The sequence below is a fragment of the Pseudomonas agarici genome, from assembly GCF_900109755.1.
GTDB lineage: Bacteria > Pseudomonadota > Gammaproteobacteria > Pseudomonadales > Pseudomonadaceae > Aquipseudomonas > Aquipseudomonas agarici.
The window spans coordinates 15,046-72,716 of the sequence record NZ_FOAR01000017.1 but is presented as its reverse complement, the minus strand read 5'-3'; the positions used below and the strand labels follow the sequence as shown (position 1 = coordinate 72,716).

The following is a 57,671-nucleotide window of genomic DNA, read 5'->3' as shown; positions in this document are numbered from 1 at the left end:
GCAACCCCAACGCCTATACCCCACAGGTCTTCCACAACGGCAAGGGTGCCTGGCTCCACGAGTTCGAGCAGCCCATGCAATGGAAACAACCGCAGTTGTTTAGCCGACTGGGACCGGATGCCGCCAGCCTTGACCCGGTGTCCGCGAACAGGATCATGCAACTGAGCGGGGTCGACGATGGCGTCCTGCGGCGACTGCACCTGGACCAGGAACCACCTCCGGCCCTGCTGGAAGACAGCGTGACGCGCTTCAAGCTCGACCGAGATCTCAAGCACCTGGTGCAGCGCCTGCAAAACGGCGGCGTTGCCGACAGTTCCCTGGACGAACTGCAAATGGAACTGCAACTGTTGACCAGCGAACCGGTCTGGCCGCGTACAAAAGTGTTACGCCTGTTGGACCACCATGGCGCCGCGCTGACGGAGTACCCCGCAGGCCAGGCGCAAGCGTTGCCACGCATCGATCTGCGATGGCCAGGGCTCGACGCCAACCAGCTGTTGCGTAAGGTCCTGGAAAACCTCGACGAAACGGAAATCCGTGGTCTGCTGGGCGAGGACTTTGGTGCCGGCCCCATCAGTCTCGATGCCCGTACCGTGAGCCTGCGGCGCAAGCTCGCGGCACAGGCGGCCAACCGCCGGGCGGCACTGTTCGACTCGCATTATCGCTACCGAACCCAGTCCCGCGACCGCGCGGCGGCCGTGATACAACGAGACTTCCCGACCTTGTCGACGCCGATTGCCGAAGAGCTGGCCAGGCATGCCAATCCGAGTGAACTGAAATGCCTGTTCGAGGCCCGGCGCGTACCGTTGCGGGTGGCCGAAGAGGCCCGGCACTACGGTCGTAACCTGCGCCTGGCGCGAGCCTGGGAAGGGCTTTATCTCGATGCCACGCACAACGGCGACAGCGACAGGCTGATCCTGCGTCTGCTGGAAAAGCTACCTGGTTGGTCGAACCGGCTTCGCCTGGAGATACGCGAATCGTCCTTCGGCGGCGCGTTGCTCGACAGCCTCGGCGCACTGCAGGCACCGATTCGCAAGGTACTGGTCAGGAACGGCGAGCTGTACGAAGCCTACGATGCCCTCGGCCAAGAACTGCACGGCCCGGACGATCTGTACAGCTGTGTCCTGCACGCCCTGCCCGATGCCGAGCGCAAGGCCCTGGGGTTTCCTGGCACCCATGAGGCGGATCGACTGAAACAGACATTGCTCGCCCTGTCATTGCCCAGCCGCGCCGAGCTGGAAAAAATCCTCGGTTTGGCGCCCATCAAGCCCGGCTACGTACCGCCGATGCGCCTGGCCGACGGGCGTATCGGCTACCCGCTCAGCGGACGCGGTGTGGGAGAACGATTGCCGGGCACACGTTCCGCCAGATTCACCGAACTGGCGCAATCCCTTTATCCCACCCACTCCTCGCAAGCAGTCGAAGCCTTTCTCGCATTGCGCGGCCTCAACGAAGGAGCGGCCGTGCAGCGCCTTGAACAACTGGAGGCCGAGTACAACACCCTGCGCACGGAACTCAAGGCATGGGTTTACACCCCACCAGGGCCACCGGAGTGTGTGCAGATCAGAGGCCACATTGCCAGATCCATCAAGGCATGCTGGCGTCGCGAGCCGTTTCAGCGCGCGACCCAGGAAGGCTACAAGCTCCACTTCGTGCTGTACGACCCGACCATGCGGCTGCCGAACCTGTCAGCGGATTTCAGCCACGTGAGCGAATTGCTCATGAGCCTGGCCCACCCGGACATCGCTCTGGGCCTCAACACGTTCCTCAGCCGTTTCCCGCAGTTGAATCGACTGTACATCAGTGGTGGCGCCCTGGCCGAAATCCCGCCGGCCCTGGGCTCGATGACCCGACTGACCCACATCAACCTGAGCGGCAACCGCATTGTCCTGAGCCCGGAAACGGCCACCCTGCTGTCCGGGCTGACCCACCTGCGGGAACTGACCCTGGCTGGCAATACCACCCTGGGGCGCTCCCCGGATCTGAGCCGAATGCTCGAGCTGATTCGTATCGACTTGGGCAATACCGGACTCACCGCCTGGCCGACCGGCTACGAACGGCTACCGGCCTTGACTCGCCTGGACTTGAGATCGAACCGCTTGACCACGATCCCCGACTCCGTTCTCGATACCAGCGACGAGGGGCAGCGGATTGCCAGAGCGCTGAACCTCTATGGCAACCCCATCGAAAGTGACTACCTGGAAGACGCCAGCGAGTACCACGCACTAACCGACATCGACTTCGGCCTGGACCTGCCGTCCGACTCGGATCCGGATGCCGACCTGAGCAGCGACGACGAACCGGCGCATAGCCCGCTGGGCTCGCCAGGCCCCGCGTCACGGGACGAACGACCCTGGTTGCCAGGGCTCGACGGCAGCGAACAGGAGGATTTTCGCAACGATTGGCTGCAACTGGCCAGCGAAGAACCGATCACTCAATCCGAGGCGTTTTTCCGGGTGATCGGCGACCTGGAGGAGTCGGCCGACTATGGCGACGAGACGGCTCGCACGTCGCTCATCGACAAAGTGCGACGCATGGTGCGCGCCGCGATGAGAGACACCAAGGTACGTGAACAACTCTTCGCCAAGGCCAACTCACCGCAAACCGATGCCTGCGCCGACGGCATCGCCGTAGCCTTCAGCGACATGGGTTTCGACGTGCTGTTGCATGAAGCGTATGCCGAGCCGGATGTCCTGCAGATCGAGGCGAAACTGTTACGACTGGCCAGGGGCAAATCGCGCCTGGATCGCGTCAACGCGCAGGCCCGAATACTGATCAACAAGCGCAAGGCCATGGGCAGACATCCCGATGAGGCGGAAATCTACCTGGCTTATCGTATTGGGCTGGCCGAGCGACTTGAACTGCCCTGGCAGGCCTCGAAGATGCTTTACGGCGACATTGCCGGCATCAACCAGGCGCAATTGTATGAAGCTTACCAAGCCATCCTTGACCAGGAGCGCCAACCCATGGACGTGGTCGGGCAAATCGTCAAGCAGGAATTCTGGAAGGAATACCTGGATATCCAATATCTACAGGAGCTCAGCGAGAAAGAGGCGCTACGCAATTACAAGGGCTCGGCGCTGCTGGACCTGCAAGCGGCGCAGGAACGCTGGTTCAACAACGGGAACTTGTCGGCGGATGAAAAGACCGCCCTGCAAACGTCCATGAAGGCCTTGGCCGACATACTGGGCCAATCCGAACAGCAGGTGTTCGCACAAGCCATGACCGACGCCGAATACCTGGCACTCTACGAATCTATCGGGCGTGAAACCACTGACGAAATGGAGCGCCTGACCCAGCAAGCGCTGGGCGAACACGGACTGAGCAGTTGATCTTTGCCAACGAGCGAACCGCCTTCGCACGCACTGGCCCTTATCACCCATGAAATAATCGATTGTTTTAAAAATCAGCGCGCAGTGACCCCGCATCATCTCCAACCGGCGTGCCTTTCGCTCCAGGGCGCGCAGTTGGAGGGCCAACTTCTGGCCTCCGACGCTTCGATACCTCAGGGCCCGTTAGCACCAGATGCCTGCCAGAGGGCCATAACGGGCTATTTTACAGGTTCAAATTGTTCATATTAACCAACTGATTAAGTTCAACTTTTTCAACTTTTACCCAGGCGTATTAGGCATAAGCTGAAAGTCCTGTTCACGGAAGAAGTTGATCTTTATGAGTCCCCAGCAAACCACACCTGCCACCCCCGTTGCACTGGTAGAATCGACCCGCAACCATCGCCTGATCCTCAAGCAACTGCCATCCTGGCTAACCCAGGCGTCCCTTGAGCGACGCCAGGTATTCGCCACACGACTCAAGCGCAGCCAAGCCTCCAAAGCCGCCCTGGCGCACCATCTGCGAGGTTTCAAAAGCGTCAGGGACTTTGCCGCCCCGCTACTGTCCAAGGCCCTGGACGAGCACTACGGCGCGGGCCTGGACATTCACCGCGACCAACTTCGCCACGTCCATATCCTGGCCGCCGCCACCCTTGGCACCCCACGCCAGGAGAGCACCCTCGTACAGAGCCTGCTGCAAGCCGCTCTGCAGAATTTCGAAAGCGGCGAAACCGGCCGATTCGGTTTTGACAGCGGCTCGGCCATCCTGCGTAAAAGTACCGCGGTCCTGAACAAGCCCATCACGCCCGCAGACTTCGCCGCCGTCTGCCGCCGACTCGACCTCGGTGGCCAGTACAAGCGACACGTCGAACACTTTCTCCTACCCACCCAGCGAGGTCATTCAAGCCCCGTCTACAAGGTGCTCTTCGAGCAACAGGCACGCGATGAACTGGCGGTGCAGGCGCAAATCGCCCTAATCAAAGGCCATGTGGATCAATCGGCCTACCAGATGCTGCAAAGCCTGCTGGACACCACGCAGGAACCCCACTGGGACAATCGCCCGGCGCACTGCTACTCCCTGACCCTGCTCGACTTCCCGAACGTCGATAGCGGCGCTTGGGGCGCATTGCTCAAGGGCGTGCTGCTGATCGAACACAGCGTCCCTTCCAGCACTGGCGAGCTGCCCTGCGTGGCCTACCTGTCGGGCGACCCGCAACAGGCCGTCAAGCGCTACCCCTCCTTCAACGCATTCCACGATGAGCTACGTGAACGGCTTAGGGATAAAACCTTCCAGGCGTTCTTCAAGCGCTATGTTCACTTGCGCACTCAACCGGCATGCTTCCACGCCCTCGACGCATGCCTGAACCCGCTCGACCCGGTGGATGGGCGGCGCAAGCCGGCCCCGCAAGCCGACCTGCACCTGGAGAAAAGCCCGCTGGGCGATAACCCGATCGACGAGTTCTGCGCCTTGCAAACGGTCAAGAAACTCGACGATGCTCGCGTCAGCGCGGTACCCACCGACGACGAAGATAAGAAGACCCGTACCGCGCGCCTGCACTCGCTGCTGAACTGGGGCATCAACCTGTTGTTCCTGGTGCCCGGGCTCGGCGAAGCCATGCTTGCGGTGGCCGCAGCGCAAATGATCGTGCAGATCTACAACGGCATCGAAGAATGGCGCCATGAGGAGAAAATGCAGGCGGTGCTCGGTTTTATCGGCGTGCTGCTGAACGTCGAACTGCTAGGGGCGGGGTCCGCCCTGGCGCGGGATGTCGAAGGAGCGGCGTTTATCGAGGGACTCAAGCCAATCAAGTCCCCCCAAGGCGAGCCGGCACTGTGGAAACCTGATCTGACACCCTATGAACACAAACTGCCCGACACGCCGCTGCTCGAAGCCGATACTGCGGGACTCTATCGCCATCAGAATAAAACCTACCTGGGTCTCAACGGCCGCCATTACCAGCTCAGCCCCGGCGCATCCGCCAGGCGCTTGCGCCTGCAACACCCGAGCAACCCCGACGCCTACGCCCCGCTGGTCCAATACAACGGCAAGGGTGCCTGGCTGCATGAATTCGAAGAGCCCCTGAAGTGGCAACAACCGCAGCTATTTACCCGACTAGGGCCCGACGCGGCGAGTCTGGACTCGGCGTCGGCAAAAAAAATCATGCAACTGAGCGAGGTCGACGACGCTATCCTGCGCCGAGTACACCTGGACCAAGAACCGCCCCCGGCCCTGCTCGAAGACAGCGTGACGCGCTTCAAGCTCGACCGCGACCTCAAGCGCCTGGTGCAACGCCTGCAAAGCGGCGGCGCGGCCAACAGTTCATTGGACGAACTGCACATGGAACTGCAACTGCTGACCAGCGAGCCGGTCTGGCCATCCTCGAAAGTGTTACGCCTGCTGGACCGCCATGGCGCCGCACTGAAGGAATATCCCGCCGGTCAGGCGCAAGCCTTACAGCGCATCGACCTGCGCTGGCCCGGACTCAACGCCAACCAGTTGCTGCAAAAGGTCCTGGAAAACCTCGACGAAAGCGAAATCCGCAACTTGCTGGGCGAGGACTTCGGCGCCGGCCCCATCAGCCTGGATGCCCGTACCGTGGCCCTCAGGCAGAAACTCGCGACCCAAGCCGTGAACCGTCGGACGGCCCTGTTCGACTCCCACTACAGCTACCGCACCCAGAGCAACGACCCCGCCGTCGCGGTGATCCGCCAGGCGTTTGCGGATCTGTCTACGCCAATCGCCGATGAATTGTCCCGAAACGCCAATCCGGCCGAGCGGCGGATCCTGCTCGACGCTAAACGCGTCCCCCTGCGACTGGCCGAAGAGGCCCGCTACTACAGCCGCAATCTGCGCCTGGCGCGAACCCGGGAAGGCCTGTACCTCGACGCGACGAACAACCCCGATACCGACAAGCTGATCCTCAGCCAGATCGGCAAGCTGCCGGGCTGGTCGGACCAGGTTCGCCTGGAAATACGCGAGCCTCATTTCAGCGGGTCACTGCTCGACAGCCTTGGCACGGAGCAGGCACCGATTCGCAAGGTGCTGGTCAAAAATGACGGCCAGTACGAGGCCTATGACGCCCTGGGCCAGGAACTGCATGGCCCGGACAATCTGTACAGCAGCGTCCTGCACGCCCTGCCCGACACCGAGCGCAAGGCCCTGGGCTTTTCCAGCCCGCATGAGGCGGCCAGCCTGAAGCAGACCGTGCTTGATCAACCATTGCCGCCACGCAAGGAGATGGAAAAACTCCTTGGTGCCCCCCCCACCAAGCCCAATGAAACACCGCCCATGCGCCTGGCCGCTCGTCGCCCCAGTTCGTCGGCCGCCGGCCCCGAGGCGGGAGAAAGAACCCCGGGCTCACGCTCACTGGCCTTCACCACACTGGCGCAACGCCTCTACCCCGAGCACTCCTGGCGGCAGGTCGAAGTGTTTCTCGGCATACGCGGCCTCAACGACGTCGCGGCGGTACACCGCCTCGAAGAACTGGAAATCGAGTACAACACGTTGTGCACCGAGCTCGAAACCTGGATCAATACACCGCCCGAACCCCACATGGGAAGAACCGCCAGGTTCTATATTGCCAGATCGATCAAGCAATGCTGGCGCCGGGAAGCCTTTCAAAGCTCACCCCAGCAAGGCTACCGGCTCAGCTTCGTATTTTACGGCACGACCTCCCGTCTACCGGCGCTGTCGGCCAATTTCAACCATGTCACCGAATTGGTCCTAAGTCTGTCCCACCCGAGCATGATCCAGGGACTGAACAGTTTTCTGGAGGGTTTCCCCCAGCTAACCCGTCTGCATATCAGTGGCGGCGCCCTGACCGAGATCCCACCGGCACTGGGCTCGATGTCCGAACTGACTCACCTCAACCTGAGCGGCAACCATATCGTCCTGAACGAGGGAACCACCACCCTGCTCTCCGGGCTGACCCACCTGCAGGATCTGAACCTGGGCAACAATCCGGCCTTGGGCCGTTCGCCGGACTTCAGCATGATGCTCGAATTGACCCATATCGACCTGCGCAACACCGGCCTCACTCAGTGGCCGACCGGCTACCAGGCACTGCCGGGGTTGACCCGTCTGGACCTGAGCGCCAACCACCTGACCACTATCCCGGAATCGGCCCTCGACACCAGCGAAGAGGGACAACGCATTGCCAGTGCGATCAATCTCTATAACAACCCCATCGAAGGGGACTTTATAGATGACGCCGTGGACTACCACACGGAAACGGGGATAGACCTGGGGCTCGACATCCCGAACGACTCGGATTCGGACGCCAGCCTTAGCGACGACGAATCGCCGATACATAGCCCCCAGGGCTCGCGCCAGCCGATCTCACGAGATGAAAGTGCCTGGGTGGAAGGGCTCGACAACCAGGAGCAGGAGGCGTTTCGCGACGCCTGGATGCGCTTGGCCGGCGAGGAGCCGATCGAACAGTCCGAAGCTTTTTTCCGGGTGATTGGCGATCTCAGGGAGTCCGCCGACTTTGGCGATGAGGTTGCGCGCCCCAAGCTCAAGGACAAGGTCCAGCGCATGGTCAGCGCCGCCGCCAAAGACACCGCCCTGCGCGAGAAACTCTTCGCCAAGGCCAATGCCCCACAATCGGACGCCTGTGCCGATGGAGTCACCGTGGCGTTCAGCGACATGGGCCTCGACGTGCTGGTGCATGAAGCCTACATCGAGCCGGACGCCAGCAAGACCGAGTTGAAACTGCTGCAACTGGCAAAGGGTAAGTCGCGCCTGGATCGCGTCAACGCCCAGGCTCGGGCCGTGATCAATGAACGCCGGAGCAAGGGTCGAAATCCCGATGAAGCGGAAATCTACCTGGCCTTTCGCGTCGGTCTGGGGGAGCGCCTGGAACTGCCTTGGCAGGCCACCAAGATGCATTACGGAAGAATTGCCGGGGTCGATCCGACCCAGATAGAGACCGCTTACCAGGCCATCCTCGAACAGGAACGGCAGCCGTTGGATGGAGTTGTACAGCTCGTCAAGCAAACGTTCTGGAAGGAATACTTGGAGATCCAGTATTTGCAGGAACTCAGCGAGAAAGAGGTGCTGCGCGATACGAAGAGCGACGCGCTGCTGGACCTGCAATCGGCACAGGAGCGCTGGTTCAACAATGGGAATCTGTCCGAGGAGGAAAAGGCCCGGCTACAAGCCGTTATAAAAGCTTCGGCCCGCACCTTGGGCAAGTCCGAGCAGGAGGTGTTTGCCCGGCCCATGAACGACGCTGAATACCAGGCTCTCTACGAAGCCATCGGACGTGAGCACAACGACGAAATGGTGCGCCTGACCGCACAAGCGTTGCAGGAGCATGGGCTGACGAGCTGATTTCGCGTCACAGTAGTGAACAACGCGGTTTGCGCGAGAGCCGGGCTTGCCCGGCTCTCGCGGTCTCTCCCTGAAGCGGCCCAAACAGACCCATGGAAAATGTTCAATTGACAGCGGGCCTCATCGTATTTACGTTAACGTAAAGGTAAATCATCACGCATACCCTTGCCTTGCTCATCCCATAACAAAAGGTGCCCCATGAGCTATCCGACCCTGAACTTCGACCTCGGCGAAACCCTCGACATGCTCCGCGACCAGGTGCAGGGCTTCGTTGCCCGGGAGCTGGCGCCACGGGCGGCGCAAATCGACGTGGACAACCTGTTCCCCGCCGACATGTGGCGCAAGCTCGGCGACATGGGTCTGCTGGGCATCACTGTGCCGGAAGAATATGGCGGCGCCGGCCTCGGTTACCTGGCCCATGTGCTGGCGATGGAAGAAATCAGTCGCGGCTCTGCCTCGGTGGCCCTCTCCTACGGTGCGCACTCCAATCTCTGCGTCAACCAGATCAACCGCAACGGAAATCACCAGCAGAAAAACCGTTACCTGCCCAAGCTGATCAGTGGCGAACATATCGGCGCCCTGGCCATGAGCGAACCCAACGCCGGCTCCGACGTGGTCTCGATGAAGTTACGTGCCGACAAACGCGGCGATCACTATGTGCTCAACGGCAGCAAGACCTGGATCACCAACGGCCCCGACGCCCACACCTACGTGATCTACGCCAAGACCGACCTGGAGAAAGGCGCGCACGGCATCACCGCATTTATCGTCGAACGCGACTGGAAAGGCTTCAGCCGAGGCCACAAATTCGACAAACTCGGCATGCGTGGCTCCAACACCGGCGAGCTGTTCTTCGATGATGTCCAGGTGCCGGAAGAAAATATCCTTGGCACCCTCAACGGCGGCGTCAAGGTGTTGATGAGCGGCCTCGACTACGAGCGCGTGGTGCTCTCCGGTGGCCCGACCGGAATCATGCAGGCCTGCATGGACCTGGTGGTGCCCTATATCCACGACCGCAAGCAGTTCGGCCAGAGTATCGGCGAGTTCCAACTGATCCAGGGCAAGATCGCCGACATGTACACCCAGCTCAACGCCAGCCGTGCCTATCTGTACGCCGTGGCCCGCGCCTGCGAGCGCGGCGAGACCACGCGCAAGGACGCCGCCGGGGTGATTCTCTACAGCGCCGAACGGGCGACCCAGATGACCCTGGAGGCGATCCAGATCCTCGGCGGTAACGGCTACGTCAACGAATTCCCCGCCGGACGCCTGCTGCGCGACGCCAAGCTGTATGAAATCGGCGCTGGCACCAGCGAGATCCGCCGCATGCTGATTGGTCGCGAATTGTTCAACGAAACCCGCTGAGGGGCGCACACATGGCAATTCTGCACACGCAACTCAACTCGCGCTCGGCGGAGTTTGCCGACAACCGCGCAGCGATGCTCGAACAGGTCATGGCCCTGCGCTCGCTGCTGGTCCAAGTCCAGCAAGGCGGTGGGCCAAAGGCCCAGGAGCGGCACACCTCGCGGGGCAAGCTGTTGCCGCGCGAACGGATCAACCGCCTGCTCGATCCGGGCTCGCCGTTCCTGGAAATCAGCCAGTTGGCGGCGTATGAGGTCTACGGCGAAGACGTTCCGGCTGCCGGACTGATTGCCGGCATCGGTCGCGTCGAAGGGGTCGAATGCATGATCGTCGCCAACGACGCGACGGTCAAAGGCGGCTCCTACTACCCATTGACCGTGAAAAAACACCTGCGGGCACAGGCCATCGCCCAGCAAAACCGCCTGCCGTGCATCTACCTGGTGGACTCCGGCGGCGCCAACCTGCCGCGCCAGGACGAGGTGTTCCCGGACCGCGAGCACTTCGGGCGGATTTTCTTCAATCAGGCCAACATGAGCGCCATGGGCATCCCGCAGATCGCCGTGGTCATGGGCTCCTGCACCGCCGGCGGTGCCTACGTGCCGGCGATGGCCGATGAAGCGATTATGGTCCGCCGGCAGGCAACCATCTTCCTCGCTGGCCCGCCTCTGGTAAAAGCCGCCACCGGCGAAGTGGTGAGCGCCGAAGACCTCGGCGGCGCCGATGTGCACTGCCGGATTTCCGGGGTCGCCGACCATTACGCAGACAGCGATGAACACGCCCTGGCCCTGGCTCGACGCAGTGTCGCCAACCTCAACTGGCGCAAGCTCGGCCAGTTACAACAACGCACACCGATTGCTCCGCTCCACGCTGCCGAGCAATTGTATGGAGTGATTCCGGCCGATGCCAAGCAGCCCTTCGACGTGCGAGAAGTGATCGCCCGGCTGGTGGACGGCTCGGTCTTCGATGAGTTCAAAGCGCTGTTCGGCACCACCCTGGTCTGCGGTTTTGCCCACTTGCACGGTTATCCCCTGGCGATCCTGGCGAACAATGGCATTCTCTTCGCCGAAGCCGCGCAGAAAGGCGCGCACTTTATCGAGCTGGCCTGCCAACGCGGCATCCCGCTGCTGTTCCTGCAGAACATCACCGGCTTCATGGTCGGTCAGAAATACGAGGCCGGCGGCATCGCCAAGCACGGCGCCAAGCTGGTGGCCGCCGTAGCCTGTGCCAGGGTGCCGAAATTCACCGTGATCATCGGTGGCAGCTTCGGTGCCGGCAACTACGGCATGTGTGGCCGCGCCTACGATCCGCGCTTCCTGTGGATGTGGCCCAACGCGAGGATTGGCGTAATGGGCGCCGAACAGGCGGCGGGCGTACTGGTGCAGGTCAAGCGCGAACAGAGCGAGCGCGCCGGCCAAGGGTTTTCAGCCGAGCAGGAGGCCCAGATCAAGCAACCGATCCTCGACCAGTACGAGCATCAGGGCCATCCGTACTATTCCAGCGCACGGCTGTGGGACGACGGGGTGATCGATCCGGCACAGACCCGCGAGGTCCTTGGCCTGGCGCTCTCGGCCTCGCTCAATGCGCCGAGCGAACCGAGCCGTTTCGGCGTGTTTCGGATGTGACCGCGATGAGCCGGCCAATGCCTACAAAAAGCTGCACAGGACTCGACACTATGACCGATTTCAACACCCTGGAACTACAGACCGACCCACGCGGCTTCGCCACCCTCTGGCTCAGCCGTGAAGACAAGCACAACGCCTTCAACGCCGAAATGATCCGCGAATTGATCCTCGCCCTGGACAAGGTCCAGGCCAACCCGTCCCTGCGCTTTCTGGTACTGCGTGCCCGCGGTCGACACTTCAGCGCCGGCGCCGATCTGGGCTGGATGCAGCAATCGGCCGAACTGGACTACCGGACCAACCTCGACGACGCCCGCGAACTGGCCGAACTGATGTACAACCTGGCCCGCCTGAAAGTCCCGACCCTGGCCGTGGTGCAAGGTGCAGCCTACGGCGGCGCACTGGGGCTGATCAGTTGTTGCGATATGGCCATCGGCGCCGACGATGCCCAATTCTGCCTGTCGGAGGTGCGCATCGGCCTGGCCCCGGCGGTGATCAGTCCGTTCGTGGTCCAGGCCATCGGCGAGCGCGCCGCCCGCCGCTACGCCCTGACCGCCGAACGCTTCAGCGGCCTGCGTGCCCGTGAACTGGGACTGTTGGCCGAAAGCTACCCGGCGACCGAACTGGATCGCCAGGTCGAGGCATGGGTCGACAATCTGCTGCTCAACAGTCCCCAGGCGATGCGTGGAACCAAGGAACTGTTGCGCGAAGTTGGCAGTGGCGTGCTCAGCCCATCCCTGCGGCGCTACTGCGAAAACGCCATTGCCCGTATCCGGGTCAGCCCCGAAGGCCAGGAGGGCCTGCGCGCCTTCCTGCAAAAACGCCCACCGGGCTGGCAAGCCGAACTGACTGCCAAGGAGCCCCGTTGATGAGCGCCCCCGCTATCACCGCCCTTCTGGTCGCCAACCGCGGCGAAATCGCCTGCCGGGTCATGCGTACCGCCAAGGCCATGGGTCTGACCACCGTCGCCGTACACAGCAGCGTCGACCGTGATGCCCGTCACTGCCGCGAAGCCGATATCCGCGTCGACCTGGGCGGCAACAAGGCCGCCGAGAGTTATCTGCAGATCGACAAATTGATCGCCGCCGCCCGAGCCAGCGGTGCGCAGGCGATTCACCCCGGCTATGGTTTTCTCTCGGAAAACCCCAAGTTCGCCAGGGCTATCGAAGATGCCGGGCTGATCTTCCTCGGCCCGCCCGCCGCCGCCATCGAGGCCATGGGCAGCAAGTCCGCGGCCAAGGCGCTGATGGCCAGCGCTGGCGTGCCATTGGTGCCCGGTTATCACGGCGAGGACCAGGACCTGGATACCTTCCGCGAGGCGGCCGAGCTGATCGGCTATCCGGTCCTGCTCAAGGCCACCGCGGGTGGTGGCGGCAAGGGCATGAAGGTGGTCGAGGACGTCAGCCAACTGGCCGAAGCCCTGGCCTCGGCGCAGCGCGAGGCGCAGTCGTCGTTCGGCGATTCGCGGATGCTGGTGGAAAAATACCTGCTCAAGCCTCGTCATGTGGAAATCCAGGTGTTCGCCGATCAACATGGCCACTGCCTGTACCTCAACGAGCGCGACTGCTCGATTCAGCGCCGTCACCAGAAAGTCGTCGAGGAGGCCCCGGCACCAGGCCTGAGCCCGCCACTGCGCGAAGCCATGGGCGAAGCGGCGGTACGCGCGGCCAAGGCTATCGGCTATGTCGGAGCCGGTACCGTGGAGTTCCTGCTGGATTCACGCGGCGAATTCTTTTTCATGGAGATGAACACCCGCCTGCAGGTCGAGCACCCGGTTACGGAAGCCATCACCGGTCTCGACCTGGTGGCCTGGCAGATCCGCGTCGCCAACGGCGAAGCCCTGCCAATGAGCCAGGAACAGGTGCCGCTGCACGGGCATGCCATTGAGGTGCGCCTGTATGCCGAGGATCCGAGCAATGATTTTCTCCCCGCCACCGGACGCCTCGAGGTCTACCGCGAATCCGGCGCCGGGCCGGGACGCCGAATCGACAGCGGCGTGGCCGAAGGCGACAGGGTGTCGTCCTTCTATGACCCGATGCTCGGCAAGCTGATCGCCTGGGGCGAAACCCGCGAACAGGCGCGCCTGCGCTTGCTGGCGATGCTCGACGAATTCGCCGTCGGCGGCCTGAAGACCAACCTCGCTTTCCTGCGGCGGATCATCGGCCATGCGGCTTTCGCCGCCGCGGAACTGGATACCGGCTTTATCCCCCGCTATCAGGAACAACTGCTGCCGGCTGCCGACGAACTCTGCGATGAGTTCTGGCAGGTGGCGGCCCTGGCATGGTCCCACAGTCAGGCTACGGCGACACGCACGGATGATCCGGGCTCACCCTGGGCCAGTGGCAACGGCTTTCGCAGCGGGCTGCCAGCCGAAACCACGCTGCACCTGAGCTGCCAGGGCGAAGACCGGGCCCTGACACTGGATCCGGGCCGGGACGCAGGGGTCGCGTTGCACGGCGAGTCACTGTCCATCGACCGCCAGGGTATTCGCCGCCGCTACCGGGCGATCCGCCAAGGCGACAGCCTCTACCTGCAATGGCAAGGCGAACTGTTGGCGATCGGCAGCCATGACCCGATTGCCGCCGTGGAGGCCAGCCATGGCCATCAGGACGGACTGACGGCGCCCATGAACGGCAGCATCGTCCGGGTACTGGTACAAGTCGGCCAGAGTGTCGAGGCCGGAACCCAACTGGTGGTGCTCGAAGCCATGAAGATGGAACACAGCATTCGTGCGCCCCAGGCGGGTGTGGTCAAGGCGCTGTATTGCCAGGAAGGCGAGATGGTCAGCGAAGGCAGTGCCTTGGTGGAACTGGATTAACCCGATGTCGCCGGCAGGTTGGGGCTCATGAAATCCGTAGCCTTGCTCAAAGTCCGACTGGGAGCAAGGCTTGCCCGCAAAGCGTTTGGATCCTGAAGGCCGTCCCTGTCGCGGGTCAGCCTTCAGAACTTGGTGGTGGCCTGTACGACCACACCGATAATGCTGTAGTCGTCGGTAAACAGAATCTTCGGATAGGTTGGGTTCAGCGGCTTCAGGTAGCGCTGGCCCCCCTCCTCCACCCATTGGCGAAAAAACGCCTCCTCACTGCCCCGTAGACGCGCAATCACCAGCTTGCCGGGCTCGGCATCGAGATCGGGGTCCACCAGAATCAGCATGCCCTCGGGGACGCTGGTGCCCATCGGCGCGGTCATCGCATCTCCCGCCACCTTCAGCCAGAACGCGGCTCCCGAGGCGTAATGATCGGTCACTTCATAGTGCGTCTTACCGTAGCTCTGGGCTTTCGTCTCCCGCGCCGGCATCACCGAATGCCAATCGCTGACCGGGTAGCGAAACGCCGAGGTGATGTCATAGGCCTGTCCATCCCGCTGCGAAGGCTCCTGCACCGCCACCGAACAGTCACGGATCACCAGCACGACCTCCAGATGCCCGAGCCCCAGCGCCCGAAGAACCTTGTTCATGCTGTCGAGATCCGGCTGGCGCCGTTTGTTCAGCCAATGACCGACACCGCCTTGGGATACCCCAACGCGTTCTCCGAGTTTCTCTTGCGTGAGGTCTAGCTCGCGCAGCTTGGCTCTCACCAAGGCAATCCATTTATCCATGAGCGGAACAATACGGGCTGTATTCCGCCGTTCAATACACAAGCTGTATTATATATTACAAACATAAAAATACAGTTAGTACTAATCTTGTGATGCTGATGCGACTTCTTCCTCAAAGGCAGGTTTTCCATGACTTCCACACCCAAGCACATGACCGATATCCACACCATGCCCCCCTGTAATTCACTCAAGGGGAGGCATGCGGCCCAACGCGCACTCGATTATTATTTGAAACCCGCCGTTTCAGGCGCCCTCTCCGACGAGACTGCCTGCTGGCCCGACACCGACAGGCTGTTCGCCGTGCGCGAGAACCTCAGCGTCGAGGAAGCGATGGTCCACGCCTCGGACCTGCTACGGTGTGCCGCCGCCACGGCGTATGAAGCAGCCGATGCCCTGCAGGGTTCATCCCGCGACCTGGCCTTTTCCGTGGTGTACATGGTCGACATGGCCAAGGCCATGGTCGATCGCGCCCTCAGCGCGGAATGTCCAGGAATGTGAAGGGCACTAACGTACCGCCAGTACCAGGCAGCTCACGAAAAAACTGGAGTCTGAAGAGGATTGGAAAAATAATTTCCAAAAGGGACAGGAAAACATTTGACTTGCAAATGATAATGATTATTATTGCAAGCAGCTGGTCGGAAGATCAGTCGATAACCCGGAGACCTTAGGTCGGACTCCTGGATTATCTCCTCATCAGGCTAATCACGGTTTTTGACCCGGCTTTTTGCCGGGTCTTTTTTTCACCCGTTTACGGGCTTCGCTTCAGGCTAATGAAGACTTTGGCGCTGCCATCTTGATGGGGCAGTCGCGATGGCGCGCATGATAGCAAAGGAATATCCATGAGCGAAAGTCCGCAGGTCGAGACAACTGAGCGGAAAAACCGTGGAAGTATTTGAGAATCAATAGCACAAACACAGGCTGGCACACCCTCGGGGCGACGCCTTCTTCGCCGCTCCGGGCTTTCCCCGGCTCGGCCAACCACCGCCAGCCGTGTACAGTAGCAACCACAAAAACAGCATATTCAGGTACACAGACTATGACCGTGGTTCTGCCCTCACTCAAAATCAGCAGCGACTTCGACAGCGGCAATATTCAGGTACTGGATGCCAGCAACCCGTGGCACCTGCTGCTGGCCATCGAGCCAGACACCCGCAGTCATCACTTCCAATGGTTCCATTTCAAGGTCGAAGGCCTGCAAGCGGGACGGACCTATACTTTTGAACTGAGCAATGCCAGCCAGTCTTCGTACAGCAAGGCCTGGACCGGTTATCGCGCCGCCGCCTCCCACGATCATCGCGACTGGTTTCGCACCGATACGCGCTTCGACGGCGAAAGCCTGCATATACAATTCCGGGCCGAGCAACCCCAGGCTTGGTTCGCCTATTTCGAACCCTACAGCCGCAAGCGTCATGACTGGCTGATCAAACAGGCTCTGAGCCATGCCGGCACCGAACTGCTGGCCACCGGCAAAAGCGTCGAGGGTCGGGATATCCAGCTACTGAGAACGGGCAATGGCGCGCAGGGTCGACGCAAGGTTTGGATCATCGCCCAGCAACATCCGGGCGAGCATATGGCCGAGTGGTTCATGGAGGGTGTGATCAAGCGCCTGCAGGAGCGGCACGATCCGCGCCTGAAAGCGCTGCTGGCCGCCGCCGATCTGTACCTGGTGCCCAACATGAACCCTGACGGCGCGTTCCATGGTCATCTGCGGACCAATGCCATGGGTCAGGACCTGAACCGCGCCTGGCAGAATGCCAGCCAGGAAATTAGCCCTGAAGTGTTCTTTGTCCAGCAGCAGATGGCTCACTACGGGGTCGACCTGTTCCTCGATATCCATGGCGATGAGGAAATCCCCTATGTGTTCACCGTCGGTTGCGAAGGCAATCCAGGCTATAGCACCCGTATCGCCGATCTGGAGCAGCATTTTCGCGGTCACCTGAAAGCCCTGACCCGAGACTTCCAGACCACCCACGGCTACGTCCGAAACCTGCCCGGTGCAGCCAATATGACCCTGGCGTGCAACAGCGTCGGCCAACAGTACGATTGCCTGTCACTGACCCTGGAAATGCCCTTCAAGGACAACAACGACGCACCAGACGCTCGCACCGGCTGGTCCGGCGAGCGCTGCGCGAAACTGGCCCGGGATGTCTTGAGCAGTATCGCGGATATCGTCACTCGCCTGCGCTGAAAGCGCCTACCGGACCGGGTCACCGAGCGGCGAGTCAATCTGCGCCCGCAGCCGCGCAATCAGCCAGGAAGCCGCTGGCCCCGGTGGCGTGTCGGTGCGGTAGATCGCATCGAGGCCGTAGGGCTCGTCGCGCATATCCGGCAGGTCCAGACGCACCAGGCGCCCGCTGGCCAGGTCCTCGGCAACCATCGGCGCGGGCATGTTGCCCCAGCCCACACCCTCGCGCAGTAGCATCAGCTTCGATCCCAGGTCTGCCAGGCGCCAGGTGCGGGTCCCCAACACACTGAATTCCTGGTTGCGCGTCAGGGTCGAACGGTCCGACAACACCAATTGCACATGTTCGCGCACGGCGCCTGGCAGGTTCAGTTCCTGCGCCAGCGGGTGCTCGGGCGACGCCACCGAAACCAGCTCGACATTCCCCACTCCGACCCGCTCCAGCCCGGCCAGGCCGTGACTGGAAACGCCACTGACACCGACGATGGCGCGTCTCTCCAGCACCAGTTGCGCCACCGCTCCCAACGCCTCCATGTGCAGGTGCAGAAGTACCGTGGGAAATTCGCGGCGAAACCCTTTGAGCACATCCACCAGGCGCGCCGCTGGCAACATCACATCGACCACCAGGTGGATTTCGCCCTCCAACCCCTGCAACAGGCCCTTGACCTTTGCCCGCAGGCCATCTACACCGTTATAAATGGTCCGGGCCTCAGCCAGCACCGTGCGACCGGCATCGGTCAGTTGTGGCTTGCGGGTGGTGATGCGGTCGAACAACTGCACCCCCAGTTGGTGCTCCAGATTGGCGATGGTGTAGCTGATCACCGAGGTGGCGCGGCTGAGTTTGCGCGCAGCCCCAGCGAAACTGCCGGTTTCGACGACGGTCAGCAGCACTCGCAGTTGATCGAGAGTGGGAGTTCCCGGATTGAGGTTCATGACAGGGTCTCGGCGATCGCATGGATAGGTTAAACGTTCTAAAAAATCGAACCTGACACTCGAAATTATTCGACTATTACGGACGTTACGCTAATGGCAGACTGTTCACCAGTTCGACGCGCCATCGGGGTCGCGCCGCTTTTTTGAAGGTATTGACCATGTCCCAAAGCACAACCAACCATAGCGCCCTCAACTCGACATCCGACAGTACTTCGGCATCTGCCGCTGTTGCTCTCGCCGGACGGATTCTGATCAGCGCTATTTTCCTGATTTCCGGTTTTTCCAAGGTGACCAACCCCAGCGCCATACTCGGCTATATCGGTTCGGCCGGCCTGCCGTTTCCGCAACTGGCGCTGATCGTGGCAATCGTCGTCGAAATCGGCGGCAGCCTGCTGCTGATTCTCGGCTACCGGACCCGTCTGGTGGCCCTGGTGATGGCTGTCTTCACTGTAGCGGCCGCCCTGGCCTTCCACAATCACCTGGCGGACCAGAACCAGTTCACCCACTTCTTCAAGAACATCGCAATGGCCGGTGGCCTGTTGCAAGTGCTGGCCTTCGGTGCCGGTCGCCTCAGCCTGGACGCCCGTCGCCGCGGCTGATTCCACAGCAAGGCGCTCCTTCGCGAGACCTTGGCCTCGCCGTGTAAGACATGATGTGCAAGGATGGAGCGTTGCACGCAGTTGTCTGCCCGATTGCCAAGGATTTTTCATGACTGCCTTCCCTTCCCATGCCCCGACCAAACCGGGGCGCATGGAACAGATGTCGACACGTATTGCCTTCTTTATCGCCGGCTTCGGCGTCGCCGCCTGGGCACCGCTGGTGCCTTTTGCCAAGACCCGCACCGGGATCGATGCAGGCACCCTCGGTCTGCTGCTGTTGTGCCTGGGCGTCGGTTCGATCATCGCCATGCCGGTAGCCGGTGCCCTGGCTTCGCGTTTCGGCTGTCGGCGGGTGCTGATCGTCGGCACCTCGCTGATCTGTATCGCCTTGCCGCTGCTGGCCACTGTCAGTACCCCTTCGTTGCTGATAATCAGTCTGTTCCTGTTCGGCGCCGGACTCGGCTCGGTGGACTCCACGGTCAATCTGCAAGCGGTGATCGTCGAGCGAGCCAGCGGCCAGACCATGATGTCGGGCTTCCATGGCTTGTTCAGTCTTGGCGGCATTGCCGGCGCCGCGGGGGTCAGCGCTCTGCTCGGTCTCGGCCTGTCGCCATTGGTGGCGACAGGCGTGGTGGTCGTGCTCCTGATCCTGGCCCTGCTCAAGGCCGCCCCACACCTGCTGCCCCATGGCGGCGAAAGCTCCGGTCCGGCCTTTGCCGTGCCGCATGGCGTGGTGCTGTTTATCGGTCTGCTGTGTTTTGTGGTGTTTCTCGCCGAAGGTGCGATGCTCGACTGGAGCGCGGTGTTTCTCAGTGCCGAACACCAAGTGCCGGATGCCTATGCAGGCCTCGGCTATGCCGCCTTTGCCCTGACCATGACCCTCGGCCGCCTGACCGGTGATGCCATCGTCCGGCGCCTGGGCGGGAGGCAGGTGATTGTCATCGGCGCTATCACCGCCGCGACTGGCCTGCTGCTGTCTACCTTGGCACCGGCCTGGGAAGTGGCATTGCTCGGCTACGCCCTGGTGGGTGCGGGCTGTTCGAATATCGTGCCAGTACTGTACACCGCCACGGGCAAACAGCAGGTCATGCCACAAAACATCGCCATACCGGCGATTACTACCCTGGGTTATGCGGGGATTTTGCTGGGGCCGGCGGCGATTGGTTTTATCGCTCATGCCAGCAGCTTGAGCGTGGCGTTCCTGCTGATCGCGCTGATGCTGCTAGGCACGGCGATCGGCGGAAAAATTTTGCGGGTCTGAGTTAATGCCGTGTTTGCAGGCGTCGGCTTGTCGGCGATCCAGGCACTGCGAAATGATCGCGCACCGCCTCGATACAATCGCTGCGGTGCGGCGTTCCGCCAAGCCAACTCCTACAGACGTTCTATCAGAACCCCACACTGGCCTGCACGAAGAATGTCCGCGGCTCCCCCACGTAGATCCCCGCATTGTTATCGCTTGAGCGAGTGAAGTAGCGCTTGTCGAACATGTTGCGCACCCCCGCGCCCAGCTTCAAGTTCGACAACTGTGCCCCGAAGTCATAGGCACCACGCGCATCCCAGGTCATATAGCCGGGAATGTTGCCGTACTGACCATCGGCGGTCGGCTCGGTGATGTAGTTGCCATTGAAACTACCATCGGCGTTGGTCCCGGTACCCGGCGCATGCTGGACCGAGCGAGCGAAGCCGTCGACGTTGTAGGTCCAGCGGTTGACCGCATAACGTAGGCCGACATTGAGCACCTGACGGGAATACAACGGCAGGTCACGATTCTTGAAGCCAGGAATATCGCCCTGGGAGGTAGCCTTGGTGTAGGTGAAGCCGGCGTTGGCGGTCAGGCCGTCGAGCAGTGGGTTCAGCGTCGACAGATCATAGTGCACAGAGGTCTCGATACCCTGGTGCTTGGTCGCACCGAGGTTGGTCCAACCCACATCGTTGCTGACATATTGCAGTTCGTCGGCGAAGTCGATGTAGAACAGGGTCATCTCACCGCCCCAGATGCCGTTGTCATACCGGGTACCCAACTCGTAGGTCTTGGCCTTTTCCGGTTGCAGGCCATTGGCGGTGCTGTTGCCGTTACCGCCCTGCGCCACCTGGAAATACTGCAGGCTGCCGAAGGAAGTCTCGTAGTTGGCGAACAGCTTCCAGGCATCGGAGAGGTGGTACATCACGCTAATGGCTGGCAGCGGTTCGTTGCTGTTGACGCTGCGGTTTTTCTCTTGGACCGGCACGCCGCTGGTGCCCAGTACCGCACGCTCATGCCAGTCGGTATTAATGCGCTCGAAGCGGATACCTGGGGTAATTGTCCACTTGCCCACATCGATCTTGTTGTCGATGTAGAAGGCGTGCGCCTCGGTGCCACCGGTACGGTCCTGGAAGATATGGCCGTCGGAGGTCGGGGTAATGGTCGGAACGTTGTTGACCAAGGCCAGCCGGCTGGAGGACTCGTGCATCGCCTCACGCAGGTAGCGATAACCGACGCTGACTTCCTGACTGGTGTTGCCCAGTTCGAACACCCGCGACGCCCGCGGCTCGACACCCAACGTATAGTAACTGCGCGGGAAGGAGCCAAGGGTCTTCTGGTCGCGGGCGGCGATGTGGCTGCCGCGAAAGCTGTCGGTGTAGTAGGTCAGCACTTCGACCTGGGTCTGGTCATCCACCTGCCGCTTGTACTTGAAGGAGATGTCCTTGCGACGGCCACTGAAATTATCGTAGTCACGCACCGACTGGTAAGGATTGGCGTCGTACTGTTTCTGGGTCAAGCCGCCCGGCATGTCCGCATTGGCATCGTAGTAATGCAGGTTAAGCGAGAAATCGTCCTGATCGGTCGGCGCCCAGTGGGTTTTAAGCAGCACATCATTGATGTCGTTGCTGTTGTTGCTTTCGCGAAAACCCTCGCCTTTTACGCCGGAGTACAACAGCGCCGCGCCAAAGCCGTTATCGGCGGTGCCGCCAAGGAATGCCGTGTCGAGGTGCTTCACACCGCCATAACGCGAGGTTTCCAGGGTCGTGCCGATTTCACCGGAAAACTTCTGCGGGATCGCCCGAGTCACGAAGTTGATCACGCCGCCGACGTTCTGCGGTCCATAACGCACGGAACCGGCACCCCGCACTACATCGATGCTGTCCAGGTTGCCCACCGACACCGGGGCCATCGACAACTGCGGCTGGCCGTAAGGCGCGAATGCCGCCGGCACGCCGTCGATCAGCACGGTGGAGCGTGGCGACAGACGAGATGTCAGGCCACGCACACCGACGTTGAGGGAAATATCGCTGCCACCCGTACCATTGCTTTCCTGCACCTGCACGCCGGGAACGGTACGCAGCGCATCCCTGACGTTCATCGCCCCCTGCTCAATCATCGTTTCACGACGAATCACCGTCCGCGCGCCTGGGTGGTTCTGCACGATGGCCTGGTCGGCGTCGCCGAGCCAATCACCCACTACCTTGACATCCATCGGCGCCAACTGCAACGAGCCCGCGGCGGTCGGAGCGGCCTCGTGCAAGGTGACCGAACCGTCCCGGAGGTCATAATCCAGGCCGCTGCCACGCAGTAGCACGTTCAAAGCTTCTTCCGGCGACAGGTTGCCGTCTACCGCCGGGGCCTGCTTGCCGGCCACCAGTTGCGGATTGAAAAACACTTGCAAAGAGGTCTGCTGACCCAACTGGCTCAAGGCCGATGCCAAGGACTGGGCCTGAATATGAATGGTCGAATCGGCCTGGGCTGCCTGGCTCAGGGGGGCAACGGCACTGACCGCGAGCGCCAGGGCAAAGGCCTGGGAGCTGGGCAGTGTGTCGCGGATCGCCCGGTATAGAGCGTTGGGTGTGTTGTTCACGTCTGACCTTGTCCTGTTGTTCGCAAATATATGCGGCTGTTAATGAAAACCAGTTGCAGTTGAACAAGAAGACGAAGAACTCGAAAAAAACCTGAATCTATTTTGCAAATATTTCCTGGCTGCCGTCGGCACGGCTCCTGACCGCCACCGGCAGGATGCTCGGCAGGGCCTTGAGCAAGGCGTCGGTATCGTTGACCTTGAACACGCTGGTCAGACGCAGGTTGCCGACCGCCGGGGTGGCGACGCTCAACGGCTTGTCCCGGTAACGCGAAACCTGCCCCACCACATCGGCCAGGCTGGCATTGCTGAACATCAGCTTGCCGCTGCGCCAGGCCAGCAGTTCCTCGGGATTGACTGTCTGCGCGACTTCGACCTGACCCTGGGCATTGACCCGCGTACCGAGGCCGGCGGTGAGGGTGACAAAATCAGCGTCGCGGGCATCACGCCCCTGGACCCTGACCGTCCCGGCCTCCACGACCACATGGACTTGCGTCGGATCGCGGCGCACGTCGAAGCGCGTCCCGGTGACCGTCACCTTGCCGGCCCCGGCCAACACCACAAACGGTCGGTGGCTGTCGTGCTTGACGCCGAACATCGCCTCGCCTTCCTCCAGCTCGACATTGCGCCGGTCCTGCTCGTAACTCACGCGCACTCGGCTGCGACTGTTAAGCTCGATGACTGAGCCATCAGGCAAGGCGACCTGCCGGCGCTCGCCGAGCACCGTAGCGAATGTGGCGCTGTAGGGCGCAGGATGGTTCAAGCCGCTGAACAGACCCAGTCCCAGAGCGACCGCCACCACCCCGGCAGCGACCGCATAGCGTACCAACCGACGCCCGCTCCGCGCTGGAGGCGCATCGCCGAGGGCCTGCAGGCGCGCCCGGGGCACCAGGTCGGTGGTGCTCCACAGTCCCTGGAGCAAATCGAATTCATTCTGGTGCAGCGGATGTTCCTGGCACCAGGCCTGGAACTGCGCCTGTTGTTCAGCGCTCAACGGCGCCTCCTGCATCCGCACGAACCAAGTCGCGGCTTCATCGCGAACCGTGGCGGGATCGCGTGGGCAATCACCGGTATCCATCATGGAAAGTCCTGTCCGGGTGGAACTTGCATCGCCTTGTCCTTCATTGATCCGGTTCATCCAGGCGATCACGCAGATGCCGCAAGGTGCGGATCATATACTTCTCCACCATATTCTTGGACAACCCGAGACGTTTGGCGATTTCTGCCTGAGTCAAGCCCTCGATCTTTTGCCAGATAAACGCCTTGCGACAGTTGACGGGCAGTTCGCCCAGTGCCTGCTCGATGGAGTCGGCAAGCTGGATGGCATGCATGAAATGCTCCGGGTCACCGCTGGGCGGCGCACTGTGATGAATCGCTTCCAGTTCGAGGGCACCGCGCCGGTCTTCGCGACGATAGGCATCCACCGCGATATTGCGCGCGGTCTGATGCAGATAGGCGCGTGGTTGCGCGACGCCGCCAGCAGTGCTTTCCAACACCCGCACAAAGGTATCATGGGCCAGGTCTTCGGCTTGTTGACGGTTTCTCAGTCGGCGAGTCCAAGTGCCGATCAACTCTTCGTAATGCTCGAAAAAACCGGGTGTTCGGGGTGGCTGGAGGTTCATGGCGATGGGCTATGAAGGCGGGGCGTGAATAGTAATGCTTCCTATTAGTAGCCGCAATTCATTCCATCGAATATCAACACCGTAGCAATCGAATACATGATGACCTTGCCGGAAGCGGGACTCGTTGAAAGGTCCATGGCACTTGTGGCCATGAGATCGCCCTTTTTTCAGGCGAAGTCAAAACGTACTGGACTGACTTCGACAGTTATGGGGGGCTCTGGTCCGCATCGCAAAAAAGTCCGAGACTCAGATCAACCGCAATCCAGTCATGCCGCTCATAATCGCCGCCGAAATCAGCAAGCTTATTCCAGCGCCCAACCACCCAATCCGATTGGCACGAGACTCATCGACCCTATGCGCGAGAAGCACCACGCGTAACCCTGAAAACAGGTGAGTCAGCACAAAGAACACGCCCAGCGCGTAATGAGGCAGCAGACGAATATTCCAGGCGTCATGTATCAGACCGGCAGGCAGTCCGGCGGCGAATGCCCAGTCGGTGGGAATATTGAGAAAAGTCCGTGCATAAATGAACACTGAATTCATGTGGCCGAGAATAAACATCGACATGAACACACCTGACGCAACCTGAAAAACCCGATAACGATCAGCCTTCGTTTCTGTCCATGTCCATGCCAGTCGCAGGCCGCTGACAATCTGAAACAACATGACCGCCACCAACAACGGTTCGATAGCTGCCGCTCTATAGACTGTGCGGCCCATGTCCATCACGGCGGCATGCGCTTGGGGGCTTATCAGCCCGAACAAATGATTGAAGATATGAAATAGAACGTAGAGCGCGGTTATTGCGCCAGCGATACCGTGCACCACACGCAAACGCGAGGACGGTTGTACTTGTGAACGTGTGCCGGGCGCACCTTTTCGCGATGCCCAATACCCCAACAACAACCACGCCGGCGACCATATCCAGGTATCCGCGATCTTGCTGCCAGCCATATAGGTAAGCACGCCAAAAAACACATACAGCGTAGGAGCGGCAACCGCCAACAACGCCAATCGCCGGGCACGGGTGCTTTCCCCCGAGGCCGCATGAGTTGTGCTTCCGGCCGTCATCAAACAGATCAAGGGCACGGCAAATGCGGCGATCAACAGCAGAGCAGCGGCGAGGAGAGCGTTTGCCGACAACGGGTCACTTTTCCCTTCGGCGGGGGCTACCACCCAATGGAATGCATCGAGAATCCACGGGTAGAGTGCGGCACTCACCGCCGGTATCCATATCACCACCTTGGCATCAAGGGATCGCACGGAGCCACTGCTGACCATTGAGCTATCCAGCCTTGGGTTATAGAGCATCTTATTCTCCAACGACCGGAGAACATAAATGTCCTGCAAGTCGTTTGCGCATTAGTTGGGGAAAAATCGCTGCTCCACCGGTCTGGGTAATCAACCATTGCGATGGAAATAACGTAGAGAAACATTACTCTGCCAGTAGCCCACCCCATAGAGTCAAAAATGATCAAAATGACTAGGACATTCAAATGAATAAAAACACTCCGCATGAGAGTGAGAATCCACCGTTGTTTCGGCAGATCTACTCGCGCTTTCGTGACTCAATCACAGAAGGTCGCCTCAAGCCTGGCGACCGCGTGCCCTCCATACGGGCGCTGGCCTCGGAACTCAATTTGGCTCATGGAACAATTGAGGCAGCTTATCAATTATTGATAGGCGAGGGTTATCTCATGACACGCGGGGCCGCCGGGACAGTTGTCTCTCCCCAAATTAGATCAGCCCCACTTAAATCGCTTTCGACAAAATCGCAATCCCCCCAACAGCCCCTGATACATACAGGCGAACCTCCACAGCCACTGCAAATGGGGCTGCCGGCGCTAGATGCCTTTCCGAGCAAGTTATGGAACCGTCTGGCCTATCGAGTACTGCGCCACTCTGCCACTGATGGTTTGATTTATCCCGATGCCAAAGGACATGTTTCTTTGCGCAACGCAGTCGCCGGTTATCTGGGTGTTTCACGTGGCATCGGCTGTTCACCAGAGCAGGTTTTTATCGTCGCAGGCTATCGAGCTTGCCTTGATTTGATCTGTAGAAGCCTGCTGCATAGTGCAGATCACTGCTGGGTCGAAGACCCCGGTTACCTGGCTGCCCATCATTTTCTGCGTGAGGCTGGAGCCAACCTCGTTCCCGTTCCTGTCGATGATCAAGGAATGATCGTAGAGTCCGGTATACAACGAGCCTGCAATGCACGCTTTGCTGTGGTAACGCCGACCCACCAAAGTCCGCTGTGTGTTGCGATGTCGATGCCCCGCCGCCAGAATTTGCTGGCTTGGGCTCACCAGCAACAAAGCTGGATTATCGAAGACGACTATGACAGCGAATATCGCTATCTAGGACGCCCCCTCCCGGCCTTGAAAAGTCTGGATACCTATGATCGAGTCCTGTATTGCGGCACTTTCAGCAAAGTGCTGTTACCTGGCTTGCGGCTGGCCTACCTGGTAGTCCCAAAAAATCTTGTTTGCCGATTCGCTCAGATCACCGACATGATGCATAGCCATTGCCCTCAACTATGGCAGGTCACTACGGCCCACTTCATCAATGAAGGCCACTTCGCACGTCATTTGAGAAAAATGCGCAACCTCTATGCAGCTCGACGAGGCTTACTGGTGGCTGCGTTGACCAGCGCCCTGGGGGCTCGCCTGTCGATCGACCATCAGGTCGGGGGGATGCACCTGGTGACGCGTCTGCCTGAAGGTACGGATGATCGCGCCATGGCCGCTAAGGCAAAAAGCGCTGGTTTGAATGTTCATGCCCTCTCCGACTGGTACCTGGAGGCACCCACCGAACCTGGCTTGCTGCTAGGTTTCACTAACATAAAAGACCGCGAGCAGGCCTTATTCCTGGCCACGCTGCTTGGTCAAATGATAGGAGTCTGACCAGTTCCCCATCAGACGGTCACTCCTTTGCAGTCACCTTTGCAACACTATGAAGTGGCGTGCCTATTTAGACAGTTGAAAGGATTGCGCATATTTTTTCCCGCTTTGAAAAGCTGAATATAATGTTTATCGGCTTCGTTAACTTCGCGCTGATCATCGACGGGCTGAAATTGTGTTAGGCCACTGGTGCAGTCCTTCAGCACTTTGCTGCCGTCTTCATGAGCACCGAACTCAGTGGCTGGCACCGCCCCGTGGAAACCGCCACCGAAAGGTCAGTACCCACGCCGTTGCCCCGCAGAACAACAGGCTGGCACCCAAGTCCTGGCTCCAGGCGCTCCCCATCAACCCGGCGCCAATCATCAGATAATACATCAGGCCGAATAACGCCCCGGCGGTACCTTGGCGGTCGGAATAAGCCGCCAGGGCACCGCCGAGGATGTTAGGGATTGCCAGTCCGAACCCCAGCACGATCGCCATCATCGGCAGAACGAACAGCCCGCTGTCTTGCAGCCCCCACACCGCAACGCCCGCTCCTAGCATCAGCCGCGACGCCAGCCCGACCAACCGTTCGCCAGCCCAGCCACGGTGCAGTAGGCGCTTGTTCAGCCAAGCGCCGCAACCCGATCCCAAAGCCAGGATCACGCCGCTGTAGCCGAACAGCTCGCCGCCAAGCCCTAATCGCTGGAACATAAAAGGCGCCAGACTGTAGTAGCTGAAGAGGGCGATGTTGAACGCCGCGACCAGCAGCGCCGAGCGCCAGACACCGAGGTCCCGGAACAGGTCCACCGAGGTGGCGAACAGCGGCGGCGTGACAACCAGTGTCGGACGGGTTTCCGACAGTTGCCGGGCCGACACGCCGAACAGCAGCAATGCCAGGCCCAGCAGGCCGTATAGCACCCCGTGATAGCCAAAGCCGGCCACGAGGCTAGCGCCGGTAAACAGGCCAATAGCCGGGCTCGCCGCCAGAGCCATGCCCACCAACGAAAACACCTGAGCCAATTCCGTCCCTCGAAAGCTATCACGCAGCACCGTCTGGGTCACCACTGAACAGGCCGCCACGCCGAAGGCCGCGAATGCCTGAGAGATCAGGAAAACACTGAAACTGGTGGTGCTCAAGGCCAGGCATATCGCTAGCAGATACACGACGAGTCCGGCGAGCAGCGATGGCCGCCGGCCGATCCAGTCACAGGCCAGGCCCCACACCACCACCCCGAAGGCAAAGGCCAGGAAATACACTGAGAACATGCGCGAAGCCGACGCCACCCCCACTTCCAGGACTCGCTCGATGTCCGCCAGGGCCGGGCTGAAAATACTCTGGGCAATCTGCGGAAACATCAGCAAGGCGATCGCCAGGGCCAACTGGCCATTAAATTTCATGAACATGCACTCCTTGAAAGGCTGAGCGCGATTCTAAGAAAGTACAGTTGGCGTATTATTCAAATTAGGACAATAAACTACTGAAATCGGACAATCCATGGCATGGCTCGACGCCCAGGCGACATTCAACCCCGATACTCTGGCCGCCCCGGTCATCGGTATTGCAGCACGTCTGGGGGACCATGATTCGGGTCGGCATTGTCATCGTCGCGGGCAACTGCTGTTTACCCGCCAGGGCTGTTCGCGCATCACGCTGGCCAACCAACTCTGCCTCCTGCCGCCGTCCCGGGCGGCTTGGATACCGCCTCGCGTGGAACATCGAGCAGTGATGCAGCAGACCGTGGACTATCGCTCACTGTACCTGGCCCCCGAACTGCTTAGCGGGCTGCCGGACCAGATCACGATCATCGAAGTTGGCCCGCTGCTTCGGGCGGTATTGGAGCCCATGACCCTGATGGCCTTCGATACCGACTGGAGCCGGGGCAAGCCCTCTCACCTGCTGGGCCTGTGCCTCGAGGAGATCCGTGAGGCGCCGCGCCAGCCGATGCTGCTGCCCCTGCCTCAGGACAAGCGTCTGGCCCCCCTGCTGGTGTCGCTGGAGCAATTACCGCCCGAACTTCAGGTATTGGTCACCCGAGTCGGTGCCAGCAGCAAGACCATCGGTCGCATCTTCGTGCGCGAAACCGGTATGGGCTATCAGCAGTGGCGCCAGCAGTGGCGGTTGATGCGGGCGATCGAACTGCTCGCCACCGGACGCAATATTGCCTACGTTGCCTATGAACTGGAGTTTGCCAACGATAGCAGCTTCATCGGCTTTTTTCGGCAAATGACGGGGACTACTCCGAGAGCCTATCTGTACGCCTCAAGGTAGTCGCCGCTGAGTATTTTAGGCAAGCGCCAACCAGCGCTCAAGCAAGGGAAAAAAGCCGGACAAATGCCAGGGCAACAATTTCCCTGGCATAGGTTCGCGCCGCTCAGCCCATCGCAACCAGCATCACTCGACCGGCATTTTGCGAAAGCCGATGGCCAGGCGATTCCAGCTATTGATGGTGCCGATGGCCACGCTCAGGTCGACCATTTCCATTGGGCTGAACTCGGCACAAAGTAGTGCATAGTCCTCGTCCGATGCGTGGGTCTCGCTGATCAGGGTCAGGGATTCGGTCCAGGCCAAGGCTGCGCGTTCGCGGGGGGTAAAGAACGGCGTTTCACGCCAGGACGAGAGCGTGTAGAGGCGCCGTTCGGTTTCCCCGGCTTTACGTGCGTGGGTGCCGTGCATGTCGAGGCAAAAGGCGCAGCCGTTGATCTGCGAAGCACGCATCTTCACCAAGTCTATCAGGGACTTTTCCAGGGGCAATTTGCTGACTGCGTTTTCCAGGGCCAACATGGCTTTCAAGGCATCTGGGGAAGCGGCGTAGAAATCAAGACGAGGTTGCATAACATAACTCTTAATCCGTTAAAGACGGTACTACGTTAAGACCATTGAGCATCAGACCAAATAGCCAATTTATTAAAAAAACCGGGAGCCAATCGCCCTGGTCCGCGCAACGGATGCCCCTCTGGGCACGGCAGGCTAAACTGCGCCCCCATTGCGAACTGCTTTTCCCCTTTCAACGAGCCCTCCCATGGAATTACATATCAATCTCGAGGGTCGTCGCGACCTGGCCCGACAAATCACCGAACAACTACGCACCGCCATCACCCAAGGCCAGTTGGTTGCCGGCACCCAGTTACCGCCCACCCGCCTGCTCGCCGAGCAATTGGGGGTCTCGCGCAAGACCGTGGCCGATGCCTATGCCCAGTTGACCTACGACAACCTGCTGGTCGGACGAGTCGGCGCCGGAACCTTCGTCAATTCGCATATTCCCCAGATCCGCCCCAGGACGCACCGCGAAGCACTGGCCGGGGCGGCGGTGATCAAGCAATGGCGTGAGGCGTCGATTCCGCTTCCGATGCACCACCCCATCGGCACCCTGCGCTATGACTACCTGGGCGGGGCCACCAGAAAGAATCAGTTTCCCCATGACGAATGGCGCCGTAGCGTGCTGTTCGCCCTGCGCCAGACTGCCCAGGTGCACGGTTTGTACAGCCAGCCGGAAGGTATCCCGATGCTGCGCGAAGCGATTGCCCGACATATCGGCTTTTCCCGTGGCGTGCGGTGCAACAGCGACGACCTGCTGGTGACCAACGGCGCCCAGCAGGCCCTCGATCTGATTGCCCGGGTGCTGGTCGAGCCCGGCTGCACCGTCGCCGTCGAGGACCCCGGCTACCCACCGGCGCGCCTGTTATTCGCCGCTCAGGGCGCCACTGTGGTCGGCGTCCCGGTGGATGATCAAGGCATCCGGGTCGAGCTGATTCCCGACGGCACGCGGCTGATCTACGTGACCCCGGCGCATCAGTTCCCGCTCGGCATGCCCATGAGCCTGGAACGCCGCCAGGCCTTGTTGGAGCGCGCGCGCGTCCTCGGAGCGATCATCATCGAGGACGACTACGACTGCGAATTCCGCTATGAGGGGCGACCGACCGACTGCCTGCAAAGCCTCGACCAACAGGGTCTGGTCGCCTATGTCGGAACGTTTTCCAAGACCCTGCTGCCGGAATTGCGCCTGGGTTACCTGGTGGCGCCGCCTGGCCTGCTCAAGGCGCTGATCTCGGCCAAACAGTTGACCGACTGGCACACCGCGACGCTGATCCAGTGGGCCTTGGCTAAATTCATGGTCGACGGCTATCTGCTCAAGCACATCCGACGCTGCCACAAGGCCTACTCCAGCCGTCGCGAACACCTGATCGAGCGGCTGGACGGCGACCTTTCACCCTGGTTCCAACGCATCCACTCCACCGCCGGCTTCCACCTGGCGATCCTCGACAAGGGCGCACTGAATATCCCACTGCTGATTGAGCTGGCCAAGAAAGTCGAGGTCAGGTTGTACTCGCTTGCGCCCTTCTACCACACCGCCACCCCGCGCACCGGCCTGCTGATGGGTTACGGCTCCATCGAGACCCTGGATATCCAGCCATCGCTGGACCGGGTGCGCGAGGTGCTTCGCCAGCTACACCCGCAAGACTGATCGCTGGTGGCCCGGACCCTGCCGATCGCTTCCGCCTCCTGCGTGGGAGCGATCGACGATCACGTTACAAAATCAATAAAATTATCGTTTTACAATAATTAATCATCCTAATACAGTTATGTCAGAGCTGATCGCCCCTGGCACGCGACGGCTTCCCTCAACCCTCGAAAGGACATGACATGACACCCGATCGCCTGGCAAATCACAGCCGGTTTCTTGCCTCTGCAACCTTGCTGCTGATCATCGCGATGTTGCTGGTCAACATCGCCTGCTGGTTCTACCCCAGCCTTGTTAGCACCTATGGAATCGGCTTCAACCTGGCCTCGACGGCCGGCCATTTCGAGGTGAGTGTCGAACAGATGCCGGGATGGCAAGTAGCGGGTTGTATCCTGTTGTCCAGCATTCCCTTGCTGATCCTCGCCAGGGGCCTGTTTGCCTTGCGCGCGCTGTTCCAGGTTTACAGTCGTGGCGACTACTTTTCGGCGGAATCGGCCGAACGACTGGGGCAGGTTGGAAAGAATGTCGGCTTCTGGGTATTGGCCACGCTCCTGCTAGAGCCGGCCCTGAGCGTATGGATGACGTTCCTGATGCCGCCAGGCCAGCGTCTGCTGACCCTGGGCTTCAGCCCGTCGCAGGTGGTAGCCCTATTTCTTGCCGCATCGATCATGCTGATCGCGAAAATTCTCTACAATGCCTGCTCGCTGGCCCGTGAAAACCAGCAGTTCGTCTAGGACGCGTCGATGCCGATTGAAATCAAGCTCGATGTCATGCTCGCCTTGCGCAAGGTCAAATCCAAAGACCTCGCGGCAGCCATCGACATTACTGAACAGAACCTGTCCCTGCTCAAACAGGGCAAGGTCAAAGGCTTTAGATTGTCGACGCTGGAAGCAATCTGCGCTTACCTGGACTGCCAACCGGGCGACTTGCTCAGCTACAGCGCCCCTGGCGCACGGGTGCGGGGACCAGGCGAGCATTCGTGATTATGGGTAAAGAGTCCTTTTCCCCATCGTCTATTTTTCTCAAAGATAGGAATGGGGATACTCGCGGACCGTTCCTATTCCAGGAGTCACCTATGTCTGTTCCCGCCTTCGGCCTTGGTACGTTCCGCCTGCAGGGCCAGGTTGTCATCGATTCGGTCAGCACCGCCCTCGAACTGGGCTATCGGGTCATCGATACCGCACAGATCTACGAGAATGAAGCCGAGGTCGGCCAGACCGTCGCCGCCAGCGGCGTAGCCCGCGACGAATTGTTCATCACCAGCAAGATCTGGGTCGACAATTTTTCCAGGCAAGCGCTGATACCCAGCCTCAAGGAAAGCCTGCGCAAGCTGCGAACCGATTACCTGGACTTGACTCTGATCCACTGGCCATCGCCCGAAAACCAGGTGCCGGTCGAGGAATTCATGGGTGCGCTGCGGGAAGCCAAGCAACTGGGCCTGACTCGCCAGATCGGTGTGTCCAACTTCACCATCGACCTGATGAAACAGGCCATCGCCGCCGTCGGTGCCGAACACATCGCCACCAACCAGATCGAACTGCACCCCTATCTGCAAAACCGCAAGGTGGTGGAGTTTGCCCACAGCCAGGGCATGCAGATCACCTCCTACATGACCCTGGCCTATGGCGAGGTGTTGAAAGACCCGCTGATCCAGCAGATCGCCGTGCAACACCAAGCCACCCCGGCCCAAGTAACGTTGGCCTGGGCGATGCAGAAGGGTTATGCGGTGATTCCGTCCTCGACCCGACGCGAAAACCTGGCCAGCAACCTCAAAGCCTGCGACTTGCGCCTAAGCGCTGCCGACATGACAGCCATCGACGGCCTGGAGCGTGGCCACCGCCTGACCAGCCCCAAGGGCATCACCCCAGACTGGGACTGAACCGCACCGCTCAGGTCCGGCTGCTCAGATCAGATGGTTGCGCTTGGCAAATTCCGCCAGCGCAACCACTGACTTGAGGTTCAGTTTGTCGATCAGACGGGTCTTGTAGGTGCTGACCGTCTTGTCGCTCAGCAGCATCAACTCGCTGATCTCCTTGTTCTTCATGCCACGGGCGATATAGCGCAGGATGCTCAGTTCGCGGTTGCTGAGATTCTCGATCTGCCGCGACTCGGATTCGTTGACACTGGCCTTTGTGCGCCCGCGGTCTTCCAGGCGCGGGAAGAAACTTTTGTTGAGCATCACCGCCTGCACCGCCAGTTGTAGCTCGTCGAGCTCAGCGGTCTTGGAAACGAAGCCCAGCGCACCGGCGCGCATGCAGCGTTCGGCATAGAATTGCGGCGCTTGCTCGGTCAGCACCACAATCTTGCTCGACAGTCCCAGGGTGACAATCCGAGTAATCACTTCCAGGCCATCGAGCCGGGGAATATTCAGGTCCATCACGATTAGCTGCGGTTCGAGCTCGCGGGCTCGCTGCACCGCGTCGACGCCATTGTCGGCCTCGGCCAGCACCTCAAAACCGAGTTTCTCCAGCAGTATCTTGATCGCCAGACGAACAAACGGGTGATCATCCACAATCAGTGCGTTACGCATCCGCAAATCCTTGAGAAGTACGCCGGCCACGGCTAAAGACGGGAACGTGCTTGCATCGATCAGTAAGGGAAGGGAATCCAACGAAATACAGTGTAGGAAAGTTCCGGGATACTTGCCTCGACAAACGGCGTCTATCCCTCAGCCATCGCCGGATGGGGCAGGCACTTTAGCGGGCGCCCCCTAGCGAGATATGTAGGAATAATCCCAAAACCATCCCGGCGGAACGGAAGATTATGGCGCCACAGCAGGAAACGGCCACGCCGCTCGGGTCAGTCGGTAGTGCTCCGGCGCCGGCACGGCAGTTGGGCTCAATTCGCCGTCGCCAGCAACCGATCCCGCACCGAACGCCTCTGGTCGCGCTGGCGACCGTGCCGGTACAGCGACGTGGCGATTTCCTCGGCGCGGATCGGCAATACCGACAGCAAGGTGTCGCTCAGGCCATGGCTGGCCTGACAGAATCCCTGCATGTAAATACCGGCCTTGCAGCGCTCGTCGGTGACCAGGCGGTAGTCGCGGTTGACCTCGTAGTCGCCCAAGTACTCCGCCAACGGCGCCAGCAACTGGCGGTGGCTCTGGCGTTCATAGCCGGTGGCCAGGATCACCCCATCATACCGATGAGCGCCCAACTCGCCACTGGCCGTGTTGCGCAGCGCCAGCTCGACCCCCGCCTCACCGGCACTGGCACACTCGACGGTGGTCAGGCTACGAAAAGTGTGACGTTGCATGCCCGCGACTTTCTGGCGATAGAAGATCCCGTAGATGCGCTCGATCAAGTCGATGTCCACGACCGAATAGTTGGTGCTCTGGTACTCGTTGATCAGGCGCTCGCGCTCAGCGGTGTTCTGCTGGTAGATCAGGTCAGTGAACTCCGGTGAGAACACTTCGTTGACGAATGGGCTGTCGTCGGCCGGTTTCAGCGCCGAACCGCGCAGGATCCAATCCACCTGCACCGAGGGGTAGCTGTCGTTGAGGTCGATAAAGGCTTCCGCCGCGCTCTGCCCGCCACCGATGATCGCGATGCGCATCGGCGCGCCGCTCACGCAAGCCTGTTTGGCCATGCGCTCCAGGTACTGCGAGTGGTGGAACACCCGATCATCATCCTTCAGCGCCTTGAACGCCTGGGGAATGCGTGGTGTGCCACCGGCGCTGACCACCACCGAACGGGCGTTACGGACAAACTGCTCGCCCTGACTGTTGCGGGAAATCACCCGCAACGCGTCGACCTGCTGCTGATGCAAGATCGGCTCGATGGCCAGCACCTCTTCACCATAGCGGCTCTGCGCCTGGAAATGCCCGGCGACCCAGCGCAGGTAGTCGTTGAACTCCATGCGGCAGGGGTAGAAGGTGCCCAGGTTGATGAAGTCCACCAGGCGACCGTGGGCCTTCAGATAGTTGACGAACGAATAGGGGCTGGTGGGATTGCGCAGGGTCACCAGGTCCTTGAGGAAGGAAATCTGCAATTCGCTCTGGGTTACCAGGGTGTTGCCATGCCAGCGATAGTCGGCCTGCTTGTCCAGGAACAACACCTCCAGCTCACCGTGGACCTGCCCGTGTTCCTGCAGGGCAATAGCCAGGGCCAGGTTGGAGGGGCCAAAACCAACGCCGATCAGATCGTGAACGATGGCCGATGCGATTGCCTGTGTCATTTCCAGTGTCCTCTGGATAAGCCCCGGTGCATGGGGAAAAGGGAAAACCCAAGTGACCTGCGGCGCCTGCACAGGTCGTCTGTTGAGTAGGAACGAGGACCATGAAAAAAAATTTAGCGACCGCTGCTGTCCCACTGACGCAGGCGTACCCGGCAATGCTTCATGGCATTGACGATGTGTTTCTCCACCAGGCTGCGGGAAATGCCCAGGCGCTCGGCAATTTCCTGATGCGAGAGGCCTTCGAGCTTGCGCAGCGTGAAGCTCTGGCGACACAGTGCCGGCAATTCGGCCATGGCCCGCTGCAACATGTCCAGGCGCTGGCCATGATCCATCGAGGCCTGGGGCGAAGGCATGAAAAAACGCTCCTCCTGGTCGAGGGCATCCAGAGACTCGACCCGGCGCATGACGTTACGCCGATGATCGTCGATCGCCAGGTTCAGCGCAGTGCGATACAGAAACGCCCGCGGCTGCTGGATCGGAGTCTGGCTGGAGCGCTCCAGGACCCGCAGATAAGCGTCATGCACCACATCTTCGGCAGCCTGGCGGTTGCCCAGCCTGGCGTTCAGGAAACACACCAGCTCGCGATAGTAGTTTTCCACCATGATTCCCAGCCGCGATACCCGCCAGCATTTGTCCTTGAGGCCTATCAACGACAAAGGGGTCGATAATGGCAGCTTGAAAACACGTAATTATAGTAATTCTCATATAGATTTAAAGTGGCGGCGCAGAACAAACGGGAAATACCCTGATAAACAGGGCCCAGGAAAGGCTTAAATTCCTCTTTCATACCCTCGTCTATTGAACAGCTACCCGTACCTGTCGCTCGCCCGACAGCCTGCCCCGCTGGAAACCGCTATCCGGCAAGGGGTAACGGGCCGACTTCCACTGGCCGGAACCCTGCATGAAACATCGCCGAAACGCCCGATGCGCGCTGCTCGCCACCCTTTGCCTGATTCCCGTGGTCGCGATCGCAACCTGGCAGTTCATGCCTGCAGGGCGCGATAAACTCTCCACGGTCCAGGTCACTCGCGGCGACATAGAAAGCAGCGTCACCGCCCTGGGCACCTTGCAGCCGCGCCGTTACGTTGACGTCGGTGCCCAGGCCTCCGGGCAGATTCAGAAAATTCATGTGGACGTCGGCGATCAGGTCCGGGAAGGCCAGTTGCTGGTGGAAATAGATCCCTCAACGCAGAAAGCCAGGCTGGATGCCGGGCGCTACTCCATCGAAAATCTCAAGGCTCAGCTCCAGGAGCAACGTGCCCAACATGACCTGGCCCGCCAGCAATATCAACGCCAGAAGCATCTCGCCGCGGGAGGCGCAACCCGTGATGAAGACGTGCAGAGCGCCGAAGCACAACTGCGCACCACCCAGGCTCGGATCGACATGTTCCAGGCTCAGATCCTCCAGGCCCAAGCGAGCCTGCGCAGCGATGAAGCCGAGCTGGGTTACACGCGTATCTTTGCCCCGATGGCGGGTACGGTCGTCGCTCTGGACGCCCGTGAAGGCCAGACCCTTAATGCCCAGCAACAGACACCATTGATCCTACGGATCGCCAAGCTGTCAGCCATGACGGTATGGGCCGAAGTCTCCGAAGCCGATATCGGCCATGTCAAACCCGGTATGAACGCCTACTTCACCACCCTCAGCGGTGGCAGCAGGCGCTGGACCAGCACGGTCCGACAGATTCTGCCGGTGCCGCCCAAACCCCTGGACCAGTCCAACCAGGCCGGCGGCGGCCCCGCCAGCACGGGCAAAAGCGGGAGTGGCCGGGTGGTGCTCTACACCGTCCTGCTCGACGTGGACAACAACGACCAGGCCCTGATGGCCGAGATGACCACCCAGGTATTCTTTGTCGCAAACCACCAGCAGAACGTATTGACCGCGCCGGTGGCCGCCCTGCATCGCGACGCACCGGGCGGCGAGCAGACCGTGCAGGTCGTGGCCCGCAATGGCGCGATTGAACAACGTCAGGTCCGCACCGGTATCAGCGACCGTTTGCGCGTGCAGATCCTCGATGGACTCGACGAAGGCGATCACCTGCTGATTGGCCCCGCCGTCGGCCATGGAGGTTGAATGCAAACGCCACTGATTGACCTGCAAGACATTCGCAAAGCCTATGGCGGCGCCGACAAGCCGCTGGTGGAGGTACTGCGCGGTATCAGCCTGTCGATCCATGCAGGGGAGTTCGTGGCGATCGTGGGGGCTTCCGGCTCCGGCAAGTCGACACTGATGAACATTCTCGGTTGCCTGGATCGCCCCACCTCGGGTCGCTACCGCTTCGCTGGCGAAGACGTGGCCGGACTGGACAGCGACGAGCTGGCCTGGCTCCGCCGCGAGGCATTCGGCTTTGTATTCCAGGGTTACCACCTGATTCCATCCGGATCGGCCCAGGAGAACGTCGAGATGCCGGCGATCTATGCCGGTACCCCGGCCACCGAGCGACACAGCCGAGCCGCCGCCCTGCTGGCTCGCCTGGGACTGGCGGAACGTACAGACAATCGCCCCCACCAACTGTCCGGCGGTCAACAGCAGCGGGTATCCATTGCGCGAGCGTTGATGAACGGCGGCCACATCATCCTCGCCGACGAACCCACGGGTGCCCTCGACAGCCATAGCGGCGCCGAGGTGATGACCTTGCTCGATGAGCTGGCCAGCCAGGGCCACGTGGTGATTCTGATCACTCATGATCGTGAAGTCGCGGCGCGGGCCAAGCGCATCATCGAGATCCGCGACGGCCTGATTGTCAGTGACAGCGCCCAAGCACTTGCCGATACCCAGATCCCAACAGCCCCAGGTGCCTTGCAGGCCGTCGACATACGCCGGCGCCTTACCGCCGGCAGCGAGCACACCGGTGCCTGGAAAGCCGAACTGGTCGATGCCATCCAGGCCGCCTGGCGTGTTATGTGGATCAATCGTTTTCGCACCGCGCTGACATTGCTCGGCATCATCATTGGCGTGGCCTCAGTCGTGGTCATGCTCGCCGTGGGCGAAGGCAGCAAGCGCCAGGTCATGGCCCAGATGGGCGCCTTTGGCTCCAACATCATTTATCTCAACGGCACCTCCGCCACCCCGCGAGCGCCGCACGGCATCATCAGCCTGGACGACGTGGCGGCGCTGGCAACCCTGCCCCAGGTCAAGATGATCATGCCGGTCAACGGCGACGATGCCAGCGTGCGTTTCGCCAGCATCGACTACAAGGTCTACGTCGGCGGCAGCAACACCGCCTTTCCCGCCATATTCAACTGGCCGATGGCCAGCGGCAGCTATTTCACCGAAGCCGACGAAGCCAACGCGGCACCGGTAGCGGTGATTGGCGAGAAAGTCCGGGAAAAACTGTTCACCGCCAGCAATCCGCTGGGGCAGTACATCCTGATCGAGAACGTACCGTTCCAGGTCATCGGCGTACTCACCGGCAAGGGTGCCAGTTCCGGCGAAAAAGACAGCGATGTACGGATTATGATCCCCTACTCGGCCGCCAGCATCCGCCTCTTCGGCACCCGCGACCCTGAATATGTGGTGATCGCCGCCAAGGATGCCCGCAAGGTCAAGGAAGCCGAACGGGCCATCGACGAACTGCTGTTCAAGCTGCATAACGGCAAGCGCGACTACGAACTGACCAACAATGCCGCCATGATCCAGGCAGAGGCCAAGACTCAAAACACCCTCTCGCTGATGCTTGGCGCCATCGCCGCCATCTCGCTACTGGTCGGCGGCATCGGCGTGATGAATATCATGTTGATGACCGTGCGTGAGCGCACCCGCGAAATCGGCATACGCATGGCTACCGGCGCTCGTCAGCGCGACATCATGCGTCAGTTCCTCACCGAAGCGATCATGCTCTCGGTGGTCGGCGGCCTGACCGGCATTGCCCTGGCCCTGCTCGTCGGCACGGTGCTGGTATTGAGCGAAGTCGCCGTGGCCTTCTCGCTGGCGGCCGTGTCCGGCGCATTTGCCTGCGCCCTGATCACCGGCGTCATCTTCGGTTTCATGCCGGCCCGCAAAGCTGCCCGACTCGACCCGGTCACGGCACTCACCAGTGAATGATCTCTCCATGAAGTCGCATTTGAGCGTATTGCCCCTCTGTTTGTTGCTCGGCGCTTGCGCCACACCGCCCGCACCCATCGACAGTGGCGTCAAACCACCCTCCCAGTGGACAGCGACCTCCCCCAGCGCGCGGCACATCGATCGGCAATGGTGGCAACACTTCGCCAGCCCTGAACTGGACCGGCTGGTCGCCCAGGCCCGGCTGGGCAGCTACGATCTGGCTGCCGCCATTGCCCGAGTGCGCCAGGCCCGCGCGGCGTCAGTCGTTGCCAACGCCTCACAGTTACCGGAACTGACGGCGAACGTGAACGCCAACCGCCAGAAGCTGCTCCACGGCAACGGCTACAGCCAACTGGATGCCAGTGGCGACAAATCGGCAATCAACTACTTCGACGCCAACCTCAGCGCCAGCTACGAAATAGATTTCTGGGGCCGTAAAGCGGCAACCCGTGCCAGTGCGTGGCAGACGCTGAAAGCCTCCGAATTCGACCAGGCCACTGTCGAGCTGACACTTCTGAGCAGCGTCGCTGATAATTACCTGCGTATTCTCGCCTTGCGCGAACAGGGTCGTATCGCCGGACTCAACCTGGAGAATGCGCGCAACGTCCTACAACTGGTACAGACCCACTATCGGTCGGGCTCGGCAACCGCGCTGGAAGTCGCACAACAAGCCAGCCTGGTGGCGGCCCAAGAGCGGCAGGTTCCGCTGATTCACCAGCAAGCCCGTGAGGCCCTGATCGGCCTGGCCGTCCTGCTGGGCCAGCCGGTACAAAATGTGCGCATTGCCGGCCAGGATCTGGAACAACTGAAATGGCCCGCTATCGGCAGCGGCCTGCCCAGTGAGCTGCTCAGCCGCCGCCCGGACATCGCCGGTGCCGAGGCGCGCCTGGCAGCCGCCCAGGCCGATGTGCAGGTGGCCCGGGCCGCGATGCTCCCCTCCCTGACCCTCGGCGCAACAGTCGGCTCGGGCACCGCCACTGCCCCCGACCTCCTGCGCAGCCCGTTCTATATGTTGAGCGCGGGCCTGATCGCCCCAGTCTTCAACAATGGCCGCCTGGGCGCCGAGCGGGACCAGGCCACGGCACGCCAGGAGGAATTGCTGGAGATCTATCGCGGGAGCATCATCGCGGCCTTCGCCGATGTGGAGCAAGCCTTGAATGCCATCGATGGCCTGGACCGGCAACGGCAATGGCAGGACGAGGAGCTCAGCCAGGCGCAACGGGCCTTCGAGGTTGCCCAAAGCCGCTACAAGGCAGGCGCGGAAGGCTTGCTGACGGTCCTGGACACCCAGCGCACGTTGTACCAGGCTCAGGATCAGAACGTGCAGTTGCGACTGTCCCGATTGCAGGCCAGCGTGGCCTTGTACAAAGCGCTGGGCGGTGGCTGGCAGGTCATGTAAAGACAGGCGAGCGAGGGAATTGGCCCCTGCGCTGCCGCACGGTCAGGCGTTCCCGGCCACCTGGTGTCGGGCATACCAGGGTCGCCGAGGCACCCGGCGAAACAGGTCGGCCATCTTCTTCTCGTCACCGAAGGTGATACGTAACGCCAATTTCATGGTTTCCGGGTCCATCTCCACGCTCTTGCCGGTCATCAGGCCGGGGGTCGTGCTGCAACCATGAGTGCTCGGCCCCAGCCACGGGTCATCCACCTCGACCCAACGCCCGGGAGCGAACCAGGGAATGCCATTGACCTGTAAGCGGTTAACTTCGCCGGGGTGAAAGCGCTCATGGGCGCCAAACCAGTCCTCGATCCGGTCGTCGATCCAGCCATGAAAATGCCAGAATACCGGATTGACATGAGATGAGAACGGATCGCCAAGAAAGTCGTTTTCCGGCTCGTACCAACGGGCGGCAAAGTCGGCGCTATCGCGGGCCATTGGCACCGGCGCACCATTGGACGGATCCCGTGGAACCGATGCCCAGCGCATATGCAACCAGTCATGCAGACCCAGTTCGATTTCCGAGCCGAACTGCCCCAGCGTCAATCGCGACAGGTAACGTGGGTCGCGGTATTGCGACTCCCACACCAGAAAGTTGCTGTGAAAAGTCTCGGTATTTTTGATATCGCTGACCCATTGCGTGTACTCCGCATCACCGTCAGCCAGCCAGGTCGGCGGAATCGAATAACCGTCATGATTATCGAAATAGCGGACGAAACCCTGGCGATCACGCAGCAACTCGGGCTGCGGCAACGGGAAGCGCTGCCAGGATGGCAGGTCCTGCATCGAACGGGCTGTCGCCAGCATGTGCCGATGCATGAAAAAGAAATCGACGCCCGAGCCATTACGATCCTTGCGCGGGCCACGGGCATCGCGCTCCCGATCACGGGGACCGGGTTGCCAGCCGATGCCCCGCAAGGCGTTCTGCTTGTCCTTGGACAAGGTGTGCCACTTATCGCGGGAGGCATGCCACAACTGGTGGAACAGCCGATGCTCGGCCGATACCAGCCAGGCCAGCAATGTCGGGTTGAGCCCGATACGCTCGCGCGCTTCGGGAAAGCGCCGTTTGACCGCGACAAAGCGACAATCCGCCTCTGGCGCCGCCAACGGTCGATCAAGGCGCAAAACCCGCCCACTCAGCGAAACCACACCGGCATTAGCAAACTCCGCCCAAACTTCGTCGAACACCCCGACGAACTCATAAAGAGGAGCAGCCCTCGGAGCACGCCCATCGAGCAGGCGCCAACGCACTTCAGTCGGCCCGTCGGACAGAAGATCACCCAGCACTTGGTAACGAGGAACATCCGCACCGCGCAGGCCTTGCGTGGTATCCAGGTAGCCACACAAACCTCGCCCGCGTGGGGCGATATCGAGCAATAACCCAAGCGACGCGCCGGGCAACCCTTCGAGACTGGCGTCGCGCCCTTCCAGGCGCAGGTCCCAGACCCCACGCAGGCTATCCGCGCGCTGACGGCCGGCGAGGTCAGGCAGAGCCACCGAAGCCTCGCCCGGAGTGATCGGCTCATCCACCCGGCGCCATTGACGATGCGCGTAATAAGCCGCAGCCACGCCTGCGCCGGTGAGCGCCAAACCCGCGATGAAGCCCCGTCGAGAAATCGTCATTGCCCTACCTGTGTCAGCCATGGAAGCAGGCTTTATCCCAGCTAGAACGTTTTGCGCAGGGGCAAATTTAACGGTATCACGGGTTTGCGCGAGACTGACGGCCAACACCCCGACGCTAAATTTCCCCAGGCCGTCTTCGTTCTCCCCAGATAGCAAAGGCGCCTTTGCGCCGCACCTCCATGGCGAACTTCACTGAGATGGCAATGACTCAACCGCGCTCGACAAAAGCCCTCTGCATCGGGCTTCCCCTGGCCCTGGCCATTTCCATCGGCGCGGCTCTCGTGGTCTGGCATTATGGATTCAGGCACAACCCTGGCTATCCGCTGAAGGTGATGAAGCAAGCCGAGGAGCTGCACGAGCGCCTGCTGTCCTTCGACAGCCACATTACCGTCCCCCTGGATTTCGGCACCGAAGGCCACGAAGCCGACAAAGACGGCAGCGGCCAGTTCGACCTGGTCAAGGCCGCTCGCGGGCGACTGTCGGGCGCGGCGCTGACGGTATTCGGCTGGCCCGAAATCTGGAACGGCCCCAACGCCCCGCACCGCCCCACTGCCGGCTTCGTCGACGAGGCCCGCCACCAGCAGGAAGTCCGCTACAAGATCATCACCGGCCTGGTACGCGACTTTCCCAACCAGGTCGCTATCGCTTATACCCCGGACGACTACCGTCGCCTGCACGGCGAAGGCAAGTTCGCGATCTTCATCAGCATGCTCAACGCCTACCCCCTCGGGCATGACCTGAACCAGCTCGACACCTGGGCCGCACGCGGCATGCGGATGTTCGGTTTCAGCTATATCGGCAACAACGACTGGGCCGACTCGTCGCGGCCATTGCCATTTTTCAATGACTCGCCGGACGCCCTCGACGGCTTGTCGGAGCTTGGCAAGCAGGCAGTGCGGCGCCTTAACGACCTGGGGGTGATCATCGATGTCTCGCAGATGTCGACCAAGGCGCTGGAACAGGTGGCGCAACTGAGTCGCGCGCCCCTGGTCGCCTCCCATTCAGCGCCACGGGCGATGGTCGATATTGCGCGTAACCTCAGCGATAAGGAACTGCAACTGATCAAGAACAGTGGTGGCGTGGTCCAGGTGGTGGCTTTTGGCGGCTACCTCAAGCCCCTGAGTCAGCCGACCCAGGACAAGCTCAATGCGTTGCGCGCCCGCTTCGATCTGCCGCCGCTGCCGAACCTGGCCATGGCCTTGATGCCCGGCGACCCGATCATCGCCGCATGGCCGGAACAGAAGTTCGGCCAATATGCCAATGCGCTCTACGCCATCCTCGACGAAGAACCCAAGGCCACCCTCAAGGACCTGGGTGATGCCATCGACTACACGGTGCGCAAGATCGGCATCGACCACGTGGGTATCAGTTCCGATTTCAACGAAGGTGGCGGCGTCGAAGGCTGGAAAGATGTCAGCGAGATCCGCAACGTCACCGCCGAACTGCTCCAGCGCGGCTATTCGCAAGACCAGATCGCCAAACTCTGGGGCGGCAATTTCCTGCGCGTCTGGGATCAGGTGCAGAACGCCGCACACCCCGTCGCCACCCGTTAATAGCTGTTGTACGGCCCGGTGATTCGTCCTGCCCGACCGGCAGATCGACCGCTGCATGACCTTGTTGAGCGCCACACGCTGATGCTTGACACCTCCCTGCCCACTTGCTCGAGACCCGCTATGAACAGTGTCCCGCCAAACTCCCGCCGATTCTTGTGCCGCTCCTTCAAGGGCCTGGCTGTCCTGGCATGCAGCGCCGCCGTCGGCCTGCTGCTGGGCGCCAACGCCCAGGCCGCGTCGCTGCCAGCACCGGGCAAGGTGTTCAAGGACTGCAAGGACTGCCCGGAAATGGTCGTGCTGCCCACTGGCAGCTTCATCATGGGAACACCGGACGATGAACTTGGCCGTCAACCGGACGAAGGCCCGATGCACCAGGTGACCTTTACCAAACCTTTTGCCATCAGTCGCTTCCAGGTCCTGGCAGGCGAGTGGCAAACCTATATTCGTGAAACCGGCTACAAGATGCCCGATGGCGATACCCGCCCAGGACGCGAGTGCCTGGCCGGCAAACCACGCTACCCACTCTCGCCCAGGCAGCCCGCCGTTTGCATGGACTTTGCCGAAGCCAATGCCTATATCGCCTGGCTGTCGAAAAAGACCGGCCAGCACTATCGCATGGTCAGCGAATCGGTTCGCGAATATGCGGCCCGCGCCGGTAGCACCGGCCCCTTCCCCTTCCCGTTTGACGAAGGCAAGCAATACAGCATCGCCAAACACGCCAATACCTACGGTCCGGAGGACGGCTTCAGCTACACCTCGCCAGCAGGCAGTTTCCCGCCCAACGCCTTTGGTGTGTACGACATGCACGGCAACGTCTACGAGTGGGTCGCCGACTGCGCGCATGACGATTACGTCGGTGCCCCTACCGATGGCAGCCCATGGCTGGAGAAGGAGTGCCGCTTCCAGCAGATCCGCGGCAACGACTGGACCGAAGCACCGATTTTCTCCCGTTCCGGCAACCGTAACGATCTCTATCCGAATGAGCGCGGCGACTGGATCGGTTTCCGTGTCATGCGCGATCTCTGACCCTCTCGCATCACGGTCGCCGACAAGCGGCGGCCGTTTAAATTAAGCCCCCGACCAGTCGTTCTAAAAGGATACCTGCCACCTCCAGCTGCAAGGAACCGCCCTCCATGACTCAGCCAAAGCGCGGAGTGATCAACGAACTGTTCACACTGCTTAAACCCTTCCGGCTCATCGTCGCTCTTTCAACGCTGCTGGGCATGATCGGAGGTCTGAGCGTCACCGTCCTGCTGGCCACCATCAACGCCGCCCTGCACTCGGTCAACGGCCTGACCAGTACCGTGGTCGCGGTGTTTGCCGGCCTCTGCCTATTGGCCCTGCTCAGCTCGATCTGTTCGGACATCGGCACCAATTACGTCGGCCAGCACATCATTGCCAAGCTGCGTAAGGAGTTGGGGGAAAAGGTCCTGTGCGCGCCAATCGAACAGATTGAACGCTATCGCAGCCATCGACTGATTCCGGTACTGACCCATGACGTCGATACCATCAGTGACTTCGCCTTCGCCTTCGCTCCGCTGGCGATCTCTCTGACAGTCACCCTGGGCTGCCTGGGCTACCTGGCCATGCTGTCCTGGCCGATGTTCCTGATGATGCTGGTGGCCATCGCGATCGGTACCACCATCCAGTACATCGCCCGCGCTCATGGGATCAAGGGGTTTCTCGCCGCACGGGATGCCGAGGACGAATTGCAGAAACACTACAACGCCATTGCCGAGGGCGCCAAGGAACTGCGTATTCACCGCCCCCGTCGCCACCGCATGTTCACTTCCGGCATCCAGGCCACCGCCGACCACATTTGTAACACTCAGATCCGTTCAGTGAACATCTTCGTGATTGCCAAGACGTTCGGCTCAATGCTGTTCTTCGTGGTGATCGGCCTGGCCCTCGCCTTGCAGGCGGTCTGGCCCAACAACGACCAGGCGGTCATCAGCGGCTTCGTGCTGGTGCTGCTTTACATGAAAGGCCCGCTTGAACATCTGGTGGGCACGTTGCCCATTGTCAGCCGCGCACAGATCGCCTTTCGCCGTATCGCCGAACTCTCGGAACAATTTTCCTCGCCCGAACCCCACCTGCTGCTCAGCGAGCAGGGCCGTAAGACGCCGGCGGTCAGCAGCCTGGAACTGAACAACGTCAGCTATGCCTTCCCCGCCGTTACAGGCAGCGAAGCCTTCCAGCTCGGGCCTGTCAACCTGCGGATCGAACAAGGTGAAATTACCTTTATCGTGGGTGAAAACGGCTGCGGCAAGACGACCCTGATCAAACTGCTGCTGGGCCTATACACCCCTCAGGTGGGTGAGATCCTACTCAACGGCGCGGTTGTCGATGCTCGCAATCGGGACGACTACCGCCAGTTATTCACCACCATCTTTGCCGACTACTACCTGTTCGACGATATCGTCCAGGGCGATCAGCCTATTCCCGAGGATGCCAACCAGTACCTGCGGCGCCTGGAAATCGCGCACAAGGTCAGCGTGCGCGACGGCAACTTCACCACCACCGACCTGTCCACCGGACAGCGCAAGCGCCTGGCGCTGGTCAATGCCTGGATCGAGGAACGGCCTGTTCTGGTCTTCGACGAATGGGCCGCGGACCAGGACCCGACTTTCCGGCGCATTTTTTATACCGAGCTTCTACCGGACCTCAAACGCCGGGGCAAAACCATCATCGTGATTTCCCACGACGACCGTTACTTCGATGTCGCCGATCAGTTGGTGCGCATGGAGTGCGGCCGCGTCCTGACCGACCGCGCAATGGCGTGAAGTACCTGCCCTGAAAATTCTTTCCGGTTTTTCACGGGTGGTTCGTCTCAACAATAATAAGAATAATTCTTAATTACAAAACCACACTTTTGAGGACGGGGACAATGAGCAGCAAACACTCGCCGGCAACACCGCACACACGAGACTCGAAATCCAGATGCTTCTCCAGGCTCGGCCTGAGCACGGCAATCATGCTCGCCTATGCGACTGCGGCCAGTGCACAAGTCATCGACGTCGACGTTCCGGCCCAGCCACTGGGCAACGCGCTGCAGCAGTTGGGCAGCCAGACCAACCTACAGATTCTCTACAGTCCGGATGCCATCCGAAACCTCAAAAGCAAAGCGGTCAAAGGTTCCATCGAAAGCACCCAGGCCCTGGATAAACTGATCGAAGGCACCGGCATCACCTATCGTATCGAAGGTAACACCATCACCCTTGCCGCTCCGGGACACCCCACCAGTACCGGGCTGGAGCTGAGCGAAACGCAGGTGACTGCGCAGGCGCCGGGCAACATCACCGAGAACAGTGACTCCTATACCCTCGGCACCGCCTCGATCGGCGGCAAGACCCAGCAGGCGCTGCGTGAAACCCCACAAACGGTCTCCGTCATCACCGCCCAGCGCATGAAGGACCAGCACTTGACCGATCTGGCCCAGACCCTGAACCAGACCAGCGGGATCACCCTGGTAGGCGGCAATGACGCCAACACCAGGATCCTCTCTCGCGGTTTCAGCCTGAGCAATATCCAGACCGATGGCGGCGCACCGGCAATGCGCGAAGAAAGCTATGAAACCCTGCCAGACATGACGCCCTACGACCACGTTGAAGTATTGCGTGGTTCCGACGGCTTGTACGGCGGTATCGGTGAGCCGGCGGGCAGCATCAACCTGGTGCGCAAGCGCGCACTGGACTACAACCAGTTGAAGATCGAAACCTCCGCCGGTAGCTGGGACAACTATCGCACCATGGTCGATGCCACCGGCCCGCTGGGCTTCGATGGCAAACTGCGGGGCCGGGTCGCCGCCTCCTATGAAGACAAGAAGTACTTCTACGAGCGGGCCGACAGCGAGAAACACGTATTTTATGGCGTCCTGGAGGCTGACGTGACGCCCGACACCCTGGTTACCGCCGGCGGTATCTACGAATGGCGCGATATGGACGGTTACTGGGACGAAGGCCTGCCACGCTACATTTCCGGCGAACCGCTGGGCCTGTCCCGCAGGACTTCCCTGGCGGCGGACTGGTCCACCAACAACTACAAGAAGACCGAAGGTTTCTTCAAGTTGCAGCACCAGATCAACGACAACTGGAAGTTCGACACCAGCTATACCAAGACTAAGTTTGACACCGTGCAGAACCAGGGCCAGGTCGAGGGTCCGATCGATCCGACAATGGCCAAGGGCGGTACGTATCAGCGCTTCATCAGGAACTACACCAACAACCAGGACCTGCTCGACCTGAACTTCCAGGGCAAATTCAACGCCTTTGGCCGTCAGCATGAACTGCTGTTCGGCGCTGACTATACCCAGAGTCGCCGCACCTATTCGGACCACAGTGATTTCAGCAGCGCCATTGCCGTGGACCCGATCAACGATAACGTCGGTTCGTTCCCGGAACCGGCCAGGCCTCCGTTGTACTACGACACGCCATCCTGGGTCGTGCGCAAGACCGGTCTCTATTCGACCTTGAAAGCGCAGCTTGCCGACCCGCTGAAACTTATCGTCGGTGCTCGTTATACCGATTACAACGGCTTCAACCGAGTGGTCGCGCCGTCCTTCAACGCCGATACCACTAAAGGCGGCAAGGAAAGCGGCATCATCACCCCCTACGGCGGCCTGGTCTACGACCTGACTAACCAATGGTCGCTGTACACCAGCTACGCGCAAATTTACAAGCCACAAACAGCCTACATGGACGCTTCGTTCGCGCCATTGAAAGCCATCACCGGCAATACCTACGAATTCGGTACCAAGGGCGAGCTGTTCAACGGCCGCCTGAACGTCTCTTCGGCCCTGTACTATGTCAAACGTGAGAACGAAGCGGTGTCGGTGGGTAACGCCGCGATACCGGGCAGCGGCAACAACTGCTGCTACGTGGCAGCGGGCGAGATTGTCAGCAAGGGTATCGACAGCGAAATTTCCGGTGAACTGCTGCCTGGCTGGCAACTGAGCGCCGGCTATACCTTCAACCTCAACGAACAGTCCAAGGCGACCGATGGTCAGAGCAACGGCAAGCCGATCAGCACCCAGACGCCCAAGCACCTGTTCAAGTTCTTCACCACCTATCAATTGCCAGGGGAGCTGGAGCGCTGGAAAGTGGGGGTGGGCGCTACGCTCCAGAGCGCCAACTATGTCAGCGGCACGGTACAACGGCGGCTTGGCGACGGCTCTCTGAGCCCGAGTGTCGATCCGTTCAGCTACACTCAGGCCGGCTATGCGGTCTGGAACAGCCTGCTTGAATATCGCATCGATGACCACTGGACAGCGGCGCTCAATGGCAACAACCTGTTCGACAAGACCTACTATCAGACCGTGTCCACCAGTTCCTACGGCAACTGGTACGGTGAACCACGCAACTTCATGCTGAGCCTGCGCGGAACCTTCTGATCGCCAAAAAAGATGGACCGATCACCCGGTCCATCTTTCTTCACGCGACCTGCCCTAGCCGCCCTCGCCTCTTTCGAAACTGGCTGCCTAACCGGCAAACGCCTGTTGCAGAACGGCACACAACTCCTCATAGATACCCGACACATCGGCAACACTGCCCATGCGCAACAGGTCATGGGGCAGTCCGCCATACTCACGCATTTCAACCCGAACGCCCTGTTGCCGCAGCTTATGGCCATAAGCCCGCCCCTCGTCGAGCAGCGGATCGAATCCCGCCAGGACAATGAAAGCCGGCGCCACCCCCGACAAATCCTCGGTGAGCAAAGGCGAAAAGCGCCAGTCATGACGATCCCGCTCATCGCGGGCATAGTGTTCGTAGAACCACTCGAGAGTATCGCTTTCCAGGAAGTAGCCTTCGGCAAACAGCTCCATCGACGTGCTGCGCCGTGATGCATCCGTCATGGGATAGCACAGCAGTTGCAGCCTGGGCGTGATCGCGCCAGCCCCGGACGGCTGCCTGGCCGCCTGGGTCGCCAGCACCGTGGCCAGGCTGGCCCCGACGCTGTCCCCGGCAAACACCACCCGATCCACATCCAGACCGTGCCGCGCACCATTGCGCGCCAGCCAGGCCAGCGCATCGGCACAGTCTTGCAGGGCCGTCGGGAATTTATGCTCCGGTGCGCGCCGATAACCTACCGACAGCACCGTACAGGGAGTGCCTGCGCACAACTCACGACAGACCCCATCATGGGAATCGAGGCTGCCCACCACATAGCCACCGCCGTGCAGGAACACCAGTACAGGACTGCTCTGCTGCCCAGCGCCAGTCTCCTGCAAAGCGCCGCGTGGACGATACAGGCGCATCGTGGTGATCTGTCCATCGCGCAAGGGCAGCTCCAGATCGACACACTCCGGCGTCTGTGGCGCAGGCCACTGCAACTGCCGTGTGGTCTGCTCGAACAGCTCTCGTGCCTGCTCCGGGGTTTGCTCATGGAATGGCACCGCCCGGCCCCCCGGACCGCCTTCGGCCAGGTCGATAAAAGCGCTAATGTCGGGATGCAGCATGCAGATGATTTCCTTCATTCTCTAAACAATTGACCACACAATCGATGCAAGCCGCACTCAGGCCAGCGACAACGCCGGAGCCTGTTCCAGGCAATGAGCGATCAAGGCCTCAAGTTCCGCCTGGAAATTGGCCATCAACGTCTCGACCGTTTCGGGCCGGTAACGACGCCGGCTGTAGAGACAACGCAATGCCAGCTTGCCATCGAACACCTGCCCGACTATTTCCAGCCAGTTACCCAACTCCGCTTGCAGGCTGTAGCTGTCACCGCTGCTTTCATCGGCGGGGACAAACAGCGCGTTGTCGTCAAAACTCTGGTCGAACTGCCCCAGGTAGTTGAATGTCACGCGCGCCTGCGGCAGACGACTCAGGCGCTCCACGACGCTGGCATCACTCAAGTAACGTAGCGCGCCATAGCCCATGCCCTTGTTGGGCAACGCCGCCAATTGTGCCTGGACCGCGCGGATCGAATCAGCGAATCCGGCTTCGACACCCGGCGCCAACCGCACCGGAAACATACTGGTGAACCAGCCCACGGTGCGGCTCAGCTCGATCTCGTCGAAGAGATCCTCGCGACCGTGCCCTTCGAACTGGACCAGCACCGAAGACTGCTCGCTCCAGCGGCACAACACCCGGCTCAAGGCTGCCAGCAGCACATCGTTGATCTGCGTCTGATAGACCAGCGGGACCTTCTTCAGCAGGTCGGTCGTGGCCTGCGCGGACAATTCCAGATGCGCCGTAGCAACATGACGCACCTGGTTCTTGCCACGCGGGTTGTCGCACGGCAGGTCATGACCAGGACGATCCAGTTGCTCAAGCCAATACGCCTGTTCGCTGTCCACCAACGACTGTCCATAGCTCCTGAGCCGCTCACTCCAGGCCTGGTAACTGCTGGTACGCATCGCCAGCTCAGGCTCCAGGCCCTGTAGCAGGGACTCGTAGCTACTCTGCATATCCTGCAGCAGGATGCGCCAGGAAACCGTGTCGATCACCAGGTGGTGAATGACCAGTAACAGACGGCTTTGACCGTCGGCCATGTCGATCTGCACCGCTCGGAACAGCGGACCATCCTCTAGATGCAAACTACGCTGGACGCGGTTGGCCAGCTCTTTCAAGGCCTCGCCATCGGCCGCCTCGCACCGCCAGAGCAAACCTTGCGCCGGAATGCACTGTTGCGCTGGCGCGTAGTACTGGTACCAACGGCCATTTTCCCGACGAAAGCGCAACCGCAAAGCATCGTGCTGCAATATCAGGCGATTCAACGCCGCTTCCAGGGCCGCGCTGTCCAGCGACTGGCGGGGCCGGAGCAGCAATGCCTGGTTGAAGTGATGCGGTTCGGCCATATCCTGTGCGAAGAACCACTCCTGAATCGGAATCAGGTTGAACAGTCCCTCGCTGATCAGATGGGACCGGTCATCGCGAGCAACCGCCACCGGTTCGTCCCGCCCGTCGAACAATCGTTCGATGGTCTGGCAACGCATCAGGTCGCGCAGTTTCAGGTCCATCTGCAAATCAGGATGGTTACGGACTCTGGACACCACCTGGAGACTGAGAATCGAGTCGCCTCCCAGCTCAAAGAAATTGTCCTGAATACCCACCCGCTCGACGTGCAGTACTTCGGCCCAGATCTGTGCCAACCAGCGCTGCGCGTCGCTTCGCGGGGCCAGATAACCGTCACTGTCGAACCTCGGCTCGGGCAGGGCCTTGCGATCGATCTTGCCGTTGGGAGTCACCGGGAACTCACTCAGGCCGATGATCTGCGCCGGCACCATATATTCCGGCAGTACCTCTCGCAGCGCCTGCTTGAGGGACGGGGAAACGGCACTCGCCGAGGCGCACACCACATAGCCGATCAGTTGTTTGCCAGAGGCACTGTCGCGGGCAACGACCAGGGCATCGTTGACCCCGGCCTGCTGCCGCAGGCAAGCCTCGATCTCACCGAGTTCGATGCGGAATCCGCGCACCTTGACCTGCTGGTCGATACGGCCAACATAGTCCAGTACGCCATCGGTACGCAGCCGCACCAGGTCGCCGGTACGGTAGAGCCGTTCGCCCGAGGGGTCGAATGGGTTGGGCACGAAACGTTCGGCGGTCAGCGCGGGGCGCTGATGATAACCACGCGCAACACCCTGGCCACCGATATACAGCTCACCGGCGAAACCCATCGGCAGCGGCTCCAGCACATCATCGAGCACGTACAGCGAACGCTCGCCGACCACCCTGCCGATCGGTGCATACGCCGCCTCGCAATCATCGGTCGAGGCGGCCTTCCACAGCATCGGCGTGACGACCGTTTCAGTCGGCCCGTAACCGTTGGTGATGTACTGCGGCCGCAAGTTGCGCTTGACCTGCTCGAAGGTCTGCTCCGGCACCGCATCCCCGCCGAAGCAATAGATACGCACCGCAGGCGGCTGCAGGCCACTGGCCTGGGCATAGTCGGCAAGCTGCTTGAGATAGGCCGGCGGGAAGCAGGCGATAGTGACCTCATGGCGGATCAACGCCGCGAACGTCTCTTCTGGCGTCCACAGGTTGCCATCCCGAAGGACCAGCCGCCCGCCGCTGAACAAGGTGCTGAGCCAGCGTTCGTGGGCACCGTCGAAAGCAAACGACATAAAATGCAGCTCACGGGTCGAACTGTCCATCTCATACAAACGGGCAATCGCCTGGCAATGCATACTCAACGGTCCCTGGGGCACCGCGACGCCCTTGGGACGCCCGGTGGACCCCGAGGTGTAGACCAAGTAAGCCAGACTCTGCGCCGTGGCGCCGCTCAGCGGGGTCTGCTCGCTCCAGAGTTCGCCGTCGAAACCGTCGAGTTCCAGGCACGGCAATCGATCCACATTGGCAAACCGCTCGAGCAGCTCGCTCCGACTGATCAGCAGCAGCATGCCCGAATCCTCAATCATGTAGGCCAGCCGATCCGCCGGATAGTCGATATCCAGCGGCACATAGGCCGCCCCGCTCTTGAGCACGGCCAACAATGCCACGATGGTGTCGACACTGCGCTCAAGCCCGACGCCGATCACCCCCTCCGGGCCTGCCCCACGCGCGATCAGGGCGTGGGCCAACTGATTGCTGCGCCGGTCCAGTTGGGCATGCGTCAGGGTTTGCCCGCCGCACTGCACGGCGATAGCCAGCGGGCGTTCGAGCGCGTGGCGGGCGATCAGGGCCGGCAACAACTGCGGGCGGGTGTCTGGCGCGCACTGATGGCTCCAGGCGAGCAGTTCCTGCCTCTGCGCCGTCGGCAGGCGCTGCAATTGGCCGAGTGCCACGCCGGGTTGCCGCAGCATGGCCTCCACGGTGTCCTCAAGGGTCTGGCGAATCCGCTCCACCGCCGAAGGGGCGAAACAGTTGCGCAGGAACAGATACTCGATCGACAGCCGATCGGTCAGATGGACCGCCAGGTCCATCGGGAAGTTGGTGACGTCATGGCTCTGGGTCTTGCCGAAAGCCAGCTCCTGGGTGGCGTCCTCATGCAAACGCTCATCGATCGGGTAGTTCTCGAATACGATGATGCTATCGAACAACGCCTGGCCGCCAAGGCCGGACCAACGCTGGATGTCCGCCAACGGAACGTGCGCGTAGTCACGGATATCCACGTTGTAGCCCTGCAATTGGCGCAACCAGTCGGCCAACGGAGTCGCCGGCTCAAGGGTCTGGATCACCGGCAAGGTGTTGATGAACAGCCCGAGCATGTGCTCGGCGCCGGGCAGGCTTTCCGGCCGACCGGCCACCGTTGCACCGAAGGACACCGTGCGTTGACCGGTATAACGCTGCAAGACCAACAGCCAGGCGCCCTGGATCAGCGTGTTGAGCGTGATCCGCAATTCACGGCAGTAGGCTTGCAAACGCGAGGTTTGCCGTGGGTCCCAGTTCGAATACAGCGCCTGGTGCCCCGCCAGGTCCGCCACATGCCGAGGATGCACCGCCTGGGCCAGGGAGGTCGGCGTATCGACCGGTTGCAGGCGAGCCTGCCAGAACGCTTGCAGGGCAGACTGGTCCTGGCGTTGCAACCAGTGGATGAAGTCGCGGTAACGTGCTGGCGGCTGAGCCACCTCACCCTTGGCATAGTGCTGCAAGACCTCGCCGAACAGCCGCGAACTGCTCCAACCGTCCATGAGGATGTGGTGGCTGGTCCAGATCACCTGGTAGCAATGGTCATCCAGCCGAATCAGCAGCAACCGTTGCAAAGGTGCGCAGGCGAGATCGAAGCCCTTGTCGCGTTCGACCGTGGCTTGCTCTTGCAACTTGCTGTCATCGACCGCGATCCCACGCCAGTCGAGTTCGCTCAGGTCAAAAGGCACCGAGGCGTGAACGATCTGGTACGGTTTGCTCGCGCCGCCTTGCCAATGGAAGCTGGTCCGCAGGATATCGTGGCGGGCAACGGCTGCCTGCCAGGCCTCGCAGAAACGCTGTGGATCCAACCCTTGCACCGGCAAGCTGAGCTGATTCACATAGAACGAAGACTCGCTGTCGGCCACAGCATGGAACAGCATGCCCTCCTGCATTGGCGACAATGGGTAGATATCCACCACGCCTTGGCAATCGACGACCAATTCATCCAGTTGCTGCTGGGTCAGGGGTGACAGCGGGAAGTCCGAAGGCGTGCAACCCTGATGGTCCGGCGCACAGCAATGCTCGATCAGCAGCGCCAGTTCGTTTTCATAGGCCCGCGCCAGATGCTGGATAGTCGCTTCGTCGAACATTTCCCGGCTGAACGTCCAGCTCATGCCGAACTCACCGGCAAACACCTGACCGTTAAGCGTCAACCAGTTGGCCAAGGGCGCCTCGGCGCTCTGCTCGGCCCCCCGATGATCGCCGCAAGGACTGAACAGAGCGCCTTGGGCGCCGTCGAAGCTGCCATCGAACTGCCCCAGGTAATTGAACGTGATACGGGGCACCGGTAGCGCCTTGAGTAGCGACTGGGCACGCTCATCCCCCAGATACCGCAAGGCACCGAAGCCGATCCCCTTGTCCGGGATGGCGCGCAGTTGCTCCTTGACCTGCTTGATCGAGCGCGCCAGGTCTGCATCGCTCGACAACCTGACCGGGAAGATACTGGTGAACCAACCGACGCTGCGGGTCAGGTCCAGTGTTCCGAACAGATCCTCGCGACCATGGCCCTCAAGCTGGATCAGGCTATCGGTCTGCCCGGTCCAGCGCCCGATCACCCTGGCCAGCGCCGTGAGCAACAGGTCGTTGATCTGGGTGCGATAGGCTGCCGGCGCCTGCTGAAGCAATTGCCGGGTCAGGGACGCGTCCAGCGCAGAGTGAACGGTCGTGGCATGCCGGCGCTGCAATCGGCCTTGAGGGTTACGCGCCGGCAAATCGCTGGAAACGCCCTGCAACTGCGTGTGCCAATAGATCAGTTCCGGTTCCTGGGCCGTACTGCGGGCACGGGCTTGCAGGTGTTGCGCCCAGCTCTTGAGCGAACTGCTCTTGAGGGGCAGAGCAACGGCTTGCTCGGCCACGAGCTGCTGGTAAGCCGTTTGCAGGTCTTCGAACAGGATACGCCAGGATACGCCGTCCACCGCCAGATGGTGAATCACCAGCAGCAGGCGTTGGCCGCCATCCGCCATGTTCACCAGCAACGCTCGCAGCAACGGCCCCTTTTGCAGATCGAGACTGGCTTGCAGCGCATTGGCCAACTGTTGCAACTGCTCGCCGTCCTGTGCCGTGGCCTGCGTCATGACGGCGGACCGTTGCCAGAACGACTGCTGTTCGGCCACCGAGCGATAGGTCGCCACCCAGCCGTCGACTTGCTGAACGAAACCAAGACGTAAGGTATCGTGATGCAGGATCAGCGCCCGAAGCGCCTGCTCCAGCCGCAGCGGATCGAGCGCCAAGGCCGAGGTCAGCATCACCGACTGGTTCCAGTGATGCCGCTGGGGAATATCCTCTTCGAAGAACATCTGATGGATCGGCAACAGCGGCATGACGCCTTCCACCGGCCCCTGATCGATGGCCAGGGCACCGCCATCGAGTGTCGCGATGCGGGCCAGATCCCTGACCGTCTGGTGCTGGAACAGATCCTTGGGCGTGAAGAAGATACCGGCACGGCGCGCCCGGCTGACCACTTGGATAGAGAGGATCGAATCGCCGCCCAGCTCGAAGAAGTTGTCGCTCAGACCAATCCGTCCAACCTGCAGGACATCTTCCCAGACCGCCGCCAGTCGCTGCTCCAACTCGCCTTGCGGTTGCACATAGGCTTTCTGCGCCTGTGTGACATCGGGAGCAGGCAGGGCCTTGCGGTCCAGCTTGCCATTGGGCGTCAACGGCAAGGCCTCAAGAAACAGCCAGTGCGCCGGCACCATGTAATCCGGCAGACTCGCGCGCAGGGCACCCTTGAGCGTTTCGCGCAACACCTGCGCCGACTCGCCATCCACCCGCCCCGCCAGCGGCACCGCATAAGCCACCAACTGCGAACCCGCCCCACTCTCTACCGCCAGCACCGCCACTTCCTGCAACTGCCCCTGCGCCAGCAACCGCGCCTCGATCTCTCCCAACTCAATACGAAAACCACGAACCTTCACCTGATGGTCGAGCCGCCCTACGTACTCCAGCACACCGTCGCGCCGGTAACGGCACAGATCGCCCGTGCGATACAAGCGCTCGCCGCTCTCGCCGAACGGATTGGGCA

General features: G+C 61.0%; 37 protein-coding genes and 1 pseudogene (1 of these 38 running past the window's edge). 24 read left to right on the top strand and 14 right to left on the bottom strand.

The genetic code is table 11. The annotated features are described in order from the left end of the window. The 6 genes from BMX68_RS16305 to BMX68_RS16280 all read left to right on the top strand — a co-directional run. Positions 1-3,329, top strand: the 3' portion of a protein-coding gene (locus BMX68_RS16305) for a dermonecrotic toxin domain-containing protein (RefSeq protein ID WP_074862369.1). The gene continues 1,639 nt to the left of window position 1, outside the view; 3,329 of the gene's 4,968 nt are visible here — the last part of the coding sequence; the start codon falls outside the window, past its left edge; it ends in the stop codon at positions 3,327-3,329. Positions 3,330-3,666: 337 nt separating this feature from the next. Next, positions 3,667-8,661: a dermonecrotic toxin domain-containing protein gene (locus BMX68_RS16300; protein WP_074862367.1), complete on the top strand. Its 4,995-nt coding sequence runs from the start codon at positions 3,667-3,669 to the stop codon at positions 8,659-8,661. A 198-nt stretch (positions 8,662-8,859) separates the two neighbouring features. Then, positions 8,860-10,023 carry an isovaleryl-CoA dehydrogenase gene (locus tag BMX68_RS16295; protein ID WP_017132064.1) on the top strand — a complete coding sequence of 388 codons (1,164 nt, stop codon included), beginning with the start codon at positions 8,860-8,862 and terminating at the stop codon, positions 10,021-10,023. An 11-nt stretch (positions 10,024-10,034) separates the two neighbouring features. Then, the gene (locus tag BMX68_RS16290) at positions 10,035-11,642 is read left to right on the top strand and encodes a carboxyl transferase domain-containing protein (protein WP_074862365.1); all 1,608 of its coding nucleotides are present in this window, start codon (positions 10,035-10,037) and stop codon (positions 11,640-11,642) included. 50 nt (positions 11,643-11,692) lie between these two features. Next, the gene (locus tag BMX68_RS16285) at positions 11,693-12,508 is read left to right on the top strand and encodes a gamma-carboxygeranoyl-CoA hydratase (RefSeq protein WP_017132065.1); all 816 of its coding nucleotides are present in this window, start codon (positions 11,693-11,695) and stop codon (positions 12,506-12,508) included. Further along, positions 12,508-14,457: an acetyl/propionyl/methylcrotonyl-CoA carboxylase subunit alpha gene (locus BMX68_RS16280; protein ID WP_017132066.1), complete on the top strand. Its 1,950-nt coding sequence runs from the start codon at positions 12,508-12,510 to the stop codon at positions 14,455-14,457. Before BMX68_RS16285 ends, BMX68_RS16280 begins: the two co-directional genes overlap by 1 nt. 122 nt (positions 14,458-14,579) lie before the next feature. On the opposite strand, the gene BMX68_RS16275 is transcribed toward BMX68_RS16280, so the two are convergent. Next, positions 14,580-15,236, bottom strand: a complete 657-nt coding sequence (locus tag BMX68_RS16275; RefSeq protein ID WP_026013188.1) for a LexA family protein — start codon at positions 15,234-15,236, stop codon at positions 14,580-14,582. A gap of 129 nt (positions 15,237-15,365) precedes the next feature. Here BMX68_RS16275 and BMX68_RS16270 point away from each other — a divergent pair, with 129 nt between their 5' ends. Together BMX68_RS16270 and BMX68_RS16265 are read left to right on the top strand one after the other, a co-directional pair. Further along, the gene (locus BMX68_RS16270; protein ID WP_017132067.1) at positions 15,366-15,734 is read left to right on the top strand and encodes a DUF6124 family protein; all 369 of its coding nucleotides are present in this window, start codon (positions 15,366-15,368) and stop codon (positions 15,732-15,734) included. Between the two features lie 538 nt (positions 15,735-16,272). Further along, positions 16,273-17,424 (top strand): M14 family metallopeptidase, encoded by a 1,152-nt coding sequence (locus tag BMX68_RS16265; RefSeq protein WP_017132068.1) that lies wholly within the window; start codon positions 16,273-16,275, stop codon positions 17,422-17,424. Between the two features lie 6 nt (positions 17,425-17,430). Here the strand turns inward: BMX68_RS16265 and BMX68_RS16260 are convergent, their stop codons facing one another. Then, on the bottom strand, positions 17,431-18,351 hold the full coding sequence (locus tag BMX68_RS16260) for a LysR family transcriptional regulator (RefSeq protein ID WP_017132069.1): 921 nt from the start codon (positions 18,349-18,351) through the stop codon (positions 17,431-17,433). Positions 18,352-18,509: 158 nt separating this feature from the next. Here BMX68_RS16260 and BMX68_RS16255 point away from each other — a divergent pair, with 158 nt between their 5' ends. Both BMX68_RS16255 and BMX68_RS16250 read left to right on the top strand, forming a co-directional pair. Continuing rightward, positions 18,510-18,950 carry a DoxX family protein gene (locus BMX68_RS16255; RefSeq protein WP_017132070.1) on the top strand — a complete coding sequence of 147 codons (441 nt, stop codon included), beginning with the start codon at positions 18,510-18,512 and terminating at the stop codon, positions 18,948-18,950. A gap of 109 nt (positions 18,951-19,059) precedes the next feature. Next, positions 19,060-20,211 carry an MFS transporter gene (locus tag BMX68_RS16250; protein WP_017132071.1) on the top strand — a complete coding sequence of 384 codons (1,152 nt, stop codon included), beginning with the start codon at positions 19,060-19,062 and terminating at the stop codon, positions 20,209-20,211. Between the two features lie 124 nt (positions 20,212-20,335). Here the strand turns inward: BMX68_RS16250 and BMX68_RS16245 are convergent, their stop codons facing one another. The 4 genes from BMX68_RS16245 to BMX68_RS16230 form a co-directional block, all read right to left on the bottom strand. Beyond that, on the bottom strand, positions 20,336-22,750 hold the full coding sequence (locus BMX68_RS16245; protein ID WP_026013189.1) for a TonB-dependent siderophore receptor: 2,415 nt from the start codon (positions 22,748-22,750) through the stop codon (positions 20,336-20,338). A 130-nt stretch (positions 22,751-22,880) separates the two neighbouring features. Further along, positions 22,881-23,861 (bottom strand): FecR family protein, encoded by a 981-nt coding sequence (locus tag BMX68_RS16240; protein WP_017132073.1) that lies wholly within the window; start codon positions 23,859-23,861, stop codon positions 22,881-22,883. A gap of 40 nt (positions 23,862-23,901) precedes the next feature. Then, positions 23,902-24,402 (bottom strand): RNA polymerase sigma factor, encoded by a 501-nt coding sequence (locus BMX68_RS16235; RefSeq protein ID WP_017132074.1) that lies wholly within the window; start codon positions 24,400-24,402, stop codon positions 23,902-23,904. Positions 24,403-24,648: 246 nt separating this feature from the next. Continuing rightward, positions 24,649-25,713 carry a hypothetical protein gene (locus BMX68_RS16230; protein WP_017132075.1) on the bottom strand — a complete coding sequence of 355 codons (1,065 nt, stop codon included), beginning with the start codon at positions 25,711-25,713 and terminating at the stop codon, positions 24,649-24,651. A gap of 185 nt (positions 25,714-25,898) precedes the next feature. Here BMX68_RS16230 and pdxR (BMX68_RS16225) point away from each other — a divergent pair, with 185 nt between their 5' ends. Both pdxR (BMX68_RS16225) and BMX68_RS26415 read left to right on the top strand, forming a co-directional pair. Next, positions 25,899-27,305, top strand: a complete 1,407-nt coding sequence (gene pdxR / locus BMX68_RS16225; protein ID WP_026013190.1) for a MocR-like pyridoxine biosynthesis transcription factor PdxR — start codon at positions 25,899-25,901, stop codon at positions 27,303-27,305. Between the two features lie 51 nt (positions 27,306-27,356). After that, positions 27,357-27,484 (top strand): annotated as a pseudogene (locus tag BMX68_RS26415) (IS5-like element ISCARN85 family transposase); the annotation flags it as partial. 52 nt (positions 27,485-27,536) lie between these two features. On the opposite strand, the gene BMX68_RS16220 reads toward BMX68_RS26415, so the two are convergent. Continuing rightward, entirely contained in the window at positions 27,537-28,682 is a 1,146-nt protein-coding gene (locus BMX68_RS16220) for an MFS transporter (protein ID WP_017132078.1), read from the bottom strand. A 97-nt stretch (positions 28,683-28,779) separates the two neighbouring features. On the opposite strand from BMX68_RS16220, the gene BMX68_RS16215 reads away from it, so the two are divergent. Beyond that, positions 28,780-29,553: an AraC family transcriptional regulator gene (locus tag BMX68_RS16215; RefSeq protein ID WP_017132079.1), complete on the top strand. Its 774-nt coding sequence runs from the start codon at positions 28,780-28,782 to the stop codon at positions 29,551-29,553. Positions 29,554-29,676: 123 nt separating this feature from the next. Here the strand turns inward: BMX68_RS16215 and BMX68_RS16210 are convergent, their stop codons facing one another. Then, complete coding sequence (locus BMX68_RS16210; protein ID WP_017132080.1) at positions 29,677-30,117, bottom strand: carboxymuconolactone decarboxylase family protein; 441 nt, start codon at positions 30,115-30,117, stop codon at positions 29,677-29,679. A gap of 187 nt (positions 30,118-30,304) precedes the next feature. On the opposite strand from BMX68_RS16210, the gene pdxR (BMX68_RS16205) reads away from it, so the two are divergent. The 4 genes from pdxR (BMX68_RS16205) (at position 30,305) to dkgB (ending at position 33,623) form a co-directional block, all read left to right on the top strand. Further along, positions 30,305-31,747, top strand: a complete 1,443-nt coding sequence (pdxR, locus tag BMX68_RS16205; RefSeq protein ID WP_017132081.1) for a MocR-like pyridoxine biosynthesis transcription factor PdxR — start codon at positions 30,305-30,307, stop codon at positions 31,745-31,747. A 179-nt stretch (positions 31,748-31,926) separates the two neighbouring features. Beyond that, positions 31,927-32,478, top strand: coding sequence for a DUF2975 domain-containing protein (locus BMX68_RS16200; protein ID WP_017132082.1), 552 nt, complete (start codon positions 31,927-31,929; stop codon positions 32,476-32,478). A 9-nt stretch (positions 32,479-32,487) separates the two neighbouring features. Next, positions 32,488-32,727, top strand: a complete 240-nt coding sequence (locus BMX68_RS16195; RefSeq protein ID WP_017132083.1) for a helix-turn-helix domain-containing protein — start codon at positions 32,488-32,490, stop codon at positions 32,725-32,727. 92 nt (positions 32,728-32,819) lie between these two features. Next, on the top strand, positions 32,820-33,623 hold the full coding sequence (dkgB, locus tag BMX68_RS16190) for a 2,5-didehydrogluconate reductase DkgB (RefSeq protein ID WP_017132084.1): 804 nt from the start codon (positions 32,820-32,822) through the stop codon (positions 33,621-33,623). Between the two features lie 24 nt (positions 33,624-33,647). On the opposite strand, the gene BMX68_RS16185 is transcribed toward dkgB, so the two are convergent. From BMX68_RS16185 to BMX68_RS16175, 3 genes are all read right to left on the bottom strand, one after another. After that, on the bottom strand, positions 33,648-34,274 hold the full coding sequence (locus BMX68_RS16185) for a response regulator transcription factor (RefSeq protein WP_017132085.1): 627 nt from the start codon (positions 34,272-34,274) through the stop codon (positions 33,648-33,650). Positions 34,275-34,582: 308 nt separating this feature from the next. After that, complete coding sequence (locus BMX68_RS16180; protein ID WP_017132086.1) at positions 34,583-35,920, bottom strand: lysine N(6)-hydroxylase/L-ornithine N(5)-oxygenase family protein; 1,338 nt, start codon at positions 35,918-35,920, stop codon at positions 34,583-34,585. A 113-nt stretch (positions 35,921-36,033) separates the two neighbouring features. Beyond that, the gene (locus BMX68_RS16175) at positions 36,034-36,522 is read right to left on the bottom strand and encodes a sigma-70 family RNA polymerase sigma factor (protein WP_017132087.1); all 489 of its coding nucleotides are present in this window, start codon (positions 36,520-36,522) and stop codon (positions 36,034-36,036) included. A 299-nt stretch (positions 36,523-36,821) separates the two neighbouring features. Between BMX68_RS16175 and BMX68_RS16170 the strand changes: the two genes are divergently transcribed. Genes BMX68_RS16170 through BMX68_RS16160 form a run of 3 tightly spaced genes read left to right on the top strand, consistent with a single transcriptional unit; the run spans position 36,822 to position 41,364 of the window. Beyond that, positions 36,822-37,994, top strand: a complete 1,173-nt coding sequence (locus BMX68_RS16170) for an efflux RND transporter periplasmic adaptor subunit (protein WP_017132088.1) — start codon at positions 36,822-36,824, stop codon at positions 37,992-37,994. After that, the gene (locus tag BMX68_RS16165; RefSeq protein WP_017132089.1) at positions 37,995-39,965 is read left to right on the top strand and encodes a MacB family efflux pump subunit; all 1,971 of its coding nucleotides are present in this window, start codon (positions 37,995-37,997) and stop codon (positions 39,963-39,965) included. It begins immediately after the preceding gene. Between the two features lie 7 nt (positions 39,966-39,972). Then, on the top strand, positions 39,973-41,364 hold the full coding sequence (locus tag BMX68_RS16160; protein WP_017132090.1) for an efflux transporter outer membrane subunit: 1,392 nt from the start codon (positions 39,973-39,975) through the stop codon (positions 41,362-41,364). A gap of 42 nt (positions 41,365-41,406) precedes the next feature. On the opposite strand, the gene pvdP is transcribed toward BMX68_RS16160, so the two are convergent. Further along, positions 41,407-43,026 carry a pyoverdine maturation tyrosinase PvdP gene (pvdP, locus tag BMX68_RS16155; protein WP_017132091.1) on the bottom strand — a complete coding sequence of 540 codons (1,620 nt, stop codon included), beginning with the start codon at positions 43,024-43,026 and terminating at the stop codon, positions 41,407-41,409. 203 nt (positions 43,027-43,229) lie between these two features. Here pvdP and pvdM point away from each other — a divergent pair, with 203 nt between their 5' ends. From pvdM to BMX68_RS16135, 4 genes are all read left to right on the top strand, one after another. Then, the gene (gene pvdM / locus BMX68_RS16150; RefSeq protein ID WP_017132092.1) at positions 43,230-44,579 is read left to right on the top strand and encodes a pyoverdine-tailoring dipeptidase-like protein PvdM; all 1,350 of its coding nucleotides are present in this window, start codon (positions 43,230-43,232) and stop codon (positions 44,577-44,579) included. Between the two features lie 120 nt (positions 44,580-44,699). Next, positions 44,700-45,605, top strand: coding sequence for a dihydropyoverdine dehydrogenase (gene pvdO / locus BMX68_RS16145; RefSeq protein WP_017132093.1), 906 nt, complete (start codon positions 44,700-44,702; stop codon positions 45,603-45,605). A gap of 107 nt (positions 45,606-45,712) precedes the next feature. Continuing rightward, the gene (locus BMX68_RS16140) at positions 45,713-47,362 is read left to right on the top strand and encodes a cyclic peptide export ABC transporter (protein WP_017132094.1); all 1,650 of its coding nucleotides are present in this window, start codon (positions 45,713-45,715) and stop codon (positions 47,360-47,362) included. A gap of 104 nt (positions 47,363-47,466) precedes the next feature. Continuing rightward, on the top strand, positions 47,467-49,968 hold the full coding sequence (locus BMX68_RS16135; protein WP_026013192.1) for a TonB-dependent siderophore receptor: 2,502 nt from the start codon (positions 47,467-47,469) through the stop codon (positions 49,966-49,968). An 87-nt stretch (positions 49,969-50,055) separates the two neighbouring features. On the opposite strand, the gene BMX68_RS16130 is transcribed toward BMX68_RS16135, so the two are convergent. Then, entirely contained in the window at positions 50,056-51,033 is a 978-nt protein-coding gene (locus BMX68_RS16130) for an alpha/beta hydrolase (RefSeq protein ID WP_017132097.1), read from the bottom strand. Positions 51,034-51,090: 57 nt separating this feature from the next. Continuing rightward, positions 51,091-57,671 (bottom strand): non-ribosomal peptide synthetase (locus BMX68_RS16125; protein ID WP_439896040.1); only part of this gene is annotated, 6,581 nt, incomplete at its 5' end.

Excerpts from the sequence above, each read along its gene's own strand:
- BMX68_RS16300 (WP_074862367.1), top strand. The coding sequence starts at position 3,667 with ATGAGTCCCCAGCAAACCACACCTGCCACCCCCGTTGCACTGGTAGAA.
- BMX68_RS16295 (WP_017132064.1), top strand. The coding sequence starts at position 8,860 with ATGAGCTATCCGACCCTGAACTTCGACCTCGGCGAAACCCTCGACATG.
- BMX68_RS16290 (WP_074862365.1), top strand. The coding sequence starts at position 10,035 with ATGGCAATTCTGCACACGCAACTCAACTCGCGCTCGGCGGAGTTTGCC.
- BMX68_RS16285 (WP_017132065.1), top strand. The coding sequence starts at position 11,693 with ATGACCGATTTCAACACCCTGGAACTACAGACCGACCCACGCGGCTTC.
- BMX68_RS16280 (WP_017132066.1), top strand. The coding sequence starts at position 12,508 with ATGAGCGCCCCCGCTATCACCGCCCTTCTGGTCGCCAACCGCGGCGAA.
- BMX68_RS16275 (WP_026013188.1), bottom strand. The coding sequence starts at position 15,236 with ATGGATAAATGGATTGCCTTGGTGAGAGCCAAGCTGCGCGAGCTAGAC.
- BMX68_RS16270 (WP_017132067.1), top strand. The coding sequence starts at position 15,366 with ATGACTTCCACACCCAAGCACATGACCGATATCCACACCATGCCCCCC.
- BMX68_RS16265 (WP_017132068.1), top strand. The coding sequence starts at position 16,273 with ATGACCGTGGTTCTGCCCTCACTCAAAATCAGCAGCGACTTCGACAGC.
- BMX68_RS16260 (WP_017132069.1), bottom strand. The coding sequence starts at position 18,351 with ATGAACCTCAATCCGGGAACTCCCACTCTCGATCAACTGCGAGTGCTG.
- BMX68_RS16255 (WP_017132070.1), top strand. The coding sequence starts at position 18,510 with ATGTCCCAAAGCACAACCAACCATAGCGCCCTCAACTCGACATCCGAC.
- BMX68_RS16250 (WP_017132071.1), top strand. The coding sequence starts at position 19,060 with ATGACTGCCTTCCCTTCCCATGCCCCGACCAAACCGGGGCGCATGGAA.
- BMX68_RS16240 (WP_017132073.1), bottom strand. The coding sequence starts at position 23,861 with ATGATGGATACCGGTGATTGCCCACGCGATCCCGCCACGGTTCGCGAT.
- BMX68_RS16235 (WP_017132074.1), bottom strand. The coding sequence starts at position 24,402 with ATGAACCTCCAGCCACCCCGAACACCCGGTTTTTTCGAGCATTACGAA.
- BMX68_RS16230 (WP_017132075.1), bottom strand. The coding sequence starts at position 25,713 with ATGCTCTATAACCCAAGGCTGGATAGCTCAATGGTCAGCAGTGGCTCC.
- pdxR (WP_026013190.1), top strand. The coding sequence starts at position 25,899 with ATGAATAAAAACACTCCGCATGAGAGTGAGAATCCACCGTTGTTTCGG.
- BMX68_RS16220 (WP_017132078.1), bottom strand. The coding sequence starts at position 28,682 with ATGAAATTTAATGGCCAGTTGGCCCTGGCGATCGCCTTGCTGATGTTT.
- BMX68_RS16215 (WP_017132079.1), top strand. The coding sequence starts at position 28,780 with ATGGCATGGCTCGACGCCCAGGCGACATTCAACCCCGATACTCTGGCC.
- BMX68_RS16210 (WP_017132080.1), bottom strand. The coding sequence starts at position 30,117 with ATGCAACCTCGTCTTGATTTCTACGCCGCTTCCCCAGATGCCTTGAAA.
- pdxR (WP_017132081.1), top strand. The coding sequence starts at position 30,305 with ATGGAATTACATATCAATCTCGAGGGTCGTCGCGACCTGGCCCGACAA.
- BMX68_RS16200 (WP_017132082.1), top strand. The coding sequence starts at position 31,927 with ATGACACCCGATCGCCTGGCAAATCACAGCCGGTTTCTTGCCTCTGCA.
- BMX68_RS16195 (WP_017132083.1), top strand. The coding sequence starts at position 32,488 with ATGCCGATTGAAATCAAGCTCGATGTCATGCTCGCCTTGCGCAAGGTC.
- dkgB (WP_017132084.1), top strand. The coding sequence starts at position 32,820 with ATGTCTGTTCCCGCCTTCGGCCTTGGTACGTTCCGCCTGCAGGGCCAG.
- BMX68_RS16185 (WP_017132085.1), bottom strand. The coding sequence starts at position 34,274 with ATGCGTAACGCACTGATTGTGGATGATCACCCGTTTGTTCGTCTGGCG.
- BMX68_RS16180 (WP_017132086.1), bottom strand. The coding sequence starts at position 35,920 with ATGACACAGGCAATCGCATCGGCCATCGTTCACGATCTGATCGGCGTT.
- BMX68_RS16175 (WP_017132087.1), bottom strand. The coding sequence starts at position 36,522 with ATGGTGGAAAACTACTATCGCGAGCTGGTGTGTTTCCTGAACGCCAGG.
- BMX68_RS16170 (WP_017132088.1), top strand. The coding sequence starts at position 36,822 with ATGAAACATCGCCGAAACGCCCGATGCGCGCTGCTCGCCACCCTTTGC.
- BMX68_RS16165 (WP_017132089.1), top strand. The coding sequence starts at position 37,995 with ATGCAAACGCCACTGATTGACCTGCAAGACATTCGCAAAGCCTATGGC.
- BMX68_RS16160 (WP_017132090.1), top strand. The coding sequence starts at position 39,973 with ATGAAGTCGCATTTGAGCGTATTGCCCCTCTGTTTGTTGCTCGGCGCT.
- pvdP (WP_017132091.1), bottom strand. The coding sequence starts at position 43,026 with ATGACGATTTCTCGACGGGGCTTCATCGCGGGTTTGGCGCTCACCGGC.
- pvdM (WP_017132092.1), top strand. The coding sequence starts at position 43,230 with ATGACTCAACCGCGCTCGACAAAAGCCCTCTGCATCGGGCTTCCCCTG.
- pvdO (WP_017132093.1), top strand. The coding sequence starts at position 44,700 with ATGAACAGTGTCCCGCCAAACTCCCGCCGATTCTTGTGCCGCTCCTTC.
- BMX68_RS16140 (WP_017132094.1), top strand. The coding sequence starts at position 45,713 with ATGACTCAGCCAAAGCGCGGAGTGATCAACGAACTGTTCACACTGCTT.
- BMX68_RS16135 (WP_026013192.1), top strand. The coding sequence starts at position 47,467 with ATGAGCAGCAAACACTCGCCGGCAACACCGCACACACGAGACTCGAAA.
- BMX68_RS16130 (WP_017132097.1), bottom strand. The coding sequence starts at position 51,033 with ATGCTGCATCCCGACATTAGCGCTTTTATCGACCTGGCCGAAGGCGGT.